The following is a 57,671-nucleotide window of genomic DNA, read 5'->3' as shown; positions in this document are numbered from 1 at the left end:
CGGTGAGCGCGAAACGCTGCCGCGTGTCATTGGCGGACGTTATGGTTTGTCGTCCAAAGAGTTCGGTCCGGATTGCGTGCTGGCGGTGTTTAATGAACTGAGTGAAACGAAGCCGAAGCCTCGCTTTACGGTCGGTATTTATGACGATGTCACTCATCTCTCACTGGCCTTGCCGGAAAACACCCTGCCCTCCGGCGCGAAACTTGAGGCGCTGTTCTACGGTCTGGGCAGCGACGGCAGCGTTTCGGCAACCAAGAACAACATCAAGATCATCGGTAATTCCACACCGTGGTATGCACAGGGTTATTTCGTCTATGACTCCAAGAAAGCCGGCGGGCTGACCGTGTCCCATCTGCGCGTCAGCGAACACCCTATCCGCTCGGCGTATCTTATTTCGCAGGCTGATTTTGTCGGCTGTCACCAGCTGCAGTTTATCGATAAATACCAGATGGCCGAACGTCTCAAACCTGGCGGTATTTTCCTCCTCAACACGCCGTACAGTGCGGATGAAGTCTGGACGCTCCTGCCGCAGGAAGTGCAGGCGGTGCTTAATCAGAAAAAAGCGCGGCTTTTTGTCATTAACGCGGCGAAGATCGCCCGTGAATGTGGTCTTGCCGCGCGCATCAACACCGTCATGCAGATGGCGTTCTTCCACCTCACAAACATTCTGCCGGGCGACAGCGCCTTAATGGAACTGCAGGGCGCGATCGCCAAAAGTTACAGCAGTAAAGGCCAGGAATTGGTTGAACGCAACTGGCAGGCACTGGCGCTGGCGCGCGAGTCGCTGTCTGAAGTACCGCTCCAGCCGGTGAATGCCAGCAGCCCGAACCGTCCTCCGGTGGTTTCTGATGCGGCTCCAGATTTTGTTAAAACCGTAACGGCGGCCATGCTGGCGGGGCTGGGCGATGCCCTTCCCGTCTCCGCCCTGCCGCCGGATGGCACCTGGCCGATGGGCACCACCCGCTGGGAAAAACGCAACATCGCCGAAGAGATCCCAATCTGGAAGGAAGAGCTGTGTACCCAGTGCAATCACTGTGTGGCAGCGTGCCCGCACTCTGCCATCCGGGCCAAAGTCGTTTCTCCGGACGCGATGGAATCGGCCCCATCCAGCCTGCATTCACTGGATGTGAAATCCCGCGATATGCGCGGACAGAAATACGTTCTGCAGGTTGCACCAGAAGATTGCACCGGCTGTAACCTCTGCGTCGAGGTCTGCCCGGCCAAAGACCGACAGAACCCGGATATCAAAGCCATCAATATGATGTCGCGGCTGGAACACGTGGAAGAAGAGAAAGTGAATTATGACTTCTTCCTGAACCTGCCGGAAATCGATCGGAGCAAGCTGGAACGTATTGATATCCGTACCTCACAGCTGATCACGCCGCTGTTCGAATACTCTGGCGCCTGCTCGGGCTGCGGGGAAACACCGTACATCAAACTGCTGACGCAACTCTACGGTGACCGGATGCTGATCGCCAACGCAACCGGCTGTTCGTCTATTTATGGCGGTAACCTGCCGTCCACCCCATACACCACCGACGCCAACGGCCGCGGCCCGGCATGGGCGAACTCGCTGTTTGAGGATAACGCCGAATTTGGTCTTGGCTTCCGCTTAACGGTGGATCAGCACCGCGCACGCGTGATGCGCCTGCTGGATCAGTTTGCCGATAACATCCCTGCCGACTTGCACGCTGCGCTGCACGCTGAAGCCACGCCTGAGGTTCGTCGTGAACAGGTCACGGCGCTTCGTAATGCCCTTCAGGGCGTTGACGGTGCAGAACAACTGGTGACCGACGCAGACGCCCTGGTTGAAAAATCGATCTGGCTGATTGGCGGCGATGGCTGGGCATATGATATTGGCTTTGGCGGGCTGGATCATGTGTTGAGCCTGACCGAGAACGTGAACATCCTGGTGCTGGATACCCAGTGTTATTCCAATACCGGCGGACAGGCGTCAAAAGCCACGCCGTTAGGAGCGGTAACAAAATTTGGCGAACACGGGAAACGCAAGGCGCGTAAAGATCTCGGCGTCAGCATGATGATGTATGGCCACGTGTACGTTGCGCAAATCTCGCTCGGCGCGCAGCTTAACCAGACGGTGAAAGCGATTCAGGAGGCGGAAGCGTATCCGGGCCCATCGCTTATCATCGCCTACAGCCCTTGCGAAGAGCATGGTTATGATCTGGCGCTCAGCCACGACCAGATGCGTCAGTTGACCGCCACGGGCTTCTGGCCGCTGTACCGCTTTGATCCTCGCCGGGCAGAGGAAGGCAAGCTGCCGCTGGCGCTCGATTCACGTCCTCCGTCAGATGCCCTGGCTGAGACACTGCTGCAGGAGCAACGCTTCCGTCGCCTCAATGCGCAACAGCCAGAGGTGGCTGAGCAGTTGTGGAAAGATGCCGCCGCCGATCTGCAAAAACGGTACGACTTCCTGGCGCAAATGGCCGGGAAAGCGGAAAAATCCACCAGCGAATAATCCCCATGCCCGGCTTGTCCGGGCATTTTTATGCCATAAAAAAAGCCCGGTGTATTCACACCGGGCCAGACCAAATAATCCCTGAGCATCACGTTAAATGAATAAATGATATTCATGGGAATTATGGATAATAATCTTAAAGGCATATAACGGGGCAGACATTACCTGATTTACCGCATGATTAATAATTTTAATTTATTATGTTTTTCACTAAAACATTCATCAAACAAATTAACATTTCCGCAGAACAATTCCCTTTAGATTTTACTCACTTCGTAACAATTATAATTTATTACTCTTTCAGCGGAGTGATTTAGCATGTGACAACTCTCCGCAAAGGAAAGTTCAACAGGTAATTAAATAAAAACAACCGCAAAGGAATACCATAATGCAAAGAAAAGTACTGGCCCTGATGATTCCGGCTCTGTTAATGGCTGGCGCTGCGCATGCAGCAGAGATTTATAATAAGGATGGCAATAAATTAGATCTGTACGGAAAAGTAGATGGTTTGCACTACTTCTCTGATGACACGTCTAAAGACGGCGATCAGACCTATATGCGTTTGGGTTTCAAGGGCGAAACCCAGATCAACGACATGATGACCGGCTACGCACAATGGGAATACAACATTCAGGCAAATAACACCGAGGGGTCTGACAACCAGTCCTGGACACGTCTGGCCTTCGCCGGTGTGAAAGTGGGTGACTACGGTTCCTTTGACTACGGCCGTAACTATGGTGTCCTGTATGACGTGGAAGGCTGGACCGATATGCTGCCAGAGTTCGGCGGCGACTCTTACACCTATGCCGATAACTTTATGACCGGTCGTGCCAATGGCGTAGCAACCTACCGCAACACCGATTTCTATGGCCTGGTGCCGGGTCTGAACTTTGCTCTGCAGTATCAGGGTAATAACGAAGATGCCAGCAATAACCAGGAAGGGACCAATAATGGTCGCGACACGCGTCATGAGAACGGTGACGGCTTCGGTATTTCTACCACCTATGATTTCGGTATGGGAATTTCAGCGGGGGCGGCCTATACCTCTTCTGACCGTACCAACGATCAGGTGAGAAATACCACCGCGGGCGGGGATAAAGCGGATGCCTGGACCGCGGGTCTGAAATATGACGCCAACAATATCTATCTGGCGGCCATGTATTCTGAAACCCGCAATATGACCCCTTACGGCGACAACGAAAGCGCCGTGGCGAATAAAACCCAGAACTTCGAAGTAACCGCACAATACCAGTTCGATTTTGGTCTGCGTCCGGCAATTTCCTACCTGCAGTCGAAAGGTAAAGACCTGGGCAACGGTCAGGGCGATCAGGACCTGGTTAAATATGCCGACGTAGGCGCAACCTATTACTTCAACAAAAACATGTCCACCTATGTGGATTATAAAATCAACCTGCTGGATGAAGATGACAGCTTCTACAAAAACAACGGTATCGGTACCGATGATGTCGTTGCATTAGGCCTGGTTTACCAGTTCTGATGATCAGAGCCCGCAGCATCATGCGGGCTCACCTTTTTTGAGGTTAGTCGCACAACAGCACGCTATCGCGAGATTGTTGAGGATAAGTTGAAAGACTGCGGGTTAGACTGCGCAGATATCCCCCTCTTCATTAAGGATAACTGTGTTGTTTGGTCGTGTATCCCTTGCCCTACTGGCTCTTTTAGCGTGTTTGTGGATGGCGTTAATTTTCGATTTCCGCGATATTGTTGGGCACCTCGGCACGCTCTTAAATCATCTCGACAGGCATTAACAGTGAGCCTTTGAAAACAAAAAGCCACCAGCAGTGCCGGTGGCCGTGATACCCTTAGTGAATGCTATTTTTTCACGGGCTGAGGCTTTTTATCCCCTGATTCAGGCGCCTCACGTGGGTCGTCTTTTTCAACACTAAGCATAATGTCTCCTCTTTAAGATACCCACTTCCCACTATAGCCAGCGTTAGCACAATGTGGCCAGGCGGCTAGGACGCTTGTGTTGGCGCGCGTTTGCGAAAAGAGAGATAGCCAAAGACCCCACTTTCGCCATCCGCAGGATGGTTAACCCCGTCCATCACCGTCACTTCCGGGAAATCGAACGGAGAGACGTTTTCAAAACAGGCGACATTTACACCGTATTCATTGGGATTAGAACGCCGCTGATGGAAGGTATAAATCCCGCAGACCGAGCAGAAGAAATGCCGGGCTGTACCGGTGTTAAAGCGGTACTCCGTAAGTTTATCCTCGCCTTTAGTGACGGTTATACCGGTTAACGGTGCAGAGACCACAACCGCCCCTCTCATCCGACAAAACGAACAGCTACAGCGACGGGCGGTATTTAACCCATCGGTTAACGCAACGGTGAATGCCACTGCACCACAATGGCATCGGGCATGACGGATTTCTGCCATCGTTTACACCCCCTTTCTTACCAGTTCAGCGGCCTTGACGAACACCTCATCCTCTACGCCGTCACCCTTTTGCCTGCCGAGTCTTAGCAGTTCATCAACAATGCTGTTACGATCGATCGGTTTCTGTGCCGAAACAAGCCCGATAACGGCAGCACCAATCGCCAGCCCAACTAACCCGGTTTGTTCATCTTTGTTCTTCATGTTCATGCTCCTGATACCACAAACAAGCGTAGCAGGATTTTAAAAACGCGGTGTCAGACCGTATTTCGGCGATTTGATATTTGCGGCCCAAATCTTGATATCGTTTTGTAGGAGAAGGGTGAAATCTGAATTCAGATGCGCCACCAGGGCATTGACGCTGGTTGCATCGACCACTGAAAAATGTTCAATTCTGTTCGACCCAACCTGAACACAGTAATAGCTGGCGGGCAGCACTTTACCATTCACATTAAGCGGCAGCGTATTTTTTCCGCATTGCCCTTCGGTGATGTATGAAACCACCAGATTAGCGGATTTTTTCCCGGGCTGAGATACGCTCACCATTACCGGAAAACCTTCCGACGTCTGCGTCATGTCATAAAGAACGGCATTTTTTATATACCAGGTATTATATTCCCGCTCCTGAAACGTCGACCAGCCAGGCGCTGAATAAAACATCAGCGCTGCCAGCGTAATACATTTTATTTTCATGAGATGCTGTCGTCCGTGTTGTTGCACGTATTATTCAGAACGGACAAAAAACAGCAACCCACCAGGATTTGGCCTACTACTATTGGCAGTGAGGATGCTCAATAGCGTACAACAAAACCAAAAATCAGGTTTGGGTGACATTACAGGTTACCCCGCTTTTGCAAGCGGGGTAAAAAGCGTGAATGTGACTTAACTGTTTGACGCACCGAATTGCATTTTGTGAAGCTGTGCGTACACCCCATTGTGCGTCAGCAATTCCGCATGGCTTCCGCGTTCAACGATAACGCCATCTTCAACAACAATGATTTCGTCAGCTTTTTCAATAGTCGACAGACGATGCGCAATCACCAGTGATGTACGGTTCTTTTGCAGTTCCTCGAGCGCAGACTGTATAGCGCGTTCCGATTCCGTATCCAGGGCTGACGTTGCTTCATCAAGGATGAGTATTGGACTGTCCCGCAACAGTGCGCGTGCAATAGCGATACGTTGCCGTTGCCCACCAGAAAGCAGTACCCCGTTTTCACCGATGATGGTATCAAGACCGTTATCCATCTTGTTGATAAAGTCCATCGCATTTGCCATACGCGCGGCATTCTCGATCTGGTCACGGGTGTACTGCTCCGTACGACCGTAGGCGATGTTGTTGGCAACCGTGTCGTTGAACAGGTGGACATTTTGCGAAACCAGCGCCACCTGGTTACGAAGCGACTGAAGGGTATATTCTTGCAGGTCGTGGCCGTCCAGCAGAATTTCACCTTCATCAATATCATAAAATCGCGTCATCAGGCTGGCGATGGTTGATTTACCCGAGCCGGAACGTCCGACAAGGGCAACGGTCTTACCGGCAGGTATGTTCAGGCTGATATTGCGTAGCGCTGGGGCCTCACGTCCCGGATAGGTAAACGTCACATTGCGAAACACCACGTCCGCTTTTGCGCGTTCAAGTACACGCTTACCTTCATCTTTTTCCTGTTCGGAATCAAGAATAGTGAACAGCGTCTGGCAAGCGGCCATCCCGCGCTGGAACTGCGCGTTCACATTGGTCAGGGATTTAAGAGGCCGCATCAATGCAATCATCGATGTGAAAACGACGCTAATCGTTCCCGCCGTCAGGGTCGCCATAACACTCGGGAAGCTGGCAGCATAAAGAACAAACGCGAGTGCCAGGGAGGCAATAAGCTGAATAACAGGATCGGAGATTGACGATGCGGACATCATTTTCATTCCCTGCAAACGCATCTTATTGCTGACCTTATCAAAGCGTTTTGTTTCAACGTCCTGACCGCCGAAAATTAATACTTCTTTATGGCCTTTAAGCATCTGCTCAGCACTCGCCGTGACCTGCCCCATCGTATTCTGCATGCTTTTACTGATAGTGCGAAAGCGTTTGGACACCATACGAATAGTCACGGATATAACAGGTGCCAGTACAATCAGGATGATTGAGAGCTGCCAGCTATAGTAGAACATCATGGCGAACAAGCCGATGATTGACGCACCCTCACGGATGACCGTTATCAGCGTACCTGATGACGAAGATGCGACTTGTTCGGAATCATAGGTAATACGCGACAGCAACGTCCCGGTTGACTGTTTGTCAAAAAACGACACAGGCATGCCCATCAAATGGCGGAACAATTTCCGGCGCACATCCATCACCACTTTGCCCGAGACCCAGGAGACACAATAGCTGGAGATAAAACTGGTAATACCGCGTAGCGTCATCAATCCGATAACCACAACCGGCATCCATAACATGACAGAGCGGTCCATTTTGCCCACGCCATCATCCATTAACGGCTTTAGCAAAGACAGCATAAAAGGATCGCAGGCGGCATTTATCATTAATGCTAATGCCGCAACCAATAGTCCTTTCTTAAAAGGCGATATTATAGGCCAAAGACGGCGAAACGTGAGCCAGGTGGAAAGGTCTTTGTCAGTTTGCATACGGGAGCCTTAATAATGAGAGTCGTTGAGCATAACGTACAGTTTTAAAGGAACCACTGCACAACGGTATTAAGGGTATGATGTGTTACTTCAACGAATATCCAACCACTCGCGAAAAATATTTTTTTGCTCTGTCATGTTCATTATGCTTATTTTATTTTTAACTTCATTTCACCCTGTTATCCAACCATCTATTAACATATCCCACCCCAGAAAGAAATGAATAAAACAGAAGCAGATAAATCTCAATGTTTACTGATTGCAGTTTCTTTTACCGCATATAAATTTTCGCTTTGTGCATGTTGATCATTTGTTATATTTACGACTAAAAATAGCCACACTGTATATACGTGCTCCAGTTAAAAGACTGACAATCAGTAGCATTTTCAACCTGACGCACGTGAAACACTTCTCCTGCCGTATCTTTTATGCATGCTTCCTTCATTGACGTAAAAAGATGAAGATACAAGACACAACCCGCCAGGAAGCACCCAACTAAAAGACATACTTTTAAAACAGCCATCACCGTTTCCCTCCTGCTTTGTACGGGGAAAACAGCTTAATAGCCTGAAGATGAATAGACTCTCAACACAGTGCAGTTTAAGTGGCTATTCGTGCAGGTCACGTTAAAGCTACGTATCAGCATGCAGGACCCCATCGTGAGGTCCCGGGTTGTTCTCTGCTACTTATGAAATCGCTGCGCTATGCAGCCTGAAGATGATAAGCAGAAATCAATAACGCCTGGTCGTGGTGACCGGTGCTCTGTCTGTCCAGTCGGGACGTTCACCAGCCATGATCGCCCGTTGCTGAGACGGTGTTACAGATTGCGTTATATCAGGCATTGGCTTATAAACCGGTTTTTCCGCAGGAGTGATAACCACATCAGAACTACACCCTGAGCACAATAAAATCATAAAACCAAAAGTACTTAACTTAAACACTTTCACCCCTTCCTGTGGGATATCATCTTAAGGGAATCGTTCGCCAGTGATTGTCTAATCCGGGCCGCCAGCACATCAGTAAAGTCGCATGCGAGCTTCACATTCCCATACGCTGAAACGCAAGATAAGAAGCAGCGATACAAGTTAAATCAATACTGATGCGAATGAAGAGCAACGGAAATAGTCATAAAGGATTACATCTAAAAAAAGACGGATTCCAAAAAGAAGCACAAGATTAAACGCCACATATACGGATACGCTGTGGCCGTTTATTGCTCTTTTTTGCTTAAAATGGAAATTCCCTTTCGTTGACGAAGCGTTGCAATTTACTGTTGTTAAATAATGCTGTATTAAAACGATTGTAACTATAAAGTTAATTAGAGGTTAATATGAAGGGTGGTATTTTTGCATTTTTGGCATTAGGTGTCGCGTTAGCAATAACAGGGTGCTCAAGTGATTATGTTATATCGACCAAAGATGGACATATGATGACCACACATGGAAAACCAGAGCGAGATAAAGACACCGGTTTAATTTCATACAAAGATGCAGATGGCAGCATTCATCAGATACATCAATCGGATGTGAAAGAGATTGTAGAAAAGTAACCACCTGATCTGTCCTTCCGTTTTACTGGCTCCGCCATTTTACTGAGCGGAGCTTGCCTGCCCTTACCCACCTTATGTTATCTGTTTTAACGACCACGTCTCGCTGATGGCGAACAGAAAGCCGATTACGTTTTACCGCAAGTCGGCACAAGATCCTTCATCGCTGTAAAACGTGCTGGTATTCGCCGCCGGAATCCGTACCATACGCGACATACTTTTGCCCGCTGGCATTGACTGCCGGCGTTAACCCATCTTTCATAGCCAGACAGTTGCGGCATAGAATGCGTGGAAAATGAATGGCAACAGGTGCTGATGCTTAACGATTAGCCGGCACGCTGAAAACTTTTGCCCCTGCTGGCTCCGAAGGTAGCAATAAATGCAAGACAATCAATCAAATACAAAGAAAGAACAATACAACCTCAACAAGCTGCAGAAGCGGCTGCGCCGTAATGTGGGCGAAGCCATTGCAGACTTCAATATGATTGAAGAAGGCGACCGCATCATGGTTTGCCTGTCAGGGGGTAAAGACAGCTACACCATGCTGGAGATCCTGCGTAATCTTCAGCAGAGCGCGCCGGTGAAATTCTCCCTGGTGGCCGTAAACCTTGACCAGAAACAGCCGGGTTTCCCTGAGCATATCCTGCCGGAATATCTCGATAAGCTGGGCGTTGAGTACAAAATCGTCGAAGAAAACACCTACGGTATCGTAAAAGAGAAGATCCCGGAGGGCAAAACCACCTGCTCTCTCTGCTCTCGTCTGCGTCGTGGCATTCTGTACCGGACCGCGACGGAGCTGGGCGCAACCAAAATTGCGCTGGGTCATCACCGCGACGATATCCTGCAAACGCTGTTCCTGAACATGTTCTACGGCGGGAAGATGAAAGGCATGCCGCCTAAGCTGATGAGCGATGACGGCAAACACATTGTCATCCGCCCTCTCGCCTATTGCCGCGAGAAGGACATTGAACGCTTCTCCCAGGCGAAAGCTTTCCCGATTATTCCATGCAACCTGTGTGGCTCTCAGCCGAACCTGCAGCGCCAGGTCATTGGTGACATGCTGCGTGACTGGGATAAACGTTATCCAGGGCGCATCGAAACCATGTTCAGCGCAATGCAGAACGTGGTGCCTTCTCACCTTGCGGATGTTGAGCTGTTCGACTTCAAAGGCATCAACCATGATTCAGAGGTGGTGAATGGCGGCGATCTGGCGTTTGATCGGGAAGAGATCCCCATGCAGCCTGCAGGCTGGCAGCCGGAAGAGGATGATAATCAGTTTGACGAGCTGCGCCTGAACGTACTTGAAGTGAAATAATCCTGTCGCGTCTCAGAGTCAGTCTGAGACGCGTTTTTTCTGCCGCTTATTTCAGCAATCTGACCCGGCAGGTTTTGCCTTTAATTTTACCGTTTTGCAGCTGCTTCCATGCCTTATGCGCAACCGCCTGGCGGATTGCCACATATACGTGTGCCGGATGAACGGTAATCTTGCCGATATCGGCGCCATCCAGTCCCATGTCACCTGTCAGCGCGCCTAATACGTCGCCTGGACGCATCTTGGCTTTTTTGCCGCCATCAATGCACAGCGTCGCCATTTCGGCTTCGAGTGGCACAACGCGACCGTTCCCCGGGGTGTTCACCCAGTTAAGCTTTATCTGCAGCATTTCAGACAAGATATTGGCGCGCTGCGCCTCTTCCGGCGCGCAGAAGCTAATGGCCAGCCCGCTGTTTCCGGCACGTGCGGTACGCCCAATGCGGTGAACGTGTACTTCTGGATCCCAGGCCAGCTCGTAGTTAACAACCAGCTCCAGCGATTTAATGTCCAGCCCACGTGCGGCGACATCGGTTGCAACCAGCACACGGGCGCTGCCGTTCGCGAAGCGAACCAGCGTCTGGTCACGATCGCGCTGTTCAAGATCGCCATGCAATGACAGCGCGCTTTGCCCGGCGGCATTCAGGGCATCACACACCGCCTGGCAATCTTTTTTGGTATTACAAAACACCACGCAGGAGGCGGGCTGGTGCTGGCTCAGTAATTTCTGCAGAAGCGGGATTTTGCCCTGCTGCGAGGTTTCAAAGAACTGCTGCTCGATGGCAGGCAGCGCATCCACGCTGTCGATTTCAATCGTCAGCGGATTTTTTTGTACACGACCGCTGATCGCAGCGATGGCGTCAGGCCAGGTCGCAGAGAATAACAATGTCTGACGATCTTCCGGCGCGAAGCGGATCACTTCGTCGATGGCATCGCTGAAGCCCATGTCCAGCATACGGTCCGCTTCATCCATCACCAGCGTTTGCAGGGCATCCAGTGAAACGGTGCCTTTTTGCAGATGATCCAGCAGACGGCCAGGTGTCGCGACAATAATATGGGGCGCATGCTGGAGCGAATCACGCTGCGCCCCGAACGGCTGTCCGCCGCAGAGGGTTAAGATCTTGGTGTTGGGCAGGAAGCGCGCCAGACGACGCAACTCACCCGCGACCTGGTCAGCCAGTTCGCGGGTCGGGCACAGAACCAGAGACTGGGTCTGGAACAGAGTGGCATCAATATGCTGTAACAGTCCAAGACCGAACGCTGCCGTTTTCCCACTGCCGGTTTTTGCCTGTACGCGAACATCGCGCCCCTCAAGAATGGCGGGTAATGCGGCCGCCTGAACAGGCGTCATCGTGAGGTATCCCAACTCGTTGAGGTTATCGAGTTGGGCGGCAGGCAGAACATTCAGGGTAGAAAAAGCGGTCACAATAGTCTCTCGTGGTCATCTTTGCGGTCAGATGGCGCGTATCCTCGCAGATCTCGGGGTTCGATGCGACAATTTAATCGGTTCTTCATCGGGCGGCGGGTCGGGCATAGGCTGCGGACGCGGAATGGGATCGGGCATGGGCGTTGGGTCGGTCGGGACCGGATCGGACTGCCGTGAATGCAGCCGTTGCAGCGCGAGTAGATGGTTCATCTTTCCCTCCAGTTTTTTGGATTGACCCTTTTAGGGTAGACCCTGAGAAACGGGAGGCAAAAAAAAGCCGACTATTAAAGTCGGCGTCGTACGAATCAATTGTGCTATGCAGTAATTCAAAAAAGGAAGTAAGACAATATGGAGCGCAACGCCCATCGCTTGACGTTGCATTCACCTGCGGGAGTAATAATGCACCTTACACGGTTTCTGTTTATTGACTTTGCTCAATTAAAAGAGCGTTTTGATCCGCGTAAAAGGTGGAAAAAGCGTAAATTTACAACCATTTACTACGATGCAACCACCATGCAACACCGCCAATCAAAGCAGCTAACATGACGCAAAACGCGGTAAAGCCGTAGCGATAAGCACCGCCGGGAATGCCGCCCAGGTTTACGCCAAACAGACCGGTCAGAAAGGTACTGGGTAAAAAGACCATTGCCATCAGCGACATCGTGTAGGTTCTTCTGGCCAGCGACTCCTGCATCACCTGTGCTATCTCATCGGCCATTACTGCGGTTCTGGCAATACAGGAATCAATTTCATCCAGCCCGCGCCCCAGCCTGTCAGCAATGTCCTGCATTCTACGGCGCTGGTCATCATTCATCCAGCTGAGACGCTCGCTGGCCAGACGGGCATATACATCACGTTGTGGCGTCATGTAGCGACGCATCACAATCAGTTGCTTGCGCAGTAACGCCAGGAAACCGCGTGGCGGTATCTGCTGATCGAGCAGGTTATCTTCCAGATCGATAATTTTATCGTGCAACTCTTCGATAAACTCGCTCGCGTGATCGGTAAGCGCATCGCAGACATCCACCAGCCAGCTGCCGCAGTCGGTCGGCCCGGTGCCCTCTTTCAGATCGTTTACCACGTCATCCAGCGCCAGCACTTTACGCTGGCGAGTGGAAACGATAAGCCCATCATCCATATAGACGCGCATCGCCACCAGCTGATCGGGACGTTCATCCGTGCTGCCGTTAATACAGCGAAGCGTGATCAACGTACCGTCACCCATCCGGCTCACGCGTGGCCGCAGGCTTTCCCCTGCCAGCGCATCACGCACGTTGTTTGGCAGTAAAGGGGTGGATGCCAGCCATTCAGCGCTGTCCGGATGGGTATAGTTCAGGTGTAACCAGCAGGGATGCGCGTGATCGATCACGTCGTTGTCTTCCAGCGGCCGGGCACCGCCTTTACCGTCAAACACCCACGCAAACACTGCGTCAGGAACGTTCAGTTCAGACCCTTTTATGCTCTCCACAACGCCTCCACCTTTTAGCTTTTCGTTGTCAGTCTAGCTTTCGGCAGAGGTTACGCAACCACTATGTTCCGCATGGCGCTGAAATCGCTCGGGAATTGTACGGGTAACGGCGGTGTCCCTTCAGGCGGAATGTCCTTGTCGCTGTGGGAACGCCAGCGGAACAATCGGTGTAGATAACGAATTATCAGCCGCGTATCCCCCGTCGAGCCGGAAATTGCGTGTCCGTGACTGCAGTTCAGTAACCTGATTGCGCAGCACGTCGGAGGATCCGTTAAGTTCCTCCGCCATCGCCACATTGCTTTGCGTAACCCTTTCCAGCTCTGATAATGCCAGCGTAATCTGTGAAATTCCCTTCTCCTGCTCGGATGTGGAACTGGAAATTTCATCCATCAGACGGCTGACATTGCCGGATCCGGCCACAATCTCACGCATGTTTTTTTCCGCTTCTGACACTACCGTCACGCCCTGTATAACGTTATTGCTGGTGACTTCAATCAGCGTTTTGATGTTCTTCGCCGCTTCCGCGCTGCGGTGTGCCAGATTTCGCACCTCCTCCGCGACCACAGAGAAGCCTTTTCCGTGGTCTCCCGCCCTTGCCGCCTCAACGGCCGCGTTAAGCGCAAGGATATTGGTCTGGAAGGCAATGCCGTCGATCATCGAGATGATTTCCGTCATTTGCTGTGCGCATTCGGTGATCGATTGCATATTGTGAGCAACCTGCCCCATCAACTCGCCCCCCTTACGCGCCTGAAGCGTTGCCTGATTGGCCTGTTCACTGGCGAGTCGGGTGTTATCAGCATTGTTTTTGGTGCTCGCAGCCATCTGCTCCATGCTGGCTGCGGTTTGCACCAGCGAAGCCGATTGCTGCTCCGTTTTCACCGATAGCTGCGCGCTGCGTGCGGAGAGTTGTTCCGATAAGGTCATGGCGGTTTGTGACGACGCCCTGATTTCCCGGACCAGTGTTGCAATATTGCCCGAAAGGCTGTTAATCCCGGGAATTAAACGCCCTGCGCAGTTGTTGCCAAACTCGGGGATTGTCACGCCAAGATTCCCTGCCGTGACTTCTTCAATACTTTTTTTCACAGTATTGATCGGTGTCACAAGATATTGGGTCATGTAAATCCAGAGTAAAAAAAGAGCAATCACATTTATTACATTGAGCGTTATTAAGAGTGACGATGCGCCGGTAAATAGAAAGACGACCGCTGCGTTTAGCAAAAAAAGAGACAAAAGGAAATAGACAATGAAGGTTCTGACACTAATATTTTTTAGCATGATTATTCCCACAACTTAATATTTTGGTCGGCATTAAGGTTTATAGCATTCGTACTGGCGTTTGTCCTCACGAATAGCGGTGCTTTGTCGTTTCGCAGTTAGCAACCTGCAATTTAACTTAAGTGAGATAAAAAAAGCGTATTGTGGGAAATATTGTGCCATGGATACTGTGATACTGGTCTGACACGAACTTAAGCGATACCATCACCTGCGGCTAAATGGGTTAATCACCACCCTATTTAAGAGACTTTGTTGCAATTAACTGCCCTTGTTTAGCTGTGCTTAACAAGTTAGAACTGAGAATATATTTTATATTGCTTACAGTTTTGCGTTTTAATAGTGCGGGCCGTTTTACGTACCCTATAACTAATATTGTTTGAACTCGCCTGCACGCACCAGATAAAGATCTGTCCCGGTTGGCGAAATCAGTAACCCCTTTGGCGTGGGATTGCATAATGCTCAATGTATCGTGGGACCCAGTGTTAATAGCCATCTCTTATCTTGTGGCCTTTATCGCCTCGTTTGTGTCCCTGGAGAATGCCGGGAAAATCCCGCTTTCCAGCGGAAAGGCCGCTCTGTTCTGGCGTTTTGCCGGAGGGCTTACGCTGGGCGTCGGGATCTGGTCGATGCATTTCATTGGTATGTTAGCGATGAAAATGCCCATGATCATGAGCTACAACCTCTGGTTAACCCTCGCCTCAATGGGCGTCGCGGTGGTGGCGTCTATGCTGGCAATGAATATTGCCGTGACGGGCGCTCGCCTTTCGCCCTTCAGACTGCTTCTCTCTACCTTAATTCTGAGCGCAGGCGTGGTGTCAATGCACTATATCGGTATGGCCGCACTGATGCTGGACAGCCCCATCATCTGGGATCACCCCATCATCGGTTTATCCGTATTGATTGCCGTAATGGCCTCCGGTGCCGCGCTCTGGTTGGCCTTTCACCTGCGGCATCAGCGAAAAGGGATCTTTATCAATCGCATTCTCGCCGCTTTAGTTCTGGGCGCTGCCATCTGTGCCATGCACTACACCGGCATGCGGGCCGCTCAATTCAGTGATATGGCTCATGCCCTACCCGGCGGTATCAGCGAACTGGGATTATCGATAGGGGTGTCGGTCACCACGGTGTGCCTGCTCGGCATAATGTTGATTATCTCACTCATTGATTCCCACTGGCGTACCAACCGGCTCACGGACAACCTTCAGGCGCTCAATCGACAGCTTGAACTACAGGCACGGTTTGATGCCCTTACCGGCCTTGCTAATCGCCACCAGATGGATCTGCGCATGCAGGATTGCCTGCGCAGCGCGTTGCTTAGCAATAAACAATTTGCCGTGATCTTCCTCGACGTTGATCACTTTAAACAGGTTAATGACACCTGGGGACATCACGTCGGGGATGAGTTGTTAATCACCATTGCGCAGCGCATCACGGCGAGGCTTACCCGTGAGATGACCCTGGCAAGATTGGGGGGCGATGCCTTTATTCTGCTGGTTCCAGAATGTGATGACGACAAACTCCAGTCTCTCCTCTCAACGCTGCTCGACGATGTGCGCCGCCCGCTTTCCGTATGCGGGCATACGCTGAGTACAACGCTCAGCGCAGGCGTCAGTCGTTATCCGCAGGATGGCGAAACGCTGCATGAGTTAAAGCTAAAAGCAGACGCGGCAATGCAGTACGTTAAAAAGCAAGGCCAAAACGACTGGGCGGTCTACCGGACAGAGATGTCGACGGCGATCCCGGCTAACCCCGGTTTTTTGCAGGAACTCACGCAGGCGCTTGAGCGCGATCAGTTTGAGCTGTGGTATCAACCCACCTGGCACGCTGAAGAGAGAACTATCCACGGCTTTGAGGCGCTTCTTCGCTGGCGACATCCCGAACAAGGCGTGCTGCTGCCGAATCTGTTTTTACCTTCGCTTGAACAGACGGGTTTAATTATTCCCGTGGGTAACTGGGCGATTGAGGCCGCATGCCGTCAGCTGCATTTCTGGACTGAACAAGGTTTTGCCCACTGGACGTTGTCTTTTAACCTATCCCCTGTTCAGTTTGAACAGCCGGATATCTTTCAGACCATATCGTCTCTGTTGCAGAAATATAATCTTTCTCCTTCCCGGCTCATCCTTGAGGTCACGGAGAGCACTGCCCTTAAAAATCTCGACCGCAGTATCGAATTACTGAGTGCATTCAACCAGGCCGGGATCACCGTCTCTATTGATGATTTTGGCACCGGTTATTCTAATCTGCTTATGCTCAGTGTGCTTCCGGCAAAAGAGCTCAAAATCGACAAAAGCTTTGTGACGTCAATGCTGGAAAATGAGAAAAGCCGCAAGCTGGTGGAGACCATTATTAATATTGCCCGGACCATGGAGATGTATGTTGTTGCCGAAGGGATCGAAACAGAAGAGCAACGAGCGGTGTTAACAGAGCTCGGGTGTGATTATTTGCAGGGTTTTCTGTTCGCCAGACCTTTGCCTGCCGAACAGATCCCGTGGCTACTGCTGCAGATTAATTCACAGAAACAGATTATACCAATTGGTAAAATTCATTCGGAATCCGCTTTTGTTTCACAAAAAAATCATGCTACACAGGGTTAACTGGAGTATGGTTCAGAGGAGTCCACGCGAGTCGATTCCGTCGTGATCGTCAGGCATATTGTGCCGATGTACAGGAATTCCTTATGTCGCAAAATTATTTTGATGCGCTGAATGTCATTAAAACCCCCGTGTGGCTGATCTCTCCCGTTTCCGGCCATATTATTTTTGCGAATACGACCGCGGTTCAGGTGATGGGGGATAAAACGGTGGATGATCTGCGAAAAGGCGCTTTCTCAGCCAATGCGCAAGACGTGCTGTCGATGTATATCCCTGAGTTGAAAACGGACCAGGAGATTGTCGAGATCTGGACAGTCTGGCGCGACGGGCATGAAACCGCGTTGAGCTGTCGTCTTTCGCTGACCCACCATGCGCCGTACGGCGACATTATCGTTTTTGAAGGGATTTCACATCCGGCACCGACCGGGCTTAAAGCGAGCCGCTCCGCTACTTACCAGCGAAAAAAGCAAGGATTCTATGCTCGCTTTTTTCTGACAAAAAGCGCCCCGATGTTGCTGATCGACCCTGCTCGCGACGGCCAAATTGTTGATGCCAATCTCGCCGCGCTTAACTTTTATGGCTACTCGCACGAGGAGATGTGCAGCAAGCATACCTGGGAGATCAACACTCTGGGACGCGATGTGATCCCAGTGATGAGCGAAATCGCCGATCTGCCGGGTGGGCATAAGCCACTCAACTTTGTGCACCGCCTTGCCGATGGATCAACCCGCCATGTTCAGACCTATGCCGGACCAATTGAGATCTACGGGGATAAACTGATGTTGTGCATTATCCATGACATCACCGAGCAAAAAAGGCTGGAGCTTGAGCTGGAACATGCCGCGTTACAGGATGCCATGACGGGCCTGCTCAACCGGCGACAGTTCTATATTATCGCTGAGCAAATGAATCTCACGCACCTTCCTCTACAGCAGCAATTCAGTTTACTGCTGGTGGATACCGATCACTTTAAGAATATCAATGACGTTTTTGGTCATCTGAAGGGGGATGAAGTGCTCATCGCACTTTCACGTACCCTGGAGGCCTGTAGCCGGAAAGAGGATTTCGTGTTCCGCTGGGGAGGCGAGGAGTTTGTCATTCTGCTGCCACGCACCTCTCTCGATACTGCAATGCAAATCGCCGAAACGATCCGGGCAGCGGTTGCCCGCATCTCGATCCCCGGCCTGCCGCGATTTACGGTCAGCATTGGCGTGGCGCGGCACAACCAGGATGAGAGTATCGACGACCTCTTTAAACGGGTAGATGACGCGCTTTATCGCGCCAAGAATGATGGCCGTAATAAAGTCCTGGCGGCATGAAACTGGTGTATCGGATAAAGCCCCGCTACAATGCCCATCTTGATGAAAAAGACTATGGGTGGGTATCGTCTGCAATGGGAAGAACAGAAATAATCCTCACCATAATTATTTTAATGCTTATTATTTTCGGATTCTGGTTTATCTTCAGCGGCGAGATCTGGTTAGTGGCGGAATATATTGAAAACAGCATTTACCCCACTTTCGACGCGCTGTAACGCACGTTTAATCTGTTGTTTCACCTACCGAAATTATCAGGTATCGGCCAACTCAACAGGCGCGTAAGATATGCGCCGTTATCCTCCATTATGTTGGTAACGAATTGCTAAATCACTTGCTTATTTTGCCCGTGCTCTGACGGGCTTTTTTATTTCCGACATTTGCGCTACACCAGGCTATATCTAAAACGTCGTTATCCATAAAAGTGAGAAAATGATGAGCAAGAAAATCCTGATGCTGGTGGGCGATTACGCCGAAGATTACGAAACCATGGTCCCTTTTCAGGCCTTACAGATGATTGGTCATCAGGTTGACGCCGTCTGCCCGGATAAAGCGAAGGGTGACTATGTCATGACCGCTATCCATGATTTCGACGGTGCTCAGACCTATAGCGAAAAACCGGGTCACCGTTTTATCCTCAATGCCGATTTTTCCGCCGTTAACGAGCAGGACTATGACGCCCTGCTGATCCCTGGCGGCAGAGCGCCTGAATACCTGCGGTTAAATGATGACGTACTGAAGCTGGTGCAGGCATTTGATGCCGCGCACAAACCGATTGCGGCCGTGTGCCATGGCCCACAGTTGCTGGCCGGCGCCGGGATCTTAAAAGGACGAACCTGTAGCGCCTACCCGGCCTGTGCGCCTGAAGTGCGACTCAGCGGCGGCGAGTACGCCGATATCGGTATCGATCAGGCTCACGTTGACGGTAATCTGGTCACCGCACCGGCCTGGCCTGCGCATCCGCAATGGCTGGCGAAATTTGCGAAGTTGTTGGAATAGGCCTGCAAGGCAACCTGCTCTTTACATACGCTCTTCAAGCCAGACGATCGACCGCAACAAAAAAGCGTTCTTCCGTCAAAAGAGCACGCTCTTTAATGCTCTGAAACTCGCGCCGGATAAACCAGCCCGCTTCCGGCGCCATGCTCAGATAAAACACCTCACGAAATCCCGGAGCTTCAACACGCATTCTTACACAACCCGTTTCTCCTGCACGAAAGAGCTGCTCTGGCACGATACTGACACTACGCTCGCCATTCTGCAGAAGGATAGTCGCTATCTCATAGCGGCAAATTCCGCTGCTCAGGCTATAACCTAATGTGCTCAGATCGTGAAGATACTGACGTGATAACGTGACTTCAATGCTGGTGACCGCAAACCACTCAATGATTTGCTGCGCCAGCCCCTCTAACCGCTCGCAGAATTCAACGATTTCAGCCTCAACTGAGGTGTTACCTGACGTTATGTTCTTGCTACTCTGTTGCACTTTTTTAAAGAAACGTTCTCTGGCTGACACGTTGTTGCCTCTGTTCATTTTCACACGGTTAAACCAGGATCAGCCCCCTGCGCTGACCGGCCATTTTTATCTTCCCGGATACTTCCTCGCCTTCTTAAACGAGGGAACCCTTTGTAGCTATTCCGCCGTTTTTTGTTTCATCAGGGCATAACGAGCAATCAACTGCTGCAGATGCTGTTCTGTCTGGCTCTGCTGCGCGGCAGGCCACGGCTGGTTTTCAGGAAGATCTGCCAGCTGTCGCAGTTGTTCCTCTGCAGGCACGGCACTGTTAAATGCCTGCATCATGGTAAATACCGCTGATTTCAGCTCGCTGACCGTCATGTACTTACCCCGCTGTTCATCAAGTGCGTTAAGCCGGTTCGCCAGTTGTTGTAATTGGATCATTCCCTGATGCCAGCCAGTCAGATATGGTTGCGGAAGTGCTGCAACGTTAACCTGCTGCTGCCACTGTTGCGCCAGCGGTTTCGCCTCTTGCGGCCAAAGGATCACCGCCTGCTGCACCAGGCTATCGCCGTAGCGCCATGCCCAGTCAGGTTTCAGTTCCCTAAGCTGTGCGAGCCGATTTTGCGTCTTGCTAAGCCCTGCCACGGGTGATAGTGACGCTTGTCGCAGCGCCTGCAACTGCGCTTTGGATAATTCGTCAGGTAAAGGCGCCAGAGTGGCATCGAGCTGTGTTTGAGCCGGATCTGGTGTATGCATCGTCTGCCATCCCCATGCCACCGAGCTGGCAATCACCAGCATGGTCGCCATTCCGGCGACAAATGGCTTCCAGGGCTTCACCGGAGGCGGCGCGGTCATCACCTGCCTGTCCGTCAGCGGCTCCGGCTGCGCAACATAGACCCACCTGACGTGTTCTGCCGGGGTCGTAAAGCTGGCCGGGAGAACAGCACCTCCCGCCTCCTGCCTGCCGTCGCTGTTTTCCAGCCGTACCGCCGCGTTATGGACCAGGGTACGCAGGGCATCAAGCTGGCTGGCATGCCTTAGTTCAAGACGCTGCAATATGTCGCCCAGTGCGTTCAGGTGCTCTTCTGTCTGGTACAACTGGCTGAGGTCGGTACAGGTCAGCGTGAAGGTGCGCATCGTCTGTTGTAATCGTCTGCTGAGCGCGCTGAGAATTTCCATACGCGCATGTACAGGCTGCGGCCAGATATTGCCCCACTGGCGGGAGAGGAGCGCGTCCAGTATTGCCAGTCCTTCGTTCATGCCGTACAGACCGGCCAGATGCGTTCGGACGAGCGTATACCAGGCCGCAGTCTGCAGTTCCACCCCATTGTGCTCAAACAGCGACAGACAGAGCTTTTCCGCCTGCGGCCAGTTGATGTCCGGTCGCGCCGGATGGGTCAGTTTGTTCATTTCGTCACGCAGGGCGGCGTAATCCGCAAGCGTACGCGGGTCGCCGCCGGTTTTGAGGTGGCGTTCGAATTGTGTCGTCATGATGGTTTCAGCCTGAATAAAAATCAGAGTGCGGCGCGGGTATCAAGGTACTGCTGCTGTTTCAGGTGGCGGATTAACACCCTGCCCTCCGGCATAAATTCCGTACCGTAACGGACCAGACCGATGCCCTTCAGCTCCGCGTCGATGGCGTAGCGCAGTTCGCCGGGAATAGCCTGTTCAAGCAACACCACATCGATTCTCTTAAGCCGGGGCTCGTACTTAAGCAATACAGACGATAAGATCCCCATCAGTTCATGGGTCGTACCCGGCATCCCCTGCAGAATTTTGGTCATATCCGGGAGACCATAGTCCGGCAGGTGCGCCAGCGTACCGGCGCGGCAGTTGAGCACGCGCTGCATGTTATCAAGTACGGATAAAATCACCTGGTTCTGCTCACTGACCTGGTGCAGGCTCAGACCACCGGAAAAATTACCAGTCAGCATTTCATACAGCGATGGCGTGTTATGTCCCTGTGGCATCAGTCATCCTTTCGCGGTTGTAATGTCAGATGGTTATTCCCAGCTTCAAGAATGCGCGGTTTATCCGGATCGAGATCTTCACGTCTGAGCACCTGTTTCCAGGTGTTGTTAACCATATCCGGATGGCGGAACAGCCCGACCACCGCGACAAAATGCGCTTCTTCTTCCATCGGCATATCAAGGCTCACATCTCCGCCCGGCTTCACCACCACGTCACGGCTGGCCAGAAGGTCCGCTTTAAGAATGGTCTCCCCGTCCTTCAGCAGCTGCTGATAGACCATTTTGTCGAAGATCTTGCGGTCTTTCAGTTGATATACGCGGACTACCACCGGCTCAGACAGCGAGTTACTTTCGCGGGAATCGGTGTTCAACGCTTCACGGGCGGTGAAATCCAGATGCAGTACCTTAATTTTTTTATAAAACACAGCGTTAAATGCCGATTTAGTGCCATCAGTGATACCCTGCGTCATCCCGCAGCCCGCCAGGCTGAACGCCAGCAGTGCAGGCAGCCAGCACGCGGGTTTAATCAAACTTGTACGTAACACGTCGGTTTCCTTGTTGTGGTGTTGCAGGTTGCAGGCCGGTGTAATAGCCCAGTTCCGTCGTAAAGGTTTGCGGGATATCATCTGCAAACGCTCCCTCCTCCGCCCCCAGTACGCCGTTCATGCCGAGCCAGAAAGATCCTTCACCGAGCGGTGGCACGGCCAGCAGGCGGGTCAGGGTTGTCAGGGTGATTTTTGCCTTAAAACGCCAGCCAAGGTAGACACGCAACATTACCAGGAAGTCCTGATACAGCAGACCGTCCGGTTTCCATCCCTGTGATTCCTGTTCGTTATCGGTGGACAGCGCGATCAGCAGCTGGCTGCTGGCATCCATCGCTTCATCTCCAAGTGGCGTGTTGCCATCCAGTAGAAAATCGTCATCACCGTAAAAACCCAGTGGCTGACTGACCTCCACCGGACGCAGGCAGTACGGGCTGACCGTCACGGTGGTATCCGGTGCCAGCAGGCTCACCAGGGCCTGTATCCCCTCCTGGGTTTTCCCCGGTTGCTGAAGTACACCCAGCAGAGCCAGAAAACGGGATACCGGTGTGGCAATGTGGTTCGCGGTGCCGGGAATACCCAGCCCCACCAGGCCCAGCAGCGACTGCGAAATGCTGTCGGTCCCGCCGGGCTCAAAGGTGGCCGGGTAAGAGTACTTACGCCAGATGCGGTAAAACTGCGTCAGGATGCGGTGGCTGAAGATATCCAGAAACCCCTGCAGCGCGTCATGTCCTTCACGGCGCTGAGTGATGTCATCAAGATACGCCGTCGGCAAGGGGGAATCGACACCGTACATTCCCATGAAGGTCGCTCGAATAACCGGAGGTGTGTTGTCATCGTCTTCGTCATATTCGACAGACTTCAGTTCACCGGCTGGAAAACCCATCCCCGGATGCGGTGCAAAGCGTACCGGGTCATCTGCGGGATGACTGGTTGAACCCATCAGTGGCCTGCCCGGATGACGTTTCTCCAGCAACTGACAGAAACGATAAAAATTCATGCGGTGCAGATCGGCTTCCAGCCGCGGGGTCAGCCGGGAATGCGGCGATTGTGCTTCTCTTCCCATTCCAGGCGCTCTCCTGTCGGTTGCAGAATGATAATCAGGCGGTTAAACAGATAAATGTCGGTATACAGCGCGAAGAAACGGCTCAGCATCTCACCAAACAGGCAGATGTCGCCGCGCCCGGCAAAGCCGTGGCTGTCCAGCGTCACCTCAATCTGCACGCCACGAACCAGATAGCCCTGCTCAAAGCGCGCGGTTTCACGGTGCTTCACGTCGAGGATGGCTTCCAGGCGGCGGCGGTTCATCTCGCTGTCGGTCCATTCATACAGCGCCAGGGTCCCGCGCAGCACATCGGCGTTATCCATCATCGACAGAAACCCGCTGCCGAGGTGACTCAGCACGCGCCAGTGAAAACGGTCCTGCGCCGGAGGATAACAGGGCAGCGTTGGTGCACACAGATTGCGCACGGCAATATTAGCCGAAGTCGTTTTCATCACCGTATCAAGTACAGTACTCTGCAGCGCACGCCGTGGCAGCTGGCCGTTGGTACCGGTGAGCGTCAGCGACAGACTCTCATCTTCCGGCACCGTATGGTTATCAAACGCTTCACCGCCGAGGATGAGCCAGGTGTTATGCAACCCGGATGGCCCCCGGCGCACGCGGGTGTGGTAGTAATATTCCGGGGCTTCATGACGCATCATTCCGCCTTTGTGACGGAAGCTCGAAAACGGCACGTAGGTATGCAGGCTCGATGACATCACCGAATCCACGGTGTATATCTCGGTATGGCCATCCTGCACACGCATCGGGCGCAGCATATATTCGGTTTGTAAGGAGTTAAGCGTCAGTGGGTCAGATTCCAGCGGAAACAGGTTAATCACCGGCACGCAGTTCAGGCGCAGATGCTTTTCGGTAAAGCTGAAATCGTGCTCCCAGCGTTCTGCCAGCACCACATCGATTTCAAACCAGGGGAGTTCAGCCGGAAAGGCCACGCTCTCCAGTCCGCGCAGCCCCGTAAACATGAATTTCTCGCGAAAGGTGAAATACTCCAACAGCAACTGGTAACCGCTGAAACTGCTGTCCCCCTTCGGCCACAGTCTGTCATCATCACCAAACCCCAGTGCGGTGAAATACCCGTCCAGCGGTCTTCTGTCCGTGTCACCCGGCATCCGCAGCCAGAGGCGCGCAGTGTTCATGGTAAAGGCTTCATGCATGGCGCAGGCCAGTGGTGCGTCAGCATTGAAATAGAACGGGATCTGGCTGAGATCGACATAACTCCAGTCAGCCAGATGGCTGCAGCTGAAGCGCAGGCTGATGACCGAACGCCCGTCCGGATCAGTCGACAGGCGGGCATGCTCCAGTGCAAGTGGCTGTAGGGTTATCTCTTGAGTTGTGGTGTAGCGACAGCGTGTGCCTTTTTCACCGATCGGTCGCGAGTTTACTTCGAAGCCTTTGTCAATACGCATCGGTTCTTTCATCTCACGCCAGTCGGGGGTGAACTCCACCACCGACATCGAGGGAATGGTGCGCAGGTAATGCGGCCACAGCAGGCTGACCAGCCCTTCGGTCAGTTCAGGCAGATCGTCATCAAGCTTCTCGCGAAGACGCCCCATGAGGAAGGCAAAGCCTTCAAACAGACGTTCCACGTACGGGTCGCGCGCGCCCGCTTTATCAAGATTGAGCATTGCTGCCTGCTCGGGGTGAGCACGGGCAAATTCTTCGCCCGCTTCCAGCAGGTAGCGCATTTCAGCGTCGTAATAACGCAGGGTTAAATCGTCCATAAAAACCTGAATATGTGTGTTTTAAAGGTATGCAGGTGTTGTTACCCACAAAGCACCGCACTGCCTGCCGGGTCAAGTGCAATCAGACCGGCCAGAAGCTGGTCCATCTCCGGCTGAAGCCGTGACTTATCAGCTTCACTGCGTGTGGCTTTTATGCGCAGCAGTCGGAAGCGGCGCGATTTCACTTCAAACAACAACGTCGGCGTCCACTGTGCGAGGGTGATGGACTGTGCGGCATTGTCGAGCTCATCCAGTAAATGCAGGGCCAGTTCATTTTTACCTTTCTGCTCGGCCACACGGGCCATCAGCAGACGCAGTAACCATCTGTCTTTTGTGGTGTCGGTACCCGGGCGTGTCTGAAGCCAGCGGAGTGTGGCATCCAGTCCTTCGCTGTCTGCTTTCTCCAGTGCTTCAGGTTCAAGCGCCAGAATATCGTTATCACCCGTACTGATAGCGCTGACCGGTTCATCCCGCCAGCCGCACATATCGTCCAGCACGCTCTGGTTTATCCAGTTCAGCGTGACCTCATCGGCGAACGGTGTCCCGTCGTTAAAGGCCAGGGTTTCAAGCCCGGTAAGACGGCGCAGCAGCCCTTTCAGGTCGGCTGTGATCATGTCGGCCAGCACATCCTGCCCCGACTTCATCAGGGCCTGATGGGTATACCACTGCAAATCCAGCCAGAGGTGATTGGCACCGCGCGAGAAGGTATTGTCCGCCTGCTCCAGTATTTCCAGCCAGCTCTGTTGCAGATAGAGTCGCTTGAGCATCGCCCGCTGGTCAGCTCGCGGCGGCTCGATGCGCGTTTTCCCGTCAGCATCCGGTGCTGGAATAGCACTCAGCGTGTCATGACGCAGGCTTTTCATCAGCCGGTGCGCCGCAAGCCAGCCACCGGGTTGCTCACGCAGGTACCCCGTCAGGGTGCGAGCCTGAGCCAGTAAGTCCTGACCCGAGGTGATGCGGCTCAGCACTGGCGCGTCCTGTTCTGTCGTGTGAGATGGCTGCTGACTACGTGTCTGATTGCTTGCGTTCTGCGGTACCACGGCATCCACGCCCCCGCCTTTCATCAGGCGGGACTCAAGAGCGCTGTACAGAGCATTCAGCTCCGCCCGTAACGCTTCAGGCTCTGTCTCCAGGCTGTCAGCAATGAGCAGTAGCGCCCCGGCGGTACGCTGTGCATCCTCGCGTACGACCTCCGGGTACAGTGACAAACTGTCCAGTACACGGGTACCGCCGAGCCATTCCAGCGCGGCCTTGCGGCTGCGGTCCCGCCGGGGGTGAAGCTGCATGCCGTAGCGCTGCAGTAATCCTGCCACCAGTTCAAGCCCTTCGGCGAAGCCAGCTTCGCCATCCTGGTGCAGGCGCGCCCAGCAGTAATAAGTCGCAACCCGGATATCTTTTGCCGTGGTGGTCATCAGTTTTTCGGCAAGCGTGCAAATCAGCCCGGTATCGATGCCGGAAAGCTTATTGACCTCCTCGCGAATGCGCTGGAAATCATCGTCATATCCCGGGTCTTCTCCCGTCGGACAGGTCACGCTGACCGGAGCAAGCCAGCGCAGCCAGCGTTCCGTACGAGTCTGCGCCTGCTGTCGCAACAGGGTTTCATCCGCCTGACAGGCGGCCACCAGATTCTGCAAAATATCCATTATTCCGTTCCGTCCATATCACTGCTTTCCGTACTGTCCATCAGCGCCTGCGCCGTGGCCGCGCTGTCGACGCTGAATATCTGATCCGGCAGCGTGAAGCCGCGCAGTGCCAGTAACGCCAGCGGCCCGCTGCCCAGCTGTGAACGCAGCACCCACTGCAGGGTACGGCCATCCGGCGCGGTGAAACTCATCATCCACTGACTGCGATCAAGCTGCGCACACTTGCCCTGGTCCAGCCAGCGAATAAAGCCCCAGGTCCCGCTGTAATCCCCGAACAGACGCGCGCCGGCGTTGACCGTGGTCCAGGTTAGCATGGTACCCGGCTTGTACGTGTCTCCCGGCCAGCGGAAGGACTGCCAGTCAGCCATCTGGTTGAAGTAGTGCAGCTTTTGTCCATCAACAGTCAGTTGCGTCTCCACCACCTGCGGTACCGGACGAGCCTGCAGTTCGAAGCTGATACCCTGGCTGCCGTCGGTAAACAAAATGTCCGACAACTGACTCAACTGATTAATCGCCCGCAGGAAGGCCGGGTTAAAACTCAGCCCCTGGCTGTTGACTTTATCCGGCACCCACTGGCTGCCCTCCTTGTGCAGAACACCACCGAGCTCTGTCGTCAGGAAGCGTTCAATACGTCCGCTGTCCTTACGCACAAATTCAGCCAGCATCGGCAGGGAGGCATCACTTTTACTCGCGGCAAACGGGAAACGCCCGTCAAATGCGGTGTGCCAGTTCGCCACCACAGAGCGGCTCCACTTGTCATTGAGGCTCGCCGCCGACGGCTGAAGCACGGTTTCCCAGGCCTGGGTCAGAGGCTGCACAAACATCGTGCTGCCAAAACCACTCCACTCTTCGCCAAGACTTGCCGAAATCAGACTGCCGTATTGCTGGGTGTCGGTCAGGTCCACGCTTTTGCCCTGGAATACGGTCTGCGCCAGGGTCTGCATCATCGCCTGCGGGTCAGAGGCACTAGCCACCTGTTGCAGGCGCAGACGCACGCGGGTGATACGGGTCAGGTACGTCTGCAGGCTCAGGGAGTTATCAGCCGACATGACGTTGCTGCCCTTGTTTTTACCCAGAAGCTGAAGCAACGGTCCAAAGGTGTCATCCAGCGGCCCCTGCGGTCCTGACGCAGACTGATCAATCGCAGGCTTATCTTTTCCACCTACGAGATCTTTAGCCGATTTGATGATGGAGTCCGAAAGAGCTTCGCGCTGCTGTCCGGTCTGTCCCTGCCAGGCGACGGTATTCATCAAGGCGATCAGCGGTGACTGGCGGACATCGCTCATCAGCGTCAGCTGGTAGGTAACATCCGCTATGTTGTTCGCCAGATTAAGTTGCAGGCTGTTGAGGAAGCTCAGCCAGCTGCCAGCAAAGTCAGTGAAGTAGCGTTGTGTCAGACGCGCTTTCAGTGCTTCCGGCGACAGGTCTGAAGAGACTGCTTTTCGGCTGTCGCTCAGCACCCAGTCGATTTCATCCCGGCGGGAATTTGCGGCCTTTTCGATAGCCTGCTGAATCCCCCCCTCCCAGGCCTGACGGGTGAACATTCCCGGTACCACCTCATCGGTGGTAAACAGGCGACGGGCATCGGTACCGCCGGTCATGTCCTCCAGAGACACATCGGCAAAGTTACGGCGCACGGATTTGAGCATGTTCTCGTACAGCGTGCTTTCCGCGTTGCGCCGTCCTATCTGCTGCAGCAGCACCTGGCGGCCCTGGCTGACCAGCTGCGCATCCGGCGTGATTTTCCACTGTGGCTGCGCTGGCAGTTCGGATATATAGAAAGCCCACAAATCCGGTGACAGGCTTTGCCACAGGCCTGCTGAGATACCCATTCGCGTCGGCTGCACGGTTTTCATGGTCTGCGCGTAGAATGCGCCGTCGGCTTTATCCGGACGAGCCATCATCAGCCAGGCTTTCAGCTGGTCATAGCCCGGTTTCGCCAGTCGTGCCCGTTGGTCACTGTTGGGGGCAGAATTTGCCAGCGCGCTGAACTTCTGCTTAAGCGCCTCATTTGCCGGGTCACGTATCAGGCGGTTGTTTGCCACGCCGTACCAGGGCAGCATCGCATCAAGCAGTTGCTGATTATGGTCGAGGCCGAAGCGCTGATACCAGGGCGCTCCGTCCTGGATACTGTGCTGCAGGCGGCCGGCATCATTGCGCAGAGTATGCAGGGCCGTCAGCTGGTAATCCGATACGGAAGGATGCTCCACCAGGGCATGCGCCTGCTGCGCAACAGAGACTATATGTGACCGGTTAACCGCGAACGACAGCAGCGTTCCCGCCCCCCAGACACCGATAATGGCCATCAGCGTCCAGGCAAGCGTCTGCTCCCACGCCATACCGACACGGCGGCCACGCACGCGGGGGCAGTCGTCAACGATACCCTGCCAGGTTGCCGGCAGGGTCAGCGCATGACGCTGTGACCCCGGAATATACTGCTCAGCGTCGGCTGTGCTCGCTGACGTACCGGCAGTTTTCTTCTCCGGCAGGCTGAACATCAGCCCCCGCAGGGGAACGCGCTGCCGGGAGGCAGCCAACCATGGCACCAGTTGCTCAGTCCAGCGGACGATACCGCCGTCCTGGAGATGCTGACCCAGGCGCAACAGAAAGTCGTGGCGGTTGTTCTCAGTGACCTGACTCACACCCAGCGTTCGCAATGCAGGCAGCATCTGCTCAAGCTGACGTGTAATATCGTCAGCTTTGGCACGCAGCGGGAAGCTTGCGCCTACCGCCTGCTCAGGACGCGTATCCTGCGACCAGTTGCTGTCACACAACTGCCACAGCCAGACCGGGGCGGAATAGCACAGCAGTTCGCTGATTTTTTCCAGCCCGCGTAAATCGTTGTCGCTGATTTGCGGGGTCAGCTTAAGCGACTGCGGTAGTACACGGATAATCCCGTCCAGCGGGCGTCCGCGTCGCAACTTGCGCAGCGCGATGTATTTTTCGCGGTCAGGCTCCGATGACAGGCTGCCGCCGTAAATCAGCACGGTGCGGTTGCCTTCAAGCCACTGCTGCTGTTGCAGGCCGGGTACCAGTTGTTCAATGGCCTCGTCGTCGCCGGTGACTAAAAGCAGGCGGACTTTGCGGCGCCAGAAGAAGTAGTAGCGTTTACGCAGCACGGTGCCAATGTCTCTGGCGAGCGTCAGGCGCCTTTCCCTGGTCTTCTTTTTGGTTTCATTTTTCTGTGATATTGCAGTCGTTCGTTTGACCCGACTGATGATCCAAAAATGAACGGCAAGGAAAGCCAGTGCGATCACACAGGCAAGTGTGACCCAGAGGAGGCTGCACACAAGCAGAATTGGAAAAATAACTGACCATTCCGTCGAACGCTCTCCGGCAATAAACCAGTATGCAAATCCCCCCAGCATGATCACCAGAGTTACTGCCACAGCAATAAGCAGTACAGTGATCCCGGCAGAAATTTCCTGGGTCTGGTTTTTGTCCTTATCTGTTTCCATGTGGTTTTACGATCCCAAGTGCTAAGGTGTGGAGGGGGTCTGACGCTATCCAGCCGCAGGGTTTTGCTTCACTCTTAGCGGTAATTGCAGCGAGCGATATCACAACCAGCGCATCAAGCTTTCCAGGATCGCCCCAGTAGTCATCCTGGATATTGTGGGTCACATTCCAGCCACAAGCGGCGAGTTGAGGTTGCTCCGGGTGTGAGAAGAGAATGCACCGTTCGGGCGACTCATTAAGTTCGCTCTGTTTTTCGGCTCGCAAGGCGACGTGCTGCAGGGATTCACTATCAGAAGGCTCAAAAAATTCACCACGGGATAATGTGACGTCCCCCTGGTTTCCAGCCAGCCACAGAACTGCGCATTCACCGGCAGGACGAGTAGAGTCAGAAACAGGAGATAAAGACTGGCACCCGGCAATCAAAAAATTAGCCTGCTGTTTATTGTCCGCAAGAACATTAGCCAGTAAGGATAATGTTTTCTCCCCTTGCCATAACTCAGGTAATTCAGGAGGTTTAATTCCAGGAAAACTCTCAATGAGCTGTGCCACAAAGGCTTGCCAGGCTTCAGGGCTCCCCTGCCAGAAATACTTCTCCGGAGAAACTAATAATTCCTTACCTCGCTGCCTTTTCCATTGCAATACCAGCATTTGAGCCAGTTGTTTTTCACGTTCAATAAGAGCAGAAGAGAAACTTCTGGCAATACGCAACGATTTACCCAGGGATTCCTGCCTGACTAATGGAGCCTGATGCTCTCGCTTAATCACACGCAGCCAGTCAGAAAGCTCAACGCCTGCCGGCCCAATCAGGACAATATCTTTCAGGGCAAACTGACGCTGATGTATTTCCCACCAATGCCTGCGCTCATTTTCTGCTTCGCGCTCCCAGGTATGTGAATGATGAACTGAAAGGCGAAAAAAGATCGTGCGTACAAACCAGACAACACCGCCGAGTAATACCATTCCAACCATGCAGATAAGAATGATACTGGTATTGGCATCGGATTTTCTTGCCATTGCCGCGATGATACCAGAGAGCAAAACCAGAGCGGCACCTCCCCCTAACCAGCGCTTTGCAATCGGCGGTTTCGCAAGACGATAACGAGGAAATACAGGAATAGCTCTCACTGCGCAACCCTGCAATCTGGGTTGGAACTCACCAGCGTACAACCACATGCGCAGCGATGACCATGTAATGCTACTGGTTGACCGTCAACTTTTGTCAGAGAGCTGCCTTCGACAATCGTTGTCATCCCATGCTTATTACATTTCACCGCATCACCTTTTACGGCAATACCTTTACCAAAATAAAGATAGTGACCGCCAATAACTGAACCACCATACTCTTTAAGCGAGTCACCCTGCCTGATAATATGTTTCATCAATATTCCTTACTTGAATTAAACAGGATAGAAAATGAACCATCACCATATTTTGAGAATATCAGCTTTGGTTTCGGCCAGTTTCGCAGCATCCAGGGCTTTACGTGTCTGGCTACCCAATGGCGCAATTCCATTTGTCATTGCAGGTTGAATAGTAGAATCTGCATTAATAATTTCAGGCGCACTTGCCGCAGCAGGGGTGATAGAAATCATTTGTTTAATATCAGATGTAATTTCATCCGAAATATTATTGGTGATAGTCGTGTTATCAAAAATGAGACTGGCTCCTTTTATCGCTGATTTAAGTTGGCCTTCAACAAACCGGCCATATTTTGCAATCATTGAGACATTTTTACTCATCAACTCACCAAAATAAATCATCCGATAAAGGAAATAACTTCCCCAGGGTTCTCTGTCACCAAAGGTTGCCTGCATAAACCAGGCGCGTGAGTCATGAACCTGATCGTCAAATAATGATCTGACCAGACTGTCTGGCGATTGAGCAGGTTCTCCAGCAGATTGTTTAGGAAACAGTTTATTAAATTTACTGTCACCTGAACTTTTGATGCGATCATACTCAACAGAGAAATCATTCTCACTGAAGGCATACATCACATTAGATAATTGCTGAGACACCGTATATTTCCAGTTTCCCGTGACAGGGCGTGGTTTAGACTGATAATCGGCATTGAATTCTTCTGCCGCCTGTCTTAGCTGAACCTGAGCGATAGCCGGGTCAAAATCTTTTGGCCCTGGGGGTAATGGTATGAACTTTTTATTTTTGAACCTATTATCCACGATTGCTCTCAGGCGCGCATCATCCACATCTTTTTGTTTCCGTTCTTGCTCAGCCTTAGATGCAGCCAGAGCGGCCGGGTCTGAGTCTTTATTTTGCCACTCAGCACCTGACGATTTGTAAAACCCCTGAGATTTATAAGCACCATTTGCATATCGCCCGATACGCCAGGCCGTAATCCAGCCGATTTGATTTTCAAGGGCACTAATTACATTTGAACTTGCTCGAATAGGATTATATTGAATATGATTACTATCAGAACTTAAGTTTAGAGTAACTTCACGCCAAGCATTGAATCTATTTACCAAATCAGTATCAATATCAAACTCTAATACTTGGTCTGCAGATAAAGATCTCCAGACATCTTTTTTGAGCTCATCAGGCAACGAATTTTTTGTGACTTTTAGTGGTGCCCCTCCCTGAAAGGCAGATGAATACATATCATGCAAAGCAATTTGTGATAATAAATAACTATCGTTACTACCAACAGCTTTACCTTGATCTCCTGGTGGATAACCTCCACCAATATCGGAGTGCATTCCAGGATAAACCACTTCCGTAGCATAACTTGGGTAAGTTCCGTCGCTGCGGCAAATTGAATCCAGCGGGAAACAAAGCCTTTGTTCGTGGGATGAAACGAGGTGAGTGCATTTTTTGATCAGCCCATTATCCGGTAATTCCATGGTGTCATCAGCCCAGCCCATATGCCCTTCTGCGAATGGCGCAATATTTGCTATGCCAACGGATGCCACAGTGTCGAGCAGGCCAAGAAATTCAATACTTAAGGGGATTTTTACGTCACCCGACTTCAGACAAAGCTCAGGTTTACTTCCCTTTCTCCTGCCCCCTGGCAGCAACTCAGATAGCCAGTTCACAAATGCTCGCGCACTTGCTGCACCGCGGGAGAAACCATAGACATATAACTTAATGCCTAATAGCTTAGGTTTCCCTGGTTCTGGTTGTGTAACTGCCTGTTTCAGTTTAGGTGCAAGATCTGCTGCCTTTAAAAGTTCATTAAAAACGGTATAACGCCTGTCTGGCCCGTCCGATCCCAGATTTGATGTCATTCTGTTGACGGCGGCATAACACTCGGCGTCAGAAATCTCGGTTAAACCCGATGTTCTTCTGAGTGCGTCAATAATCCGTAGCAGCCCCCAGTTGACGCGCTCTTCACCAAAAGAGGCAAAAGCCAAACCTGGCATACTGTAATCAAGGTCATTAACTTCAGGAAAAGGTGTGCCTACCCCAGGAATATAATATTTATAATATTTGTTGCCTGACGTTCCTGCTAAATCAACCAGCTCTTCAGTATGTCCCTGAACCCCACCAGCATAACCCTGACCGATAGTTGCACGAAACAAACGAGCAATATTTGTTGGATGTTTAGGACTGGAAATATACAGATCGTTATTAAGATTATTTCCTGTGCCATCAAAAAATAAACTGATATGCAGAGTTTTACAGCAGGGCGGCTCTACGATTTTACCCGCAGCTTGACAAAGCTCATTCCGGTATGCCAGCTCATGGCTGTCCTGCTGTTTACAGTTTCGCTTCGTTGCTGCTGTATCTGTTGGTAAACGCCCTTGTTTTGGAAAGTGAGGTGGATACCATGTTAAGTCTGGATTTATTTTGGACATACTTCAGGCTCCTCCATCTTAATCGGATCCTTCATCGGGTAATTCGGATTGCCATAATCGTAACAACTGGTTGTCACTTTTACCTTGTCGCACGGAAGGAAGTGTATTTTTATCCCACAGGTTTTTTGGCCGTTATAATCAGGAACAGGCACTATTGCGGTATGTTCTATATGGCTTGCCTTTATTTTTTTTCCCATTCTAAATACTTTGCTCTATTTTCAAATCCAGGGAAGTCATCTGTAGATGCCTCTCCTGTTTCCCAGTCTATTTTTACCGTCATTCCCGGTTCCCATTTTGAAGGCACACCGAAATAACCAGCACCGCCTCCTCCCTGCCACGGGCCGATAATATCGACACCGGACTGCCCGTTGACACTAAAGTGGTTGATGGCCCAGTGGGTATGGTTGATTGCCTCAATGGTTCCGCCACCGCCGCTGACGGAATCAGATTCAGCAGGCTGATTACAGCCCGTTAACAGCAATACCGCTGCAACTAAAGAGAGAAAGGGAGATTTCATTTAACACTCCTTGTGAGGGATTAATCAGGTAACAGAGTTATTTGAAATAACCTGCGCCATAACCCAGTCATTGCGCTTATCATCAAAAAAAATTCTCTGCTCTATTGCGGTCAGCATCGCCTCATAACAGGCTGTAAATTCGGCTTGCCGGTTAGTGAACAACCCTTCTGGCACACTTTCGTAGCTCAGAAACTGGCTTGTATCACTGACACACATGAGTTTCTCAAACTGGCTATCGGTAAATTCGATTTGCACCACAGACTTGTCAGATTCTGGGATTTCACCACTCCCCAACCGGATGGAAGGTTGATAGTCACAGTCGAGCCATGTCCAGAATAAGACCGGTATCAGCAGTTGCTTTTGCTGCTCAGCATCGAGAATGTGGCTGAACAAGAAAGGAAAAATACGGGTATCCCAGAAACGGAAAATCCCCTCCCGACCCTCATGTTGCGCATCAACACAAACCCTGAGCCAATCAGCAAGCTGTTCAAACGACCAGCAAGAACCGCATATCAGCAGGGGAGCCGATTCCATCATTTCTGCTGCAAGGTTATGTAGCCACTGAACATGTTCAGCGTCCGATAGATTCACCCGAACCAGTACAGGCGCATCCTCAGGATAAATATCCTCAGGTAGCCCTTGATATAGCGACTGCCACATCATAGGGTCACTGAAAGTGGTAAATGCAGGCAGGACAGAGAAATTAACAGCACACTGATCGATTATCACATCAACATAGTCTATCTCGGCACGCTGGCAGGTTGTTCTGATTTTGTCCATCCACGGAGAAACGAAATCCATCTTTTACACCTCTCTTGGAACAAAACCCTGAGCGATTTCCTGAGCCCGTTTCAGACAATCTTTGCAGATCGATGATGGTAATTCAGGCAACGGGAAATCCTGGCTCGCAGGTCCTTCCATGTTGTGCTGCCCTTTCAGGCTTAACAGGCCGGGGCCATGAACCTTAATTTCTCCCTGAGGTGTCAACTGGATGTAAGCGCCGCCACATGCAATAGTGATCCCGTTTTTTGCCGTTAGCTGCAAGTGGCCTTGTGTAGACTGAACCGTGACGTCTTTCAGTGACGTAAGGGAGAGTGTGTCTGCGTGTGATTCGACATCAAGTGGTCCTTTCGCTGAGACCAGCCGGATCCCTTCCTGTTGCGAAAGTAGCGAAATCGCTTTACTGGCGTTTACTGAGTGGCGCTGCGCGGTTGCAATATTAACCTCTCCCAGACTTTGCAGGTAGAGGCCTTTACCACTGTGCATTAGCGCAGTATCAGGGGTAACAGAAGCAACCCCTTTGGGAGCAGCCATCAATAAAGCCGCTTCTTTCAGGTTACTGGCACCGTTAACAAACTCTCTCAGCGAATCTGCGTCCGGTGAAAAATTGTGATGAATTTGGGCAATAGTGCCCCATTCAGTGATCTGATTCAGCGCTCCTTTCAGCAGACTGACTGTTGGATCCATCTCCAGCACCTGGCCCTGCGCCTTTGTCTGACCGTCCGCCGAGATGAATATCCCTTTCTGCGCCCGGATGGCACCCCAGCTGTCGGTTCTTAGCTCAAACCCCTCGCCGCGCTGCTGTTTCTCGCTGTCAACCAGGTGGCCGAGATTCAGCTGGCTCTTGCCGCCGTATTCCGTGCTGACCTTGATATGCTCTTTCCCGCGCTCATCGTCGAGGCGGATTTTGTTGTTCGCCGGGGTGCGCAGGACGTTACGTTTATAGTTGCGGATAGTGACGTGGTCACCGTGCGCCGAGTCGTGCAGCACGCCGGCGATGTACGGCCGGTCCGGATTGCCGTCTTCAAAACCAATCGCCACCTCGGTACCCGCCAGCAGCGGCAGGTGCAGGCCGTACGTGTCGCCGGCATACGGGCGGGACTGGCGGACCCACAGGCTCTCAAACCCGGTCTCCCAGTTGTCCCGGTCGAACAGCATGTTGACGCGGTAGCGACCGTCTTTATCGATATGCCCGTATGTGTCATTTTCGGTGGTACTGGTGACGCGGGCCGGTAAGGTGCCGGCCATCACCGGACGGCTGCCTGGCGCCGCGCGGAAACAAAAATCGGTGCTGTCCGGGATACCGTCAAACCTGACGCCAAAATCTTCATCACGCCGGGCATGGCTGTGCATCGCCGTAACAACCACGCCCTGCGCAAACACCTCAGCCACTTCATAACCACCGGTGACTTTCACTACCTGCCCCGGAGAAAGCACCGGACAGCTGGTGAAGGCCCTGGTCTTCGTCTGGCCATTCAGGTAACGTTCGTGACGAATGCGGGCGTAAAACGCCCCGGACTCCGGCGCCGGGTTACGGTCGTACGCGCTGCCCTGCGTCAGATAATTATCGCCGTAATGATAGGCCTCACCACAGGTGGTGGTATCCCCGCCGGTCGCGTCAACCCGGGCGTTCATGTCCTCCGTGGCCTGACGGTAGTTGTAGTCGCGGGTGCTGACCGCCTTCTGGACCACGTTATGTTGGCTCTCCATCTCCCACACTGAGTCCACACCCTGTGAGTGCTGCCCGGACGGCGGCACCGACGGCAGCGTCAGGCCTTTCTCATACCCCTGCTGGCTGTCGTAAAACTCCACCACGTCGATGTTCAGCCGCGTGTCGGTGGTGAAGCAGAACCAGATACCGACTTCACCCAGCAGGCGGGTGATAAAGTGCAGGTCGTTCTCACCGTACTGCATCACCTGCTCACGGCGTGGATACTCTCTGGTGAGCGAAAACAGAAAATCCTGGCCGCGCATGCCGTGGCGCTCGCGCAGGATTTTTTCCACAACCTGCGGGACGGACATGTCCTGATAAATGGCGTTCTGGTGCGAGCGGTCGAGCAGCGCCAGGCGCGGCTCAAGCGTTACCGCATAGCGGGTTTCATCTTTTGAGGTGCCCAGGCGTTCCAGGCCGCTCACCACCCCCTGTATCACCCGCACCGGCTGCTGTATTTTAATTCCATAGCCCTGGTCAACCGGAGCCTGCAGCGTCAGGGAAGCCGCTTTCATCAGCATCATCTCTTTGCTGATGGCGTGGTCCGCGCTGGTGAACTCAATACGGTAGCGGAAGGGTTTGCTCAGGGCTTCATCGCCTTCAAACGCCAGCACATCGAGCTCGGCGTCACACCCCTTCACCGAAAGCAGGTGGTGGCTGTGGCTGAATCTTAACGGAGGATTATTGCTCATGCGTGCACTCCTTCTGTGAGATCAAACGCCAGTCCGATGCCCTCTTCCTCGCACCATCCCAGAGTCAGGGAAGCTGGTTTCTGTTTCGCGGCCATGTGGGTCAGCAGCTGCTGGCTCAGTACCGGCAGGATCTGCTGATTGAGCAGGCTGTCAACGTTGCGCGCCCCGGTGTCCGGCAGCAGGCAGGCGGCGGTCAGGGCGTCATACAGGCTCTCGTCAATCTGCGTGGTCAGGCCGTAGTGTCGGTCCAGGCGCTTACTGACCTGTGCGAGCTTCATCTCCACGATGGTACGCATGGCCTCCTGCGTGAGCGGACGGTAAATCACCGTCTGGAAACGCGCCAGCAGCGCAGGCTGGAAGTGGTCACGCAGGATCGGGCGCAGCAGTTCGTGCAGGTCACCTTCGGTGGCCTCCGGTTCTTCATCGAGCAGCTGCATCAGATGGTCGCTGCCGAGGTTCGAGGTCATCAGAATGACGGTGTTACGGAAGTCGATTTCACGCCCCTCGCCGTCGCGCATAAAGCCGCGGTCAAAGACCTGATAGAACAGGTTCATCACGTCACGGTGCGCTTTCTCCACTTCATCGAGCAGCACCACGCTGTAGGGACGCTTTCGCACGGCTTCGGTGAGAATGCCGCCCTGACCGTAACCGACATACCCCGGCGGTGAACCTTTCAGCTGGGAAACGGTGTGCGGCTCCTGGTACTCGGACAGGTTGATGGTAATCAGCGATTTTTCACCGCCGTACAGCACGTCCGCCAGCGCCAGCGCGGTTTCGGTCTTGCCGGTGCCGCTCGGTCCGGTCAGCAGGAACACGCCCTGTGGGCCGTTTTCTGGCGTCAGCCCGGTTTTTGCCGCGCGCAGGCGCTGGGTGATGGCGTTCAGCGCCGCGTCCTGGCCCACCACGCGTTTACCGAGGTGCTCTTCGAGGCGTAACAGTTCCGTCTGCTCATCCTTCATTAATGATGAGAGCGGCACACCGGTCCAGTCGGCAATCACCGTGGCGACGGTACGCGCATCCACATCCAGCCCCAGCAGCGGGTTACCCTGCTGAACGTCACTCAGTTGCTGTTGCAGGCCGGCAATCTCCGCCTGACGGGAAAGGTCCGCGCGGCAGGCCAGCAGCGCTTCCGTGAGTTTCAGCTCCTGGCCGTACTGCGTTTCCCGTTCGTCGAGTTCCACGATGATGCGGACTTCGTCCTGCTCAATGGCCGCCAGACGTTCACCGGGAGCGGTGTTGCCCACCGCGATATCCTCCATCAGCGCCTGCTTTTCCATCGCCAGGGCCGTGAGCTGCGCCCTCATCCGGGTCAGCGGCTCCGGCACGGTGTCGAGGCTCATCCGCACGCGGGCCGAGGCGGTATCCAGCAGGTCAACCGCCTTGTCCGGTAGCTGACGGCCGGTCAGGTAACGACGGGAAAGGGTTACCGCCGCCCTGACCGCCTCATCGGTAATGTGCACCCCGTGGTGCTGCGCGTAGCGGGATTTCAGCCCCCGCAGCATCAGGCAGGCGGTGTCGTCGTCCGGCTCATCCACTTTCACCATCTGGAAGCGCCGCTCCAGTGCCGCGTCGCGCTCAAAATACTGCTTGTACTCGCTCCAGGTGGTGGCCGCGATGGTCCGCAGTTCGCCGCGGGCGAGCGCCGGTTTCAGCAGGTTGGCCGCATCCGCGCCCCCGGCCTGATTACCCGCACCGATAATGGTGTGCGCTTCGTCGATGAACAGCAGCACCGGGGACGGAGACTGCTGTACCGCATCAATGACGTTTTTCAGGCGCTGTTCAAACTCCCCCTTCACGCCCGCCCCCGCCTGTAACAGACCGAGGTCCAGCGTGCGCAGGCTCACCGTTTTCAGGGACTCCGGCACATTCCCTTCGGCGATACGCAGCGCCAGTCCTTCCACCAGCGCGGTTTTCCCCACGCCCGGCTCCCCCACCAGAATCGGGTTGTTCTTGCGACGCCGCGAGAGAATATCCACCATCTGGCGGATTTCCGTATCACGGCCGAAAACCGGGTCGATTTTGCCCTCACGCGCGTTAGCGGTGACATCAAGGGTGAATTTATCCAGTGCATTCTGTAACGCAGGTGACAGTTCGCCCTCTTTCACCTCACTGCCGGACAGCGGCACGCTGCCGCCCTGCGCCAGTTCTTCTTCCTGCTGTACCTCTTCGCGCTCATCTGACTGCGCATCCAGCAGCGGTCGCAGACGCTCAAGCTGGCTCAGCCCCAGCGTCAGCAGCGGCCATAAACCGTCGCAGCGCATCAGGCTCTGCCGGTCCACCAGCGCCATCAGCAGGTGAATGCTGCGTATCTGCTCTTCGCCCGCCAGCGAGGCGCGCAGCCACGCGTCCTGCATCAGGGTCTGAGTGCTGTCCGAAAGCTGCGGGCGGCTGCGCACTGAACGGGGCAGCTTCTCCAGAAAATTCAGCAAATCCTGCCAGATGGCGTCCATATCCCACTCGTAGCGGCGGGCCAGCACGGTGAGATCGCCCTCCCCCTGCTCCAGCAGCTTCAGCAGCCAGTGCTCGGGCAGGATTTCCGCATGGGTGCGGGTCTGGCAGAGCGACGCTGCGCCTTCCATCGCACGGGCGCAGTAGGGGTTCAGACGACGTAACAGGCTGGCTGGATTTTCCATGAGACTCTCTCTTTATCAGTTCCGGACACGCTACCGCCCGTCGCTTTTCCTGGTATTCAGGAACCCAAAGCGCATCAGGTCGGGCAGGCAGATTGTGTTTTTCTTTGCTGAACGTCCGCGGTTACAGGCGTTCAGCAAAAACGGCGGACGGGAGAACCCGTCCGCACGAGACTCAGGCGGTGGCGCGTTCGTTCCAGGAATCGGAATGAATGATGTTGCCGTCCTTGTAGGTCCAGGTGATTTTTTCGTAGCGCAGCTCAATCTGCTCCAGATGGTTGTGCTTCTCGAAAGACGGATCCTTGATGTCATGCATCACCGGATTCACCTTCACCACCTTCACGTTTTCCAGTCTGGTGTTGAAGTACTCCACTTCCTGGCCGGCATCGTTGATTTTGTACCACTTGAATTCCGCAGATTTCAGGGTCTGGCCGGTGGTCACCGCCTTGTACAGATACGGGCTGGAGGAGTCGATCTCCTTGGTGAACAGGAACGGCGTGTGGATACGGGTGCCGGTCAGTTTGCCGGTGTTGTTGTCGGTCGGGATGTACAGGTTGTGTTCCTGAGCAACAACTTCGATGCTGCCTTCACGATCCTGAACGTCCACGGAACCTTTGATGTCCGCGCCGCCATCGTCCTTCAGCCACAGATAAACAGGAATTGCCATGTTAATTACTCCATTTCATTTTTTGAGACGCCATCATCCTGCGATGGCGCGGGGGTATTGCCCGGCAGCTGACAGGCATTCGCCTGCGGCACCAGACTGATTTCGACACGGCGGTTCAGCGCCCGGCCTTCCGCCGTGTCGTTGGTGGCGACAGGACGGCTTTCGCCGTAGCCCTGCACCGCAAAGCAGCTCTCCGGCACATCGCCGGTGTCGCGCATCCAGTTGCGCACGGACTCCGCTCGTTTCAGGGAGAGCACCTGGTTGGACGGGTCATCGCCCGTGCTGTCGGTATGGCCCGCAATCACAATCAGCCAGCCGGGCTTCGCCTTAATGCCCACCAGCGAATTCACCAGCAGCTTCGTGGTGCCGGGTTTCAGCGCCCATTTGCCTGTGTCGAACAACGACATGCTGTCGAGGCGGATGATTTTCGGCGCGACCTTTTCCACAGGCTTCGGTGGAGGAGGTGGTGGTACATACGAACGGATCGCTTCCAGCACCGGTATTCGCAGACGTACCCCCCGATAAAGCCCCAGGCCCAGCCGGGCCGGTACACCATTGCGTGCATGCTCATCCAGCAGCGCCGCATCCTCGCGCAGCACCTGTACGGCGCTGGCTTTCGGACCGTAATCATCCATGGCGATGCTGTTGTAACGGACAATATCGAAGCTCACGCGTTGCAGCAGCTGGCGGTTGTTCCAGCCACTGCTGAGCAGTGCAGCAATGGCCGCCAGCGTGAAAATCCCGAGCGCACAACGCCAGGTTCGCTCACGCGGTGTCAGGCCCCGCCCTTCCGGCAGTAATGGCAGAATAAAATCCGGGAACAGGGAGATGACCGTACTGTCCGTTCCCACCGGCTGCCAGCCAGACACCTGCTGCATCGCGGTGTGACGGGAAAGCCACGTCGTCCAGGCCGATGTGGCCAGGCTTCCGGCCAGGATCGGCCCCATTCCCCACAGCACCGCAACAGGTGCAATGACCGGCACATCGGGGTTCTCATCCATAAAAACTGCCTGGACATGCTGACGAAACCAGTTCATCAGACTATTCATCAGCACCTGTTGCTGCACCGCAGGCGTTCCGCCGGAGGTAACCCATTCAGCAACAGAACCCGGGGCTGAAGATTCACGCCAGACCCTCACCCCTTCTCCCGGGAAAACCGCCTGCCAGAACATGTCATTCGTCATCGCGCTGCCGACCTGACCATTCAGCACCAGCGGCACAGAGTGACCGGTTGCTTTACGCAGCTGACTGATGTGCCAGCGCAGGGTCAGCAGTCGACTGGTCAGGGCTTCGCTGTCAGGGTGCTGCTGCGGGCAGACGCTGACCATCACCGACAGCTGACGTCCCCAGTCAGGACGTAACCACAGTATCTGACGGGCGACCTGCGCCAGATCATGATGATCCTCCACGCGGATCCAGCATCCCTGCATGACAGTGAGTACCTGTGACGAATGTGGCCAGGCCAGAGGCAGATCGCCACAAACCAGCACTACGGGCTGACGGTAAGTGGCGTCAGGCAGGTCCTCCAGGCGCAGGGTGACATCATGCTGTTCACGGCGACGGGCGACAGTCCGGAACGCCAGGATAACCCCCAGTACCACCAGCAGAATGAGCACAGAAACCCACCTGGATACCGGCAGAAAACTCAGGCAGACCACGGCACTTAGCAGGACGGCCCACAACGCCAGCCCGCGCTGTTGTGCAGGACTCATTTCACGGCCCCCGGTAAAAGGGTTAGCAGCAACTGGTCCAGCCAGCGATCCAGTCCCCACCAGAGTGCAGCGACCACTATCACGCTCAGACCAATACGTACGGGCCATGACGCCAGCCAGCCGCCCATGATTCCCCGCCCGGTATGACTTTCCGCCAGTACGGGGTGGGACTGTGGATAGCTGAACGGCGTGACATATTCACTGAGTGCGTTGACAAGTTTCTGGCGCTCCGGGTCATTCAGTGAGCGGTAACTGCCGAGAAAACCCAGCATCATGACCCGCTGGAAGCAGGTCACGACAGCGTGGTCAGGCGCCGGTTCACGCAGCACATCGCGCATCCGATCGCACAGCGTGTCGCCGGCGTCCATAGTGCCGAGGAAGTGCCCCTGTAGGGGAATGTCATACCACTGCACACAGGCGTCATCTTCCACACCACGACCTTTCACCGCCTCATCGAGCAAGGCGCACTGTGCAGTAAGAATATGCTGACAGCTGGCTTCATCGAGTTCGCTCGCTTTCAGCTCACGCTGCACACGTTCGACATCAGCAATACAGCGCTCCCACAGCGCGCGCCCTTCGCCCGCCTGAAACGTCGGACCGTGACGCAGGCTGATCACCTGAAGCCAGGTGTCCTGCAGCAGGGCATCAATATCAATGGACACGGCAGTGCCGTGTTTACGATCACTCATGTTCTCAGTACCGCAAAGAGTTCAAGTTCAGGCTCGCCGAGCATGCCCGGAACGTAAAACATGCAGATGCCGCCCTGGAGCATTTCAGTGGCCTGAGGATGAGAGACATCAAGACTGAAATATTGGTTTTCCAGACGTAACGGAATGGCTGCCGGTACATGGCGCAGAGGCGTCAGCGGCACGCCCACCCGCGATGAATTGACGATACTTCTGACATGATCGGGGCTGCCGACCTTGCACTGGCGCGGGAACTGCTCCTGCAGCTGTGCCACCGGCACCGGTGAACGCACGGAGAGGTAGTAATCCGCCCCTTCACGCAGACGCGGGTCATGCAGACGGGCCTGCCAGAAGTGCAGCCGGGCATCGTGCTCAAGCTCAATCGCCACCACCCGCGACGGCAGGCTGGCTTCCAGCAGGTCGCCCAGTAAATCAAACAGCGGCGGGAAGACGTTATTCAGCTGCTCATGCTGCCAGACCGGGATCGCACTCACCTGGTGCTCCAGCGAGAAGGTCAGCAGGCTGCCCGCCAGGCGGGCCAGCTCCGGATACAGGCGCTCAGGCGGACTTTGCGGATGGCGCTGAAACTGTCCCAGCACAGGCTCAGCACTGTTCAGTGCGTTGAGCAGCCAGAAAAGGGACACGTCGGCCACGGCAAAATCCGCCATTCGCTCATTACTTTCCCGGCGCATGGCCATCAGCCGGCTCAGGCGTATACGTAGCTGGCTCATCAGCTGTTCGAGCTGGGTCATCAGCCAGCGACTGCCCTGCAGAGCCAGCAGTGGCGGAAGAAACGTCTCATCTAGTAACCATGCCCCCTGCGAATCCTGCTGCAGGCGGGCAACCGGGCAGGTCAGATAATCGCTGTTGTCCTGACAGGCAAACCGTAGCGTCAACTCAGGTTTCATCACCGCAATCTGGCGGGTATCGTCCCCATAAGCGTTGCGGATATCCCGCCAGCGCTGGCGATAGCGAACAGGGCGTTCGGCCACCGCATCGGGTGTAAGACAGTTGCCGCCATTCGCCCGCAGCAGCGGGAGGGCCAGCACCACCACCGCATCCTGCGATCCACTCTCAAGCGCCAGCACCGGTGGCAGATCGTCAGCATTATCAGTGTCGATAAGCGTCCCGTCAGGGAAACGAATGTGCAGATGACGAGCCTGCAGGCGGCCCAGTTTCAGTGCATCCGGTTCGAAAGTGGCATCAATCACTCCCCAGGGATGGGAGAGACCTAACCGGGCGATGCATTCCGCAGACCAGGCCGCATACGCGGCCTGTTGCTGGAAGTGCTGGGGAGAGACCATCTGGCCCCTGCCCCATAACGGTTGTTCCGTTTTCATTGGCTTCCTGCCTTAACTTACGCTTTCGCTTTCGGCATCTGGCTCACCAGCGACAGGTTCACGTCCATGCCTTCCACCTGGAAGTGCGGCACCGCGAACAGCTTCACGCGGAAGAAGCCCGGGTTGTCCTCAATATCTTCCACCACCACCTTCGCGTCGCGCAGCGGGTGTGAGGCCTGCAGTTCGTCGCCCGGATCGGTCATTTCGGTCACCAGACTGCGTACCCATGTATTGAGTTCCAGCTCCAGCAGACGGCGATCTTTCGTCGTACCGATATTTTCGCGCTGAATCAGCTTCAGGTAATGCGCAATGCGCGACAGCAGGAAGATATACGGCAGACGGGCGTTGATGCGGCTGTTGGCGGTGGCGTCGGCGGTGTCGTACAGCGCCGGTTTCTGCGCCGAGTTCGCCGAGAAGAAGCAGGCGTAATCACGGTTCTTGTAGTACGACAGCGGTATAAAGCCCAGGTTGGCGAATTCAAACTCGCGGGTTTCCGGGATCATCACCTCTGACGGGATCTTCACCTGGTTGCCGGTACCCAGATCGTACAGGTGGATCGGCAGGTCTTTCACCGCCCCGCCCGCCTGCGGGCCACGAATTTGCACGCACCAGCCGTTATTGATGAAGCTCTTCACCATGTTGGAGGCGAAGGAGAAAGATGCGCTTGTCCACAGGTATTTTTCGTGGTCCGGACCTTTCACCTGCTCAACGTAGTTGAAACTGCGCACCGGCACCGTGTCCGGACCGTAAGGCAGACGCCCCAGCACGCGCGGCATCACCAGGCCGATATAACGGGCATCGTCGGTGTCGCGGAAGGATTTCCATTTGATGTATTCGGCACGGTCGAAGTAGTTACCGATGTCCTTAATCGCGGCCACCTCTTCCATCGATTCCTTGAGGAAGAATTTCGGCCCGACGGCACCGATAAATGGCATATGCGCGGCGGCAGAGACTTTCGAGATATTGCGCAACAGCGCCACGTCCTGCGGACTTGCGTCAAATTCGTACGCTGAAATCACCGAGCCAATCGGCTCGCCGCCCGGGGTGTCGTATTCAGCGGTATAGGTGTGCCAGTACAGGCCGCTCTGGATAAGTTCCGGCGCATCTTCGAAGTCCTGTCGCAGATCCTCTTTTGACACATCCAGAATTTCCGTTTTCACGTTCTGGCGGTAGTCGGTGTTGTCCACCAGCTGCTTCAGACCGCGCCACAGGGATTCCACCTTCTGGAATTCTGCATGATGCATCACCGCATCCAGCTGGCGGCTGATTTGGAAATCCAGCTCCGCGATATGGTGGTCAATCAGGGTTTTATCGAGTTTTTCCACAGGCTGGCCGGATTTGCGGATGCAGTCCATAAATACCTGCATCGCGGCCGTCAGGCGCTCACCTGCCGGAGCATCAGACAGTGCGGCATCGTCCAGAAACGCATTGATATCGCCCAGGCTTGTGGCCGGGGTCAGGTTGATTTTGTCGAACAGGGAGGCGTAGACGCTCTCTTTTTCCAGCACAGTGGTCTGCCCCTGCGCGGAGCCATTTTCAGTATTAACAGACATCAGCATTCTCTCGTTTAATCCATTAAAAGACGCGCCCGTTTTTATTTCGGGGCAAGGGCACTCATTTCGTTACGTAATTCCTGAGACAGCGCCGGGTCCTTAAGAATTTTCTCGAGTTCTTTTCTGAAAGTGGCGTTATCCAGCAGATTAGACTTGAGGTCGCGTAATAAATTACGCATCGCCAGCATGGCACGAAGCTGGGGAATTTGTCGGGCCACCTGTTCGGGTTCAAAATCTTTCATATCTGAAAAGCGCAGCGTCACATTCTCTTCCGTACGCTCACCTGCCAGCGTATTCGGAACCGTCATATTGACCTCCGGGTTAAATTCCGAAAGTACACTGTTGAGGTTATTTTTGTTGACGTTAATTTTCTTTCTTTCAGATAATGGACGGCTCTCTTTGCCGTTACTGAAATCACCGACAGTGAGTAATTTAAGGGGTAACTCAACTTTCTTCTGCGCCCCTCCGGTATGCAATGCAAGTTTTAAATTAATGCGTGCCTTAGGCACTTCGTTCTGGAACGTATCAGCCATAGCAGTCCCTTTCCTTAAGGAATGTTTGTTGAAGTTAACGACGTTTCTGAATAAATTGATATTAGAACAAAACGCTACAATAGATCAACTACCTGGAATCAAAGGCCAAATTAAGACATTCCTTAAGAATTTTACTCTATATAAATAAAATATGGTTTTGCAGCATGCCTTTTCATAAAGAAATATCAACCACAACTCCGAAAATAGTCAGTATTAGTGGCTATTTCTGTGAAAAAATGAAGATCCATATCCAAACAAAGCAACGTTATTGATTTAAATCAATACAAGAGAAAATATCTACAGCGCCACCTAATAATATGACCCGCATCAATGTTTACACGCTTCCGCAAGACGCGACACCCATTAAAAAGTCCAATAATGGACAGTTTTTTTAACGAAATGCAATATATTCAAAATATGAATATTTCTCTTAATTAAAAAAAGAGCAATACCCAGTGCTGTAAAACGCAATATCAATGCAGCGCCGTCTTCAAGATCTAGAATGAACAGAAAAGCGCTGGCACGTGATATCGGGCCAGCGCAGTATCAGGAGGGGAAATAAATTAGCGGACTCGCGTTTTCAGTGCTTCACAATATACATCGTACGGCTATACGCCACATCTTCAGGGTTATTGATCGGATATCCCTTCACCCAGGGTTTAATCAGACGTCCGTTGGTGTACTGGTAGATCGGCGCAATTGGCGCTTTTTCCGTGAGGATCTTCTCCGCCCGGTTGTAGTCCGCATTACGGGCTTCCGCGGTGGTTTCAAGCGTCGCCTGATTGATGATCTTATCGTAAGCCGGGTCGTTAAAGCGGGAGATATTGCCGCTATGGGTTGATGTCAGCAGCGACAGGAAGGTCGATGGCTCGTTGTAGTCCCCGACCCAGGACGCGCGGATCACATCAAAATTCCCTGTGTTTCGGCTATCGATATAGGTTTTCCACTCCTGGTTTTGCAGTTTGACGTCTACCCCAAGGTTCTTCTTCCACATCGAAGCCACCGCAATCGCGATTTTCTGATGATTCTCTGAAGTGTTATACAACAGGGTCAGCTTCAGTGGACGCTGAGGGCCATATCCCGCCGCCTGCAGCAAGGTTTTGGCCTGCGCGTTTAGCTCCTGCTGCGACATCTGCTCAAACGGTGATGTCTCTGGCGTGAAACCTGCCGTCACATCAGGCGTGAAATGCCAGGCTGGTTTTTCTCCCGTACCTAACACTTTCTCCGCCATAATCCGGCGATCGATGGTCATACTCAGCGCCAGACGCACGCGGGAATCGGCGGTCGGGCCCTTTTGCGTGTTAAATGCATAGTAATACGTTCCCAGCTGCGGTGGCGTGTATACCTGTCCAGGAATATCCTTGAGCAATTTCTGATAAAGGTTTTTCGGGAACGACTCGGTGATATCAATATCACCTGCCAGGTAGCGTTTGGTGGCGGAAGACTCCTGGTTGATCGGAATAAACGTCACTTTTTGAAGAACAGTTTTCGCGTTATCCCAGTAGTGGGTATTCGGCACAACGACCAGCTTCTCATTCACCACACGATCTTTCAGCACATAGGCACCATTGCCCACCAGGGATCCCGGACGCGTCCACTCTTTACCACTTTCGACGTTCGCTTTCTGAACCGGATAGAACGCGAAGTTTGCCGTCAGGTTGCTGAACCACGGCAGCGGTTTATCGAGCTGAACGCGTAACGTTCTGGCATCCACCGCCGTTACCCCCAGCGTATCGGGCGCGGCTTTGCCATCAATAATCGACTGAGCGTTGTTAATGCCTGCCAGAGCAGCAAACCAGGCAAACGGCGAGGTGGTTTTCGGGTCAACCAGACGCTGCCAGCTGTAGACAAAATCCTGCGCCGTGACTGGCGTGCCGTCAGACCATTTTGCATCATCGCGCAGGGTAAATGTCCAGATGCGGTTATCGTTACTCTGCCAGCGCGTCGCCACGCCCGGCGTCAACTCCCCTTTCTCATTCTGATTGACCAGGCCTTCAAACAGATCGCGAATCACCTGAATCTCGGGTAGCCCCACGGCCTTGGCCGGGTCAAGCGACGCGGGCTCGTCTTTGATGTGTCTGACCAGCTCCTGTTTTTGCGCCAGCACCGTCCCCTTTGGCACATCAGCAGCGTAAGAAAATGACGATAGCCCGCAAAGGCACAGTGCAGAAAAAAGCAGCGAAACAGGATGCTTCATGAGATCCCCTTTAGAAATCGGTAATACGCGAATGCGTAATTATTTGTTTCGAAACGGCGAAATGCAAATACCTTAAGCCGGAAAGGTGATATCTGGCAATCTTCGTTCTTCGATGAAACTATTTGATTAAACGTGGGTTTTGCACAACACTGCCAGTAAGCACTTCTTTATCAGGATTTCCTATGGCAGTTACCCGACCAAGAACGGAACGTGGCGCTTTCCCGCCAGGCACCGAACATTATGGCCAGTCTTTCTTAGGTGCACCGCTGATCTGGTTTCCCGCACCGGATGCCGATCGCCATAGCGGCCTGATTATTGCGGGAACGCACGGCGATGAGAACTCCTCGATCGTCACCCTCTCCTGCGCGTTACGCACCCTTGCACCGACACTACGCAGGCATCATGTGATCCTGACCGTCAACCCAGATGGCTGTCAGCTTGGGCTGAGGGCGAATGCGAGAGGGATAGACTTAAACCGCAACTTCCCGGCGGCCAACTGGCGCGCCGGTGAAACGGTATACCGCTGGAACAGCTCGGCTGAAGAGCGTGACGTGGTGTTACTGACGGGAGAAAAACCCGGCTCAGAGCCAGAAACACAGGCGCTCTGCCAGTTAATCCACAAAATCCACCCCGCATGGGTTGTCTCCTTTCACGATCCGCTGGCCTGTATTGAAGATCCCCGTCACTCCGCACTGGGGCAGTGGCTTGCCGATGCCTTTGCCCTGCCTCTGGTCAGCAGCGTCGGCTATGAAACACCGGGGTCATTTGGTAGCTGGTGCGCCGATCTGGATTTGCACTGCATCACCGCTGAATTCCCCCCCATTTCTTCCGACGAAGCCAGCGAAAAATACCTGAAAGCGATGGTAGATCTTCTGCGCTGGCAGCCTCAGAGATGAAGCACTCCGCTGGTGAAGGTGAGCGCAGGCGAAACGTCAACCGCCAGCCAGGTCGGGCCATCGAGATCGGCAAACCGGACCTGATTCACCAGCGGTAGCGCCGCATTAATCGCCCGGGAAGTACAGAGCATGCATCCCAGCATCAACGCAAACCCCTTCTCCTGTGCCTGCGACGCCAGCGCCAGCGCCTCGGTCAGCCCACCGGTTTTATCGAGTTTGATATTCACCATCTCATAGCAGCCCGCTAAACCGTCGAGACTCTCGCGGGTATGGCAGCTTTCATCGGCGCAGATCGGCAATGGGTGGATAAAGTTCTTCAATGCCGCATCATCCTGTACGGGAAGCGGTTGTTCCAGCATAGCCACACCCAGGTCGGCCAGCAGCTGGCAGCGCGCGGCCAGCCCTTCCGGGTGCCATGACTCGTTGGCGTCGACAATCAGCGTGGCGTCCGGCACCGCCGCGCGAATGGCGACCATGCGTTCACTGATCAAGCGATCGTCGAGTTTCACCTTAAGCAGCGTGGCACCAGCCTCAAAGAGCGCTTTTGCGCTGGCAGCCATCTGCTCCGGCTCGCCAATCACCACCGTTTGCGCGGTCACCACTTTCTCCGGAAGCGTCACGCCGACCAGCGACGGTAAGGATATCTGCTGCTTCGCCGCCTCAAGACTCCACAGCGCACAGTCAATTGCATTACGGGCCGCCCCGGCAGGTAAACGCTGCTGTAACGCCTCACGCGTCAACCCGGTTTGCAGGTCAGGTACCAGGGTCATAATTTGCGCCATCACCGAGGCAAGGCTTTCTCCGTAGCGAGGATAAGGCGTGCATTCACCAACCCCTTTAACCCCTTCTTCTTCTATTTCGACCACCACCACGCAGGCTTCACTTCGGCTGCCACGGGAGATCACAAACGGGGTATGCAATGGCCAGGCTTCTTCATAGACCTTAACGCTTCTCATCACTGACTCCTTGCAGCCCGGTAAGGCGAAAAAATTGGTTTGCCGTGTTATCCGCTGATGGCATACACTAGCCTCGACGTTAACTATATGTAAACAGGAAGATATCTATGTCACAACTCGTTCATTTCCAGGGCAACCCGGTTGCTGTAGCAGGTTCCATTCCTCAGGCTGGCAGCAAAGCGCAGGCTTTTACTCTGGTGGCTAAAGATCTGTCTGACGTCACACTGAGCCAGTTTGCTGGCAAACGCAAAGTACTGAACATTTTCCCAAGCATTGATACCGGCGTCTGTGCCGCATCCGTGCGTAAATTCAACCAGCTGGCCACTGAAATGGACAACACCGTGGTGTTGTGCGTTTCAGCAGATCTGCCATTCGCGCAGTCCCGTTTCTGCGGTGCTGAAGGTCTGAGCAACGTCATTACCCTTTCAACTCTGCGCAGCCCGGATTTCCTGGAAAAATACGGCGTTGGCATTGCTGAAGGCCCACTGAAAGGCCTGGCGGCGCGTGCCGTGCTGGTAATCGATGAAAACGATAACGTCGTGTTCAGCGAACTGGTCAACGAAATCACCACAGAACCTGACTACACCGCTGCGCTGGAATCACTGAAAGCCTGATTATTTACAGGCATTTTATAAAGCTTAGCAATGTAATGAAATAAAAGGTTTATTTAAGAATAGACCTTGCTTTCCAAACCTCGCCGATGCGGGGTTTTTTATTGCCTCAATAGCTGAATCGTTAAAGCAAAAACGTTATAAAATAACATATATCATGAAATAAAAACGTTCCATTCTCACAATAACGAGATTGCTAACACATAATAAAGGTTTAAAAAACGCAATTTCTCCGCCAGTGAAGCCCGTCACATTTCCCTTCTCGCCTAAACATTAGATTTGCTTACGTGATAAAAAATCGTTTCAGCAAAAGGGATTAAATATGAAGATTAAACTGGCTTTTACGGTCCTTGCGGTACTGATATCTGGACATGCCGCCGCTAAAACCTGGGTGCTGACAAGCGCTGAAAGCGGCGTGGATAAAGGAAACTGGAAAATTTCCAGCGATGAGCTGAAGTTTAAGGGACAGCCTTTCAGCATCGAGCAAAAAGTCCTGCATGGTGGCAAGCAGGAAGGCAGCAAGGTAATTGTTATCAGCAGCAAAAATGGTCTGACAATTACCCTCAGCCCAACGCGTGGGATGAATCTGCTGCATGTCGAAGGCTTTGGTACCCGAATGGGGTGGGATTCTCCTGTCAAAGAGGTGGTGAATCCGGCCTATATCAATCTGGAAAGTCGAAACGGACTTGGCTGGCTGGAAGGTTTCAACGAAATGATGGTTCGTTGCGGCTATGAATGGACAGGCCACCCGGTCACGGCTGACGGGCAGATTTATACCCTGCACGGCAAGGCGGGAAATACGCCTGCGTCGCAGGTGGAAGTCGATGTTGCTGATGCCGCACCGCATGAAATTCGTATTCGCGGATTAATCAAAGAGAGCACGTTTAAAAAAGCAGATCTGCAGACGATGACCGAACTGCGTTACGTACCGGGCAGCAACCAGTTCAGCCTGCATGATGTTCTGACTAACCATGCTGATTATCCTCATGATTATCAGATTATCTATCACAGCAACTTTGGTACCCCAATCCTCGAAGAAGGTGCCCGCTTCCTTGTGCCGGCTGCCAGCATTGGTCCTTTCAATGACTATGCCAAAGCGGGTCTGGATAACTGGCAAACCTACGCTGGCCCCACTCAGGGCTTTGATGAAATGGTCTTCAATATCAAACCGCTTGCGGATAATAATCATGAAACCCTGGCGGCAGTGGTTAATAAAGCAGGAGACAAAGGTGCGTCAATTCAGTTCGACACGCGGCAGCTGCCTGTCCTGACCTTATGGAAAAATACCGATTCGCTCAAACAGGGCTATGTCACGGGTATTGAGCCGGGAACCAGCTACGCCTATCCCGTCACCATTGAACGCGAGCAGAAACGCGTTAAGCAGCTACAACCTGGCGCCAGCACGCAATTCGACCTGACCTATACCCTGCTTCACAGCAAGGAACAGGTGAAAGAGGTCGAACAGAAAATTGCGGGGATTCAGGGAGAGACAAAAGTCGAGGTAGATGCCACGCCTCTGGCGAAAGAGTAAGTGCAAAAAAAAAGCCTCTTTACAGAGGCTTTTATCGTTATTCGTCACCCTTCTTGTGGTTGAGTCCATATTCGCGAAGCTTATTCTCAATCGCGGTATACACTCGGTGCGAGAAGGGCGTGATAATATATTAGTTTGAGGACTTCAGCATATCATCCGTTACGGTTATGCTGTCCAGGACTGTAATGATTTTTGCATCACTAGATTTCCCATCGGCAACAGCGAAGTAGAATTTGTCCCCTACTTTGAGGTCACCCTCATATTCTGAATAAAAGAGACGATCCGGTTTTCCGGGTTGCTCATATTTATTTCCGGACGAACAATTAGGGGAATTTTTGGTATAATAATCCCCCTGGAAAGAGGAGCTACAGAAATTGGTGATTACCTTTCCACTTGCATCATGGGTATCAATATACAAATTTAAATATTGATATGTTATATACAAATCAATTGGGATGGTAAGAGAATATCTCAGTCGACCATTCTCCATCGCAACTTTAGACCAGTTGATGTACTCCGGTTTTCCAGTAGCAAAATCCTCTATTGTAAAATAATGGGTTAAAAGAATATTATTATTTTCATCCACCACCTTTAGAGTATGTCCGTCCCGAATGCCACTGGCATTAAAAGTAATCTTTGTGTACCCATTCCCAAGATCGGTACTGTACGTATAGTTTTTATCACCATCAACTCCGTAAGATCCAACTGAATAGAACTCACTGTTTTTCCAGCCTTCATGCTGTACTAACACATTGTAATTCGAACTCTTAAGGCTGGCCGTATTTTGTATCCATTCAAGCTGTGGGTAAAACGACGATTTATTAACAGTGATGTCTTTAATCTCAGGCGCTACCGGTGCCGCATCATTATGCGTAAATGGCGCAAACACTTCACTGAAAGCATACTGCGGTGCCTGCGATTCAGTTAAACCGCTGTGTTCCGGCGATACCTGACCCGGTACACCTGGCTGATCGCGCATCATTGACCACATGCCAATCATGCCCATATCGCGGTCTTTAGCATCTTCCAATACTAGATTCGCATCAGAGAGATAGAACACTTCGCCCTGTACGTCGTTATAGCCGTTCATCGGCGTGACGCCCATCATGGCGTTGATCTCATCATCGCTCTTATCTGTAAAAATTTGCTTCAGCTGACTGAACAGGTTTTCGATGGCAGAGGTCGCGCATTTTCCGTGTATGTTTTGTCCTTCCGTTCCATCAGACTGGCAGATGCTGCTACCGTAGTCCATCGCCATCACGTTCACGCCTGCCAGATTGACTCCTTTCGCCTTAGCATCGTTCAACACGTACAGGCCATCAGCGGTCAGACCCGTCGGCAAAATCGGCAGGGTATACCAGATGCCTACGCTGCGACCATCTGCTTTCCACTGATCCTGCACGGCCTTGACAGCTTCGTTACGACGGTTAATGGAATCATGATCGGCAACCCAGGTTCCTTCAATGTCAAAATCCAGCACGTTCAGATTCAGGTTATCCACAATGTCGTAATAATGTTTCTGAAGATCGGAAACATTTTTACAGGCTGCTGCCAGTGGCGAATTATTGGCACCACCGATAGAGACCATAACATCCCCACCCGCCTCACGCAGCGCCTTGATCTTGCTGTACTGTGCATAGTCGTTAATGTTATACGCTGTGCCCCACGTTGGCAGACAGGTATCACCATCCTTAGCAACAACAAAGGCCATAGTGAAGTGCGTTACACCCTGATTTTTCGCAAGCCCCGCCAAATCCGGGAGCGAATTCAGGGTATAATCGACGTACGGCGCGTAGACATGTGCTGGCCACGGTGCAGAAGGTGTGCCAACCATAGCCTTGGTGCCTGACCAGTCAATATATACTTTCCATGGATTCGTGTCGGAAGGCGAAACTTTCTGCACTTTTGCCTGGGAAATATAATTCTCACCATTATAGCGAATCAACGTCCCGCTCTCATAAAGCGTTGATGAATTAAATACAGGCGCATTGTTTAATTCATCTGTTGTATAACTTACGACCGCGCCCAGTGGTTTCCATGGACGTCCGTTCGTGCCTGTTGGGTTTTGGTTCGCTGGATTAGATGGATCATCCCCGACAGTATAGAACATGGCCTCATATTCCTGGCCCTCTTTCTGAACTTTATCACCTTTATTATAAGTGGTGGTCGCCATCCACTGCGGTACTTCGGCATAACGTTCCCATGGGTTACCTTCGCCCGGCGTAAAACCATACGCACTTTGCGCCGTTGAGGTTTGCCAGGTCGCACCATTATAGGTCACAATATCATTGGCATTATATGCATTTGCACTATTGTAATCCGGATACGTTACGGTACCACCACCTGAGTCACAAGTGGTTGGGTTACCATATTCAGCAATCTCCGCAGCAGTGGCATCGCGCTCAAAACGCCAGGGGTTATTCGCTGCGTCAGCCGATGCATTGCCCGGGCAGTCAGTCGCACCAACCCACCATGCATTAGTATAGACGCCACTATCGTAAATAACTTCGAAAGGACCATTGCCTTCTTGTCCACTCCAGGCCTCAAGCGCAAATACTGGTGCCGCAATGCATATAGCGCCCATTCCAATTATCGTTTTGGTGAATATATTTAATTTCATAATATCCCTTTCATTATTTGCTCATTGAATGACAGTTTATTGTAAAATAATTAACCATCAGACGAAGAGATATTATTCAATGTTAATTAAAAATAAGAATCAGGGAATACTGGTCAGACCAAAACCATAACTAATAAAAATAGAACTCAGTTAATATATTTTATGGGGATATAATGCCAACCCCAACTACGGGTTGGCAGTTGAAGCTTTAGTCGTCACTTTTTTTATGATTCAGGCCATATTCGCGTAATTTATTTGCAATCGCGGTATGGGATACCCCCAGGCGTTTTGCCAGCTTACGCGTGCTTGGGTAGCTGCGATAAAGCTGCGTCAGCACGGAACGTTCGAAACGGCTGGTAATATCATCCAGCGAGCCTTCCATCGCCTCTTCGCCCACCGATACCGTTCCGGCATCGTAATCCGGCAACAGGATATCCTGTGGACGCAACTCGTACCCTTCCAGCTGCGTCAGCGCACGATAGACGGCGTTTTTCAGCTGACGAATATTTCCCGGCCAGCCGTAGCGCGTCAGCACCGTACCCAGATCGGCTGACAGTTTCGGACGCGGCACCCCCTGCTCGTCGGCGAAGCGTGCCACAAACAGCTCCGTCAGCGGAATGATATCTTGCGGACAATCGCGCAGCGGCGGAATGTTTAGCGTCAACACGTTCAGTCGATAGTAGAGATCTTCCCGGAACATCCCTTTCTGTACCAGCTCAACGAGGTTTTTCTGGGTGGCACAAATCACGCGCACATCCACGTGAACTTCGTGATCCTCCCCTACGCGACGGAAGGTCCCATCGTTCAGGAAGCGCAGCAGTTTGGCCTGCATGCGCGGCGACATTTCGCCAATTTCGTCCAGCAGCACGGAACCGCCGTTCGCCTGCTCGAAGAAGCCTTTTTTGCCTTCCGGAGCGTGGCCAAACAGCTCGCTTTCGACGGCATCCTCAGGAATAGAGGCACAGTTCAGCGCCAGATACGGTTTTGCCGCGCGTGGGCTGGCAAGATGCACGGCGTGGGCCAGCAGATCCTTTCCGGTCCCGGTATCGCCGGTAATCAGCAGCGGCGCAGTCAGGCTGGCGAGCTTACGGGCCTGATCGACCACATGACGCATTTTCGGGCTGACGGCAATGATCTGGCTGAACGCTCCCACATCCTGGCTGGAGAGATTTTGCAGCTGACGGCCCATCCGCACGGTAGAGCGCAGCATGATAACGGCCCCGGTCAGTACGCGAGTGTCGTTCTCTCCTTTCAGGTACACCGGTGTAATCTCCATCAGGAAATTCTGCCCGTTGATCACCACATGCTCGCTATGCGTATTTTGCGGGTTGCTGTCCAGCCAGCGCTGGAAATTAAACCCCGGGATCAGCTGCGCGGCATGGTGATGAGTCAGCTTGTCCTGGCTCTGGGCGAACAGCTGGCAGCTCGCATGGTTTACCCGCTCGACTTTGCTTTTCAAATCCAGTGACAGAAAAGGCTCTGGCATGGCTTCAAGCAAGGCGCTCAATGCGAGGTGCTCACGCTCAGACGGCATCCAGGGAATGGTGCGTACATCCGTAACGCCAGCGATACGGCGGATTTCAGCCATCAGGCTGCTAAAAGTATTAAATTCAATTTCGGCAAAATTGAGGTAAATTCGCCCGACAGGATCAATCTCAATGCCACGTAAATCAATGCTACGTAAAACAAGGAGATCGAGTAACTCGCGGGTCAGACCGAGACGGTCTTCACAGAAGACTTCAAGACGCATGGGAAATTCACCGTTTTAAGCCAATAACCTTAAAATGATATGTCAGAACACGGTGATGCGGAAGATGGCTGTCAAGAAAGATTGACAGCCAGCACGATAAGTAAACAAACCGGTTACTGAACCGGTTTTTTATTGAGCGTCTCTTTGAGCTGCCCAATCAATTCACGACGAAAATCGCCC

General features: G+C 53.1%; 45 protein-coding genes and 2 pseudogenes (2 of these 47 cut by a window edge). 12 read left to right on the top strand and 35 right to left on the bottom strand.

The window, feature by feature from the left end; translation table 11 throughout:
- Window positions 1–2,476, top strand: partial view of a pyruvate:ferredoxin (flavodoxin) oxidoreductase gene (gene nifJ / locus AX755_RS03510; RefSeq protein WP_062856289.1) — the 3' portion only. The gene continues 1,049 nt to the left of window position 1, outside the view; 2,476 of the gene's 3,525 nt are visible here — the last part of the coding sequence; the start codon falls outside the window, past its left edge; its stop codon occupies window positions 2,474–2,476.
- Between the two features lie 388 nt (window positions 2,477–2,864).
- Window positions 2,865–3,974 (top strand): porin OmpC, encoded by a 1,110-nt coding sequence (ompC, locus tag AX755_RS03505; protein WP_013096462.1) that lies wholly within the window; start codon window positions 2,865–2,867, stop codon window positions 3,972–3,974.
- A gap of 335 nt (window positions 3,975–4,309) precedes the next feature.
- Here the strand turns inward: ompC and AX755_RS25690 are convergent, their stop codons facing one another.
- The 5 genes from AX755_RS25690 to msbA form a co-directional block, all read right to left on the bottom strand.
- Window positions 4,310–4,387 carry a hypothetical protein gene (locus AX755_RS25690; protein ID WP_223232805.1) on the bottom strand — a complete coding sequence of 26 codons (78 nt, stop codon included), beginning with the start codon at window positions 4,385–4,387 and terminating at the stop codon, window positions 4,310–4,312.
- A gap of 65 nt (window positions 4,388–4,452) precedes the next feature.
- Window positions 4,453–4,878, bottom strand: coding sequence for a GFA family protein (locus tag AX755_RS03500; protein ID WP_045294236.1), 426 nt, complete (start codon window positions 4,876–4,878; stop codon window positions 4,453–4,455).
- 3 nt (window positions 4,879–4,881) lie between these two features.
- Entirely contained in the window at window positions 4,882–5,079 is a 198-nt protein-coding gene (locus AX755_RS03495; protein ID WP_013096459.1) for a hypothetical protein, read from the bottom strand.
- A 39-nt stretch (window positions 5,080–5,118) separates the two neighbouring features.
- Entirely contained in the window at window positions 5,119–5,568 is a 450-nt protein-coding gene (locus AX755_RS03490; RefSeq protein WP_029882924.1) for a hypothetical protein, read from the bottom strand.
- Window positions 5,569–5,757: 189 nt separating this feature from the next.
- Window positions 5,758–7,515, bottom strand: coding sequence for a lipid A ABC transporter ATP-binding protein/permease MsbA (gene msbA, locus AX755_RS03485; RefSeq protein WP_062856288.1), 1,758 nt, complete (start codon window positions 7,513–7,515; stop codon window positions 5,758–5,760).
- Between the two features lie 1,330 nt (window positions 7,516–8,845).
- Between msbA and AX755_RS03480 the strand changes: the two genes are divergently transcribed.
- The 3 genes and pseudogenes from AX755_RS03480 (at window position 8,846) to ttcA (ending at window position 10,376) form a co-directional block, all read left to right on the top strand.
- On the top strand, window positions 8,846–9,064 hold the full coding sequence (locus AX755_RS03480; RefSeq protein ID WP_032618552.1) for a YgdI/YgdR family lipoprotein: 219 nt from the start codon (window positions 8,846–8,848) through the stop codon (window positions 9,062–9,064).
- Window positions 9,065–9,157: 93 nt separating this feature from the next.
- Window positions 9,158–9,342, top strand: a pseudogene (locus AX755_RS25685) (site-specific integrase); the annotation flags it as partial.
- A gap of 98 nt (window positions 9,343–9,440) precedes the next feature.
- Window positions 9,441–10,376: a tRNA 2-thiocytidine(32) synthetase TtcA gene (gene ttcA / locus AX755_RS03475; RefSeq protein ID WP_013096454.1), complete on the top strand. Its 936-nt coding sequence runs from the start codon at window positions 9,441–9,443 to the stop codon at window positions 10,374–10,376.
- Window positions 10,377–10,422: 46 nt separating this feature from the next.
- Here the strand turns inward: ttcA and dbpA are convergent, their stop codons facing one another.
- The 4 genes from dbpA to AX755_RS03460 all read right to left on the bottom strand — a co-directional run bounded on the left by dbpA (window position 10,423) and on the right by AX755_RS03460 (window position 14,539).
- Entirely contained in the window at window positions 10,423–11,796 is a 1,374-nt protein-coding gene (dbpA, locus tag AX755_RS03470; RefSeq protein WP_045294241.1) for an ATP-dependent RNA helicase DbpA, read from the bottom strand.
- Between the two features lie 27 nt (window positions 11,797–11,823).
- On the bottom strand, window positions 11,824–12,006 hold the full coding sequence (gene ynaL / locus AX755_RS25930; RefSeq protein WP_071830099.1) for a proline-rich small protein YnaL: 183 nt from the start codon (window positions 12,004–12,006) through the stop codon (window positions 11,824–11,826).
- Between the two features lie 274 nt (window positions 12,007–12,280).
- Window positions 12,281–13,264 carry a zinc transporter ZntB gene (zntB, locus tag AX755_RS03465; protein WP_029882921.1) on the bottom strand — a complete coding sequence of 328 codons (984 nt, stop codon included), beginning with the start codon at window positions 13,262–13,264 and terminating at the stop codon, window positions 12,281–12,283.
- 120 nt (window positions 13,265–13,384) lie between these two features.
- Window positions 13,385–14,539: a methyl-accepting chemotaxis protein gene (locus AX755_RS03460; RefSeq protein WP_062856287.1), complete on the bottom strand. Its 1,155-nt coding sequence runs from the start codon at window positions 14,537–14,539 to the stop codon at window positions 13,385–13,387.
- A gap of 455 nt (window positions 14,540–14,994) precedes the next feature.
- Here AX755_RS03460 and AX755_RS03455 point away from each other — a divergent pair, with 455 nt between their 5' ends.
- The 4 genes from AX755_RS03455 to AX755_RS03440 all read left to right on the top strand — a co-directional run bounded on the left by AX755_RS03455 (window position 14,995) and on the right by AX755_RS03440 (window position 19,445).
- The gene (locus AX755_RS03455; protein ID WP_062856286.1) at window positions 14,995–17,133 is read left to right on the top strand and encodes a putative bifunctional diguanylate cyclase/phosphodiesterase; all 2,139 of its coding nucleotides are present in this window, start codon (window positions 14,995–14,997) and stop codon (window positions 17,131–17,133) included.
- 83 nt (window positions 17,134–17,216) lie between these two features.
- The gene (locus AX755_RS03450; protein WP_062856285.1) at window positions 17,217–18,449 is read left to right on the top strand and encodes a sensor domain-containing diguanylate cyclase; all 1,233 of its coding nucleotides are present in this window, start codon (window positions 17,217–17,219) and stop codon (window positions 18,447–18,449) included.
- Window positions 18,446–18,664 carry an Ecr family regulatory small membrane protein gene (locus AX755_RS25995; RefSeq protein WP_020689199.1) on the top strand — a complete coding sequence of 73 codons (219 nt, stop codon included), beginning with the start codon at window positions 18,446–18,448 and terminating at the stop codon, window positions 18,662–18,664. The genes AX755_RS03450 and AX755_RS25995 overlap by 4 nt, the downstream gene beginning before the upstream one ends.
- A gap of 217 nt (window positions 18,665–18,881) precedes the next feature.
- A complete protein-coding gene (locus tag AX755_RS03440) occupies window positions 18,882–19,445 on the top strand; it encodes a DJ-1/PfpI family protein (RefSeq protein ID WP_073971400.1) in 564 nt (187 codons plus the stop codon).
- A 34-nt stretch (window positions 19,446–19,479) separates the two neighbouring features.
- Here the strand turns inward: AX755_RS03440 and AX755_RS03435 are convergent, their stop codons facing one another.
- The 22 genes and pseudogenes from AX755_RS03435 to AX755_RS03330 all read right to left on the bottom strand — a co-directional run bounded on the left by AX755_RS03435 (window position 19,480) and on the right by AX755_RS03330 (window position 49,127).
- Entirely contained in the window at window positions 19,480–19,959 is a 480-nt protein-coding gene (locus AX755_RS03435) for a hypothetical protein (protein ID WP_062856310.1), read from the bottom strand.
- Between the two features lie 117 nt (window positions 19,960–20,076).
- A complete protein-coding gene (locus AX755_RS03430) occupies window positions 20,077–21,393 on the bottom strand; it encodes a VasL domain-containing protein (RefSeq protein ID WP_062856283.1) in 1,317 nt (438 codons plus the stop codon).
- A 23-nt stretch (window positions 21,394–21,416) separates the two neighbouring features.
- Window positions 21,417–21,872: a type VI secretion system baseplate subunit TssE gene (gene tssE / locus AX755_RS03425; protein ID WP_038419559.1), complete on the bottom strand. Its 456-nt coding sequence runs from the start codon at window positions 21,870–21,872 to the stop codon at window positions 21,417–21,419.
- Window positions 21,872–22,417, bottom strand: coding sequence for a type VI secretion system lipoprotein TssJ (gene tssJ, locus AX755_RS03420; protein WP_062856282.1), 546 nt, complete (start codon window positions 22,415–22,417; stop codon window positions 21,872–21,874). Before tssJ ends, tssE begins: the two co-directional genes overlap by 1 nt.
- Complete coding sequence (gene tssG, locus AX755_RS03415; RefSeq protein ID WP_038985117.1) at window positions 22,395–23,480, bottom strand: type VI secretion system baseplate subunit TssG; 1,086 nt, start codon at window positions 23,478–23,480, stop codon at window positions 22,395–22,397. Before tssG ends, tssJ begins: the two co-directional genes overlap by 23 nt.
- Window positions 23,444–25,198 carry a type VI secretion system baseplate subunit TssF gene (tssF, locus tag AX755_RS03410; protein ID WP_062856281.1) on the bottom strand — a complete coding sequence of 585 codons (1,755 nt, stop codon included), beginning with the start codon at window positions 25,196–25,198 and terminating at the stop codon, window positions 23,444–23,446. Before tssF ends, tssG begins: the two co-directional genes overlap by 37 nt.
- 41 nt (window positions 25,199–25,239) lie before the next feature.
- Window positions 25,240–26,841, bottom strand: coding sequence for a type VI secretion system protein TssA (gene tssA / locus AX755_RS03405; protein ID WP_062856280.1), 1,602 nt, complete (start codon window positions 26,839–26,841; stop codon window positions 25,240–25,242).
- Window positions 26,841–30,299 carry an ImcF-related family protein gene (locus tag AX755_RS03400; protein WP_062856279.1) on the bottom strand — a complete coding sequence of 1,153 codons (3,459 nt, stop codon included), beginning with the start codon at window positions 30,297–30,299 and terminating at the stop codon, window positions 26,841–26,843. The genes tssA and AX755_RS03400 overlap by 1 nt, the downstream gene beginning before the upstream one ends.
- Entirely contained in the window at window positions 30,286–31,422 is a 1,137-nt protein-coding gene (locus AX755_RS03395) for a hypothetical protein (RefSeq protein ID WP_224085101.1), read from the bottom strand. The genes AX755_RS03400 and AX755_RS03395 overlap by 14 nt, the downstream gene beginning before the upstream one ends.
- Entirely contained in the window at window positions 31,419–31,676 is a 258-nt protein-coding gene (locus tag AX755_RS03390) for a PAAR domain-containing protein (protein WP_008805181.1), read from the bottom strand. Before AX755_RS03390 ends, AX755_RS03395 begins: the two co-directional genes overlap by 4 nt.
- Before the next feature lie 42 nt (window positions 31,677–31,718).
- A complete protein-coding gene (locus AX755_RS03385) occupies window positions 31,719–34,109 on the bottom strand; it encodes a T6SS phospholipase effector Tle1-like catalytic domain-containing protein (protein WP_062729478.1) in 2,391 nt (796 codons plus the stop codon).
- Window positions 34,097–34,626 (bottom strand): annotated as a pseudogene (locus tag AX755_RS25260) (DUF3304 domain-containing protein). Before AX755_RS25260 ends, AX755_RS03385 begins: the two are co-directional and overlap by 13 nt.
- A 24-nt stretch (window positions 34,627–34,650) precedes the next feature.
- Window positions 34,651–35,427 (bottom strand): DUF4123 domain-containing protein, encoded by a 777-nt coding sequence (locus AX755_RS03375; RefSeq protein WP_062856278.1) that lies wholly within the window; start codon window positions 35,425–35,427, stop codon window positions 34,651–34,653.
- Window positions 35,428–35,430: 3 nt separating this feature from the next.
- Entirely contained in the window at window positions 35,431–37,809 is a 2,379-nt protein-coding gene (locus AX755_RS03370) for a type VI secretion system Vgr family protein (protein WP_062856277.1), read from the bottom strand.
- The gene (gene tssH, locus AX755_RS03365) at window positions 37,806–40,442 is read right to left on the bottom strand and encodes a type VI secretion system ATPase TssH (protein ID WP_062856276.1); all 2,637 of its coding nucleotides are present in this window, start codon (window positions 40,440–40,442) and stop codon (window positions 37,806–37,808) included. Before tssH ends, AX755_RS03370 begins: the two co-directional genes overlap by 4 nt.
- A gap of 172 nt (window positions 40,443–40,614) precedes the next feature.
- Window positions 40,615–41,106 carry a type VI secretion system effector Hcp gene (hcp, locus tag AX755_RS03360; protein WP_038985100.1) on the bottom strand — a complete coding sequence of 164 codons (492 nt, stop codon included), beginning with the start codon at window positions 41,104–41,106 and terminating at the stop codon, window positions 40,615–40,617.
- Window positions 41,107–41,111: 5 nt separating this feature from the next.
- On the bottom strand, window positions 41,112–42,818 hold the full coding sequence (locus AX755_RS03355) for an OmpA family protein (RefSeq protein WP_062856275.1): 1,707 nt from the start codon (window positions 42,816–42,818) through the stop codon (window positions 41,112–41,114).
- Window positions 42,815–43,507 (bottom strand): type VI secretion system protein TssL, short form, encoded by a 693-nt coding sequence (gene tssL / locus AX755_RS03350; RefSeq protein WP_062856274.1) that lies wholly within the window; start codon window positions 43,505–43,507, stop codon window positions 42,815–42,817. The genes AX755_RS03355 and tssL overlap by 4 nt, the downstream gene beginning before the upstream one ends.
- Window positions 43,504–44,844 (bottom strand): type VI secretion system baseplate subunit TssK, encoded by a 1,341-nt coding sequence (tssK, locus tag AX755_RS03345; protein WP_062856273.1) that lies wholly within the window; start codon window positions 44,842–44,844, stop codon window positions 43,504–43,506. Before tssK ends, tssL begins: the two co-directional genes overlap by 4 nt.
- 17 nt (window positions 44,845–44,861) lie before the next feature.
- On the bottom strand, window positions 44,862–46,397 hold the full coding sequence (gene tssC / locus AX755_RS03340) for a type VI secretion system contractile sheath large subunit (protein WP_045903418.1): 1,536 nt from the start codon (window positions 46,395–46,397) through the stop codon (window positions 44,862–44,864).
- 41 nt (window positions 46,398–46,438) lie between these two features.
- The gene (gene tssB / locus AX755_RS03335) at window positions 46,439–46,930 is read right to left on the bottom strand and encodes a type VI secretion system contractile sheath small subunit (RefSeq protein ID WP_013096428.1); all 492 of its coding nucleotides are present in this window, start codon (window positions 46,928–46,930) and stop codon (window positions 46,439–46,441) included.
- Window positions 46,931–47,510: 580 nt separating this feature from the next.
- Entirely contained in the window at window positions 47,511–49,127 is a 1,617-nt protein-coding gene (locus tag AX755_RS03330; protein WP_040022801.1) for a peptide ABC transporter substrate-binding protein, read from the bottom strand.
- A 182-nt stretch (window positions 49,128–49,309) separates the two neighbouring features.
- Between AX755_RS03330 and mpaA the strand changes: the two genes are divergently transcribed.
- Window positions 49,310–50,023, top strand: a complete 714-nt coding sequence (gene mpaA, locus AX755_RS03325) for a murein tripeptide amidase MpaA (protein WP_013096425.1) — start codon at window positions 49,310–49,312, stop codon at window positions 50,021–50,023.
- Here mpaA and ycjG read toward each other — a convergent pair.
- Window positions 50,014–50,979, bottom strand: a complete 966-nt coding sequence (gene ycjG / locus AX755_RS03320; RefSeq protein WP_062856272.1) for an L-Ala-D/L-Glu epimerase — start codon at window positions 50,977–50,979, stop codon at window positions 50,014–50,016. The two genes, mpaA and ycjG, sit on opposite strands and share 10 nt — an antisense overlap.
- 107 nt (window positions 50,980–51,086) lie before the next feature.
- Between ycjG and tpx the strand changes: the two genes are divergently transcribed.
- Both tpx and AX755_RS03310 read left to right on the top strand, forming a co-directional pair.
- The gene (gene tpx, locus AX755_RS03315) at window positions 51,087–51,593 is read left to right on the top strand and encodes a thiol peroxidase (protein ID WP_013096423.1); all 507 of its coding nucleotides are present in this window, start codon (window positions 51,087–51,089) and stop codon (window positions 51,591–51,593) included.
- Window positions 51,594–51,912: 319 nt separating this feature from the next.
- Window positions 51,913–53,121: an aldose 1-epimerase family protein gene (locus tag AX755_RS03310; protein WP_062856271.1), complete on the top strand. Its 1,209-nt coding sequence runs from the start codon at window positions 51,913–51,915 to the stop codon at window positions 53,119–53,121.
- Window positions 53,122–53,251: 130 nt separating this feature from the next.
- Here the strand turns inward: AX755_RS03310 and AX755_RS03305 are convergent, their stop codons facing one another.
- The 3 genes from AX755_RS03305 to AX755_RS03295 all read right to left on the bottom strand — a co-directional run.
- Window positions 53,252–55,741: a glycosyl hydrolase family 18 protein gene (locus AX755_RS03305; RefSeq protein ID WP_082824515.1), complete on the bottom strand. Its 2,490-nt coding sequence runs from the start codon at window positions 55,739–55,741 to the stop codon at window positions 53,252–53,254.
- A gap of 208 nt (window positions 55,742–55,949) precedes the next feature.
- A complete protein-coding gene (gene tyrR / locus AX755_RS03300) occupies window positions 55,950–57,491 on the bottom strand; it encodes a transcriptional regulator TyrR (RefSeq protein WP_062856270.1) in 1,542 nt (513 codons plus the stop codon).
- A 113-nt stretch (window positions 57,492–57,604) separates the two neighbouring features.
- Window positions 57,605–57,671, bottom strand: the end of a protein-coding gene (locus AX755_RS03295; protein WP_062856269.1) for a YcjF family protein. Its footprint extends 986 nt past the window's final position; the window shows 67 of its 1,053 coding nt (coding positions 987–1,053); its start codon lies off the right edge, out of view; it ends in the stop codon at window positions 57,605–57,607.

The sequence above is a fragment of the Enterobacter sp. SENG-6 genome, assembly GCF_001605945.1.
In the GTDB taxonomy this organism is placed as follows: Bacteria; Pseudomonadota; Gammaproteobacteria; order Enterobacterales; family Enterobacteriaceae; genus Enterobacter; species Enterobacter cloacae.
The sequence above is the reverse complement of the archived record's forward strand: the minus strand, read 5'-3'. Positions and strand labels throughout refer to the sequence as shown.

Coding starts and splice junctions, on each gene's coding strand:
- AX755_RS03400 (WP_062856279.1), bottom strand. CDS start 30,299: ATGGAAACAGATAAGGACAAAAACCAGACCCAGGAAATTTCTGCCGGG.
- tssK (WP_062856273.1), bottom strand. CDS start 44,844: ATGAAAACGGAACAACCGTTATGGGGCAGGGGCCAGATGGTCTCTCCC.
- ompC (WP_013096462.1), top strand. CDS start 2,865: ATGCAAAGAAAAGTACTGGCCCTGATGATTCCGGCTCTGTTAATGGCT.
- tssH (WP_062856276.1), bottom strand. CDS start 40,442: ATGGAAAATCCAGCCAGCCTGTTACGTCGTCTGAACCCCTACTGCGCC.
- AX755_RS25995 (WP_020689199.1), top strand. CDS start 18,446: ATGAAACTGGTGTATCGGATAAAGCCCCGCTACAATGCCCATCTTGAT.
- AX755_RS03495 (WP_013096459.1), bottom strand. CDS start 5,079: ATGAAGAACAAAGATGAACAAACCGGGTTAGTTGGGCTGGCGATTGGT.
- AX755_RS03305 (WP_082824515.1), bottom strand. CDS start 55,741: ATGAAATTAAATATATTCACCAAAACGATAATTGGAATGGGCGCTATA.
- AX755_RS03500 (WP_045294236.1), bottom strand. CDS start 4,878: ATGGCAGAAATCCGTCATGCCCGATGCCATTGTGGTGCAGTGGCATTC.
- AX755_RS03330 (WP_040022801.1), bottom strand. CDS start 49,127: ATGAAGCATCCTGTTTCGCTGCTTTTTTCTGCACTGTGCCTTTGCGGG.
- AX755_RS03375 (WP_062856278.1), bottom strand. CDS start 35,427: ATGGATTTCGTTTCTCCGTGGATGGACAAAATCAGAACAACCTGCCAG.
- tssL (WP_062856274.1), bottom strand. CDS start 43,507: ATGAGTGATCGTAAACACGGCACTGCCGTGTCCATTGATATTGATGCC.
- tyrR (WP_062856270.1), bottom strand. CDS start 57,491: ATGCGTCTTGAAGTCTTCTGTGAAGACCGTCTCGGTCTGACCCGCGAG.
- msbA (WP_062856288.1), bottom strand. CDS start 7,515: ATGCAAACTGACAAAGACCTTTCCACCTGGCTCACGTTTCGCCGTCTT.
- AX755_RS03480 (WP_032618552.1), top strand. CDS start 8,846: ATGAAGGGTGGTATTTTTGCATTTTTGGCATTAGGTGTCGCGTTAGCA.
- tssF (WP_062856281.1), bottom strand. CDS start 25,198: ATGGACGATTTAACCCTGCGTTATTACGACGCTGAAATGCGCTACCTG.
- AX755_RS03440 (WP_073971400.1), top strand. CDS start 18,882: ATGAGCAAGAAAATCCTGATGCTGGTGGGCGATTACGCCGAAGATTAC.
- tpx (WP_013096423.1), top strand. CDS start 51,087: ATGTCACAACTCGTTCATTTCCAGGGCAACCCGGTTGCTGTAGCAGGT.
- ynaL (WP_071830099.1), bottom strand. CDS start 12,006: ATGAACCATCTACTCGCGCTGCAACGGCTGCATTCACGGCAGTCCGAT.
- mpaA (WP_013096425.1), top strand. CDS start 49,310: ATGGCAGTTACCCGACCAAGAACGGAACGTGGCGCTTTCCCGCCAGGC.
- tssE (WP_038419559.1), bottom strand. CDS start 21,872: ATGCCACAGGGACATAACACGCCATCGCTGTATGAAATGCTGACTGGT.
- AX755_RS03390 (WP_008805181.1), bottom strand. CDS start 31,676: ATGAAACATATTATCAGGCAGGGTGACTCGCTTAAAGAGTATGGTGGT.
- AX755_RS03310 (WP_062856271.1), top strand. CDS start 51,913: ATGAAGATTAAACTGGCTTTTACGGTCCTTGCGGTACTGATATCTGGA.
- AX755_RS03370 (WP_062856277.1), bottom strand. CDS start 37,809: ATGAGCAATAATCCTCCGTTAAGATTCAGCCACAGCCACCACCTGCTT.
- AX755_RS03460 (WP_062856287.1), bottom strand. CDS start 14,539: ATGCTAAAAAATATTAGTGTCAGAACCTTCATTGTCTATTTCCTTTTG.
- AX755_RS03430 (WP_062856283.1), bottom strand. CDS start 21,393: ATGACGACACAATTCGAACGCCACCTCAAAACCGGCGGCGACCCGCGT.
- AX755_RS03385 (WP_062729478.1), bottom strand. CDS start 34,109: ATGTCCAAAATAAATCCAGACTTAACATGGTATCCACCTCACTTTCCA.
- ycjG (WP_062856272.1), bottom strand. CDS start 50,979: ATGAGAAGCGTTAAGGTCTATGAAGAAGCCTGGCCATTGCATACCCCG.
- tssB (WP_013096428.1), bottom strand. CDS start 46,930: ATGGCTGATACGTTCCAGAACGAAGTGCCTAAGGCACGCATTAATTTA.
- tssG (WP_038985117.1), bottom strand. CDS start 23,480: ATGGGAAGAGAAGCACAATCGCCGCATTCCCGGCTGACCCCGCGGCTG.
- AX755_RS03450 (WP_062856285.1), top strand. CDS start 17,217: ATGTCGCAAAATTATTTTGATGCGCTGAATGTCATTAAAACCCCCGTG.
- tssA (WP_062856280.1), bottom strand. CDS start 26,841: ATGGATATTTTGCAGAATCTGGTGGCCGCCTGTCAGGCGGATGAAACC.
- tssC (WP_045903418.1), bottom strand. CDS start 46,397: ATGTCTGTTAATACTGAAAATGGCTCCGCGCAGGGGCAGACCACTGTG.
- hcp (WP_038985100.1), bottom strand. CDS start 41,106: ATGGCAATTCCTGTTTATCTGTGGCTGAAGGACGATGGCGGCGCGGAC.
- AX755_RS03455 (WP_062856286.1), top strand. CDS start 14,995: ATGCTCAATGTATCGTGGGACCCAGTGTTAATAGCCATCTCTTATCTT.
- AX755_RS03490 (WP_029882924.1), bottom strand. CDS start 5,568: ATGAAAATAAAATGTATTACGCTGGCAGCGCTGATGTTTTATTCAGCG.
- AX755_RS03355 (WP_062856275.1), bottom strand. CDS start 42,818: ATGAGTCCTGCACAACAGCGCGGGCTGGCGTTGTGGGCCGTCCTGCTA.
- AX755_RS25690 (WP_223232805.1), bottom strand. CDS start 4,387: ATGCTTAGTGTTGAAAAAGACGACCCACGTGAGGCGCCTGAATCAGGG.
- ttcA (WP_013096454.1), top strand. CDS start 9,441: ATGCAAGACAATCAATCAAATACAAAGAAAGAACAATACAACCTCAAC.